This is a genomic window from Pantoea sp. Seng (genome assembly GCF_009829935.1).
Lineage (GTDB): Bacteria > Pseudomonadota > Gammaproteobacteria > Enterobacterales > Enterobacteriaceae > Pantoea > Pantoea communis.
This window is the reverse complement of sequence record NZ_SZZV01000030.1, coordinates 1-40,379: the sequence shown is the minus strand read 5'-3', so window position 1 is coordinate 40,379 and position 40,379 is coordinate 1. Positions and strand designations below refer to the sequence as shown.

The following is a 40,379-nucleotide window of genomic DNA, read 5'->3' as shown; positions in this document are numbered from 1 at the left end:
GTGATGAACGATATCGAGAGCCTGACTGAGAAGCATAAAAAAATCCGTAATCCCTGAGAGATTACGGATTTTTGCAGAACTGCCGGATCATTCAACCGATCATTTTTGTCTTAACTGATCGGCATTAGGCGAATACGCCGGCTTTTTTGATCAGAACAGTTCGTGGCTTTGGCCGTTGTCCATGAGTGTGGTGCCCACATCATGCACTGAATACTCCGTTGGCTGAGTGCCATTGATGAAGTACTCCTGACGGGTATTGCCGCCACCGTTGGCCAGCTTGCCCGTACCGCGATCGATCGTCACAGTGACAACGCCATCTGGCGGTGTCAGCGGCTGTACCGGCACGCCATCCAGCGCAGATTTCATGTACTCATCCCAGGCAGGCTGAGCACTCTTCGCGCCGCCTTCATAGCCAGAAATCTGGTCAGGAATCGCGCCTGACATGGTCGAGCGGCCCAGCGCGCGTGAATCATCAAAACCAATCCACACTGAGGTCACGACACCAGGGCCGTAACCCGAGAACCACGCATCCTTTGAACTGTTGGTGGTACCGGTTTTTCCGCCAATATCGTTACGCTTCAGGTCACGACCCGCACGCCAGCCTGTCCCCATCCAGCCTGGCTCACCGAACACGTTGGAGTTCAGTGCGCTTTTGATCAGGAACGACAGCGGTGTATTAATCACATGCGGTGCGTATTGCTGGTCACCTGCGGGTTGCGGCTGAGCAGGCACTTGCTCCAGCTCCGGCTGTGGCACCGCCTGATTCTGCGATTGATCGGAGGTCGCGACGTTTTCCACGCTCTCTTCGCTCAACGCCAGCGATTTTTTGGTATCACCGTAGATCACCGGCAGATTGCACTGTGGGCAGGCAATCTTCGGTTTCTCTTCGAACACTACGCCGCCTTGTTCATTCTCAATTTTGGTAATGAAGTAAGGATCGACAAGGAAGCCGCCGTTAGCCATCACGGCATAACCGCGCACCACCTGCATTGGGGTAAACGAAGCCGCACCCAGTGCCAGCGATTCGGTATGGATGATGTTCTGTGCTGGGAAGCCGAAGCGCTGCAGATACTCTGCGGCGTAATCCACACCCATCGCACGCATCGCACGTACCATCACCACGTTTTTCGACTCACCCAGGCCCTGACGCAAGCGGATAGGCCCCGCATAGGTCGGCGGTGAGTTTTTGGGGCGCCAGTCGGCTCCGGCACCCGCATCCCAACGTGAAATAGGCACATCATTCAGAATGGAAGCCAGCGTCAGTCCACGGTCCATCGCGGCGGTATACAAGAACGGTTTGATGTTTGAACCAACCTGACGCAGTGCCTGTGTCGCACGGTTGAACATACTCTGGTTGAAGTCGAAACCACCGACCAGCGCGCGTACCGCACCGTCTTCTGGATTGAGCGAGACGAGGGCCGAGTTGACCAGCGGCACCTGACCTAACCACCAATCGTTATCGACTTTACGCACCCAAATCTGCTGGCCTGCCTGCAGTACCTGCGTCACGCTGCGGGGCGTCGGGCCTTGTAGCGTGTCGGATTTGTAAGGACGCGCCCAGCGAACGCCCGCCATACTCAGAGAGACGCTGCTGCCGTCTTTCATCATCGCGGTGGCTTCATCGGCCGTGGCAGTGGTCACCACGGCGGCATTCAGTGGACCGTAGGTCGGCAGATCTTTCAGCGCGTTTTGAATGCGGCTCTTATCCCAGCTTGCTTCGCCCACTTTCCACAGCACGTTGGTCGGGCCGCGATAACCATGACGCATGTCATACGCCATCACGTTATTGCGAACAGCTTGTTGTGCGGCCTCCTGCAGATGACGCGTGACGGTGGTATACACTTTGTAGCCATCATCGTAAGCGGCATCACCATAGCGTTTCACCATCTCCTGACGCACCATTTCGCTCAGATAAGGTGCGGAGAAGGCAATTTCGGGACCATGATAGGTTGCGACCAGCGGCGTGTTGCGCGCGGCATCATATTGCTGCTGCGTGATGTAATTCTGGTCAAGCATACGCGCCAGTACCACATTACGACGCGCCAGCGCGCGCGCATGAGAGTAAAGCGGGTTAAAGGTTGACGGTGCTTTCGGCAGACCGGCAATCATCGCCATCTCACTCAACGAAAGCTGATCAACCGGCTTACCGAAATAGACCTGTGCAGCCGCTCCGACACCATAGGCGCGGTAACCCAGATAAATTTTGTTGAGGTAGAGCTCGAGGATTTCATCCTTGCTCAGCAGTTGTTCAATGCGAATCGCCAGGAACGCTTCCTTGATCTTACGCATCAGCGTGCGTTCAGGGCTAAGGAAGAAGTTACGCGCCAGCTGTTGCGTAATGGTACTGGCACCCTGCGAAGCATGGCCGGACACCAGCGCGACGCTGGCAGCACGGAAAATGCCCACCGGGTCGACACCATGGTGCTCATAGAAACGGCTGTCTTCGGTTGCAATGAACGCTTTGATCAGCTCAGGCGGCATCTGTTGCAAGGTGAGCGGCACGCGGCGCTTCTCACCGTACTGGGCGATAAGTTCGCCATCCGCGCTGTAAACCTGCATTGGGGTTTGCAAACGCACGTCTTTCAGCGTGTTCACATCAGGCAGCTGCGGCTCTATGTATTTGTACAAACCATAAACCGTGCCTGCTCCCAGCAGAATGCAACACACTGTAAGAATCAATAAATACTTTACGAACTTCACCTGAGAATTCCCATCTGTTGTCGTTTGGGCAGTTTATAAACAATCGCGCGGTAGTATAAAGGCAAGCCTGACGCTTTGATATACCCGTCATACTTCGAGCGGCAGCTACGTCGGCTGCGCGAGCTCACCTTAGACGCTGACTTCGGTAAGCGCCTGAGTAATAGTTCGTTTTCCGCCTTGCCGCCACTCGAAAGATTGAGGGTCTCTCTTTTTTTACCTTAAAAGATAAGGAGATCGCGCATATGGCTTTTCAGCGCTGGCAAATTGGATTGGACATCCAAAACGGGCAACTTTGCGCCCTGGGCATTGAACGCCGACGTCATGGCTGGCAGTTACGCCATTGGTGGCAGCAACCGCTGCCGCACGATACGTTACGCAACGGCGTGTTGCAAACTACCCCACTGTTACAGGAGATGTTGACGCGCTGGCAGCGCCATCTGCCGAAACGCTATTCACTGCGAGTTGGCTTGCCCCCGCAACTGGTGTTGCAGCGAACATTGCCGCTGCCAGAAACCTCGCTCAGTGAGCCAGCAATGAGCCGTTATGTGGCATCCTCGGCGCCACGCTTGTTTCCGGTTGAACCCGCCACGCTGTCGATTGACTACCGCTCGGCACGCAATGCAACGCAACTGTGCATTACGGCGGCTCGGCGTGAAGTGATTGCGCAGTGGCTGGCGCCGTTAAAGGAGGCTGGCCTGCGACCCGATGTCTTTGAACTGAGCAGCCTGGCGTTGACCCAAATCGCCATGCGCATGCCGCTGCATCGTGACCAACTTTTAATCCATCCGCTTAGCGATCACTGGCTATGGACGTTAGCCGGTGAGCCGGGCACATCAGGCGCGGCCACAGAGCCTCTAACGCTGGCGAAACTGCGTGATACCTTCCCTCAGGCATCCTCCATCTTTTGCACCTCGACCTACAGCCTGGCTGAACCCAGCGTGGCGCACTGTCAACCGCTTTCATTACTGCATTACCGGCAGCCGCCATTGCCCGCGCACGAAGGGGAATTTGCCATTGCGCTGGGTCTGGCGCTGCGCCCGGAGGATGCATGATGCTGGCCGTCAATTTATTACCCTGGCGCGTCCGGTTGCAGCAGCGCCGCCGCCAGCAAAGTTTTTCCCTGCTGGGATGCGTCCTGCTGGCGACTGTAATGATGGTGCTGTCGTTATGGTGGCGCGGAAGCCAGACACAGGGCCAGATGCACAGGACGTTGGCGGATATCAGCCAACAGCATGAAGCGTTGCAACGCCAGTTGACGCGACAGCAACTGCTGCTGCAGCAACGCGATGAGCTATTAGAGACGCAGCGGATACGGCATCGTAAAAAGGATGAGCATCAGCGCTGGCAACAGTTCTGGCTGCGCTTGCCAATGTTGATGCAGGACACGCTTTGGCTCAAACGGGTGGAGCGGCGCCAGGGCGTCTTGCTGTTCGAGGGGCAGGCGCAGAGCATGATGGCGATCCAGGATTTTCGTCATCAATTGATGCGGCAGCCGCTGTTTGCCACGGTTAAACCGGCCAGCGTGCAGCGCCAAACCGCTGGGCACTATCGATTTGTCTTGCGCGCGCGGATGCAGGAGAACATCGGTGAATGATGCATTACAGCGCTGGCTCGCTTTAGCCCTGATGTGGCGGATTGCCTGCCTGTTAGGCATGTCTCTGCTGCTGATGCTTATGGCGTGGTGGATTTTGCTTCGCCCGCAGCAACAGGTCCATGCTGCCCAATTACGCCAGCAGGCGGTGATGTCACAACAGATGATGCAGCGTCAGCAGCTATTGGCTGCACGACCTGCCATCAACGTGCTGGAACAGGAAATCGCACGGTTACAGCAACCCATGAGTGGCGTCACTGAGCAAGCTACGCTTGAAGCTTTGATCACCGCGCGCGGCGATCAACTGGAAAGCTGGCTACCGGATAATCAGCCGCAGCAGTTACAGCTGCGGCTCGGCTGGACGCAATTTGTTCCGCTGTTTTCTGAGCTGTCATTGACTCGCCTGCCTGTACCGCAGCGCTTTGAACTCAAAGAAGAGCAGGGAGCGCTGAACACACAGCTGTGGCTGGAGGATGGAGATGCGCCATAGTGCATGGCTGTTAGTGCTGTGGAGCGGCTTTACGCTGGCACGCGATCCCTTTCAGCCGCTGCCCGAGGTGCAATGTCGGATGCAGGTAGCTGAACCTGATGGCTGGCGGTTGCAGGGCATTATCGGTACTCCCACGCGCTATGTTGCCTGGCTACGCTCACCAGAAGGAAAAAATCATCGGCTTGGCCCTTCGGCTCGGTTACCGCGCTCAAGCTGGCAGGTGGCAGCATTAACCGCGAATAGCATGACCTTGCATGTCGCGCAAAGCTGCCCGCCGCAGCAAATCATCTGGTCTATAAAAGGAGGATATTATGAAATGGATGACACTACTGCTGTGCCTGAGTTTGAGCCTGCCCCTGCAGGCAAATGAAGAACGCTTGAGCCTGGTGTTTGATGATGCCCCCGTTGAACGTATTTTGCAGGCGCTGGCAGATTATCAACAAACCAACCTGCTGATTGCACCTGGCGTTGAAGGGCGCTTATCACTGCGCCTGGAAAATGTAGGATGGGAACGCGCACTGGCGCTGGTGACCCGGCTGGCAAAACTCACCGTAGTGCAGGAAGAGGGCGTGCTGCTGGTTTATCCCGAAAGCTGGCAACAGATGCAGACACAACAGGCGAAAACAGAACATGAGGAGCGGCAACAGCAACTTCCTCTCGAACAGCAGTCCGTCACGCTGCATTACGCCAATGCCAGCGATGTCTATCGTAGTCTGCAAGCGGAGCGTTCACTCCTCACTTCACGCGGCAGTGTCACGGTCGATAGCCGCACCAACAGCTTGTTATTGCGTGACACCGCCGCCGCGTTGCGTGACGCCTCGCGCTGGTTGCGCGCGCTGGATATGCCACTCGAACAGGTCGAGTTGTCTGCCCACATCATCACCATCAATGAAGAGCATCTGCGTGAGTTGGGAGTGAACTGGCACACCGCACCTGCCCAAAGTGTGACGGCAGCCTTGCATCATCCACAGCTGGAGATCCCATTGGCGGTAAATAATCCTGCTTTGCGCGCGGGCGTTACGCTGGGTCAGGTCAGTGGCGGATTGCTAAATCTGGAACTCAGCGCGCTTGAGCAGGAGAACCAAATTGAAATCATCGCCAGTCCACGGCTTTTTACCTCTCATCAGCAAACCGCTTCCATTAAACAGGGAACCGAAATTCCTTACGAGGTGAAGTCGGGCAGCAGTGGTGCAACGGCGATTGAATTTAAAGAGGCAGTGTTAGGGATGGAAGTGACGCCCATGGTGCTGGGGAATGGACGGATTCAGTTAAAACTGCGCTTAAGCCAGAACATGCCGGGGCGCAGCCTGAACGTGGGTGAAAGCAGCGTGCTGAGTATTGATAAGCAGGAAATTGAAACCCAGGTGACGCTGCGTGATGGCGAAACGTTGGCGCTGGGCGGGATTTTTCAACAACAGCGCATGCAGACCGAGCAGCGGGTACCTTGGTTGGGTGAACTGCCCCTATTGGGAACGCTGTTCCGTCAGCAAACCAAAGAACATAAAAAGAAGGAGTTGGTGATCTTCATTACCCCCAGACTGGTCAGGGAAGCAGCGCTTACAGCCGGATAAAGCGGAAAATTCACTCTGATTTGCCATCTGCGTTGACGCAGGGCAGGAATTAGCTTACAAGGTTTAGCGATTTTTAAAACGGTGTAGCGGAACGCGGCAGGATAACCTTCCGATGGGCGTCAGTCACAAGCGATACTGGCGTCAGAATATATTTTCCTTAAATAAATTGAGTTAAAGCGCGGTGGTGAAAGCGTTCATTTCTAAGCTTATTTCTGTAAGTTTCAGGGATGAAAAGACACAGCCAACGCGCATGCTGCTTGAAGTGTGAAGGAAACAGGAGGGGCGTTACCGTCTCGCGAACCACAGACCGGTCCTGTTACAAGGTCGCCGGGGGCAATTTATTCGGTTGCCAAACGGCCATGAGTGTTGAGATAATTTTCCGTCTGACTCTTGTTAATGCTCATGAGGTCTCAGTTCCTGTCCCGCCAGCACTATGCTGAACGCGGGGTATCATCAACGAATTCTTAGTAATACCGATAAAATGGCAGAGAAACGCAATATCTTTCTGGTTGGGCCGATGGGTGCCGGCAAAAGCACTATTGGTCGTCAGTTAGCTCAGCAACTCAATATGGAATTTTTCGATTCCGATCAGGAAATTGAGCGACGTACCGGAGCGGATGTAGGCTGGGTATTTGATGTGGAAGGCGAAGACGGTTTCCGCGATCGCGAAGAGAAGATCATTAATGAACTCACCGAGAAACAAGGCATTGTCCTGGCGACCGGTGGTGGTTCTGTCAAATCCCGTGAAACCCGCAATCGTCTCTCCGCCCGCGGCGTGGTCGTTTATCTTGAAACGACTATCGAGAAGCAACTTGCTCGTACACAGCGTGATAAAAAACGTCCGTTGTTACAGGTTGAAGAGCCACCGCGCGAAGTACTGGAAGCTTTAGCTGGCGAACGTAATCCACTTTATGAAGAGATCGCTGACGTCACTATTCGCACTGACGATCAAAGTGCAAAAGTTGTCGCCAATCAGATCATCAACATGCTGGAAAAAAATTAATCCAGCGCCCTGACGGCTCAGCAATAGGTATCGGTCATCATGGAGAAGATCACTGTCTCACTCGGGGATCGTAGTTACCCCATCACCATCGCTGCCGGACTGTTTAACGATCCGGCTTCTTTTTGGCCGCTAAAAGCAGGCGATAACGCCATGCTGGTGACCAATGAGACGCTTGCCCCGATCTACCTCGACAAGCTGTCAGCACTGCTTTCGCAGGCGGGCGTGAAGGCGGATCAGGTGATTTTACCTGATGGTGAAAAGTACAAGACGCTCGCTGTGATGGACGATGTCTTCACCGCGCTGCTGCAGAAACCGCATGGACGTGATACCACGTTAATTGCGCTCGGCGGCGGTGTGATTGGTGATCTCACGGGGTTTGCTGCTGCGAGCTATCAACGCGGTGTGCGCTTTATCCAGGTACCGACAACGCTGCTGTCTCAGGTCGACTCTTCGGTCGGCGGTAAAACAGCCGTCAACCATCCGCTGGGCAAAAACATGATTGGTGCCTTCTACCAGCCAGCCTCAGTGGTGGTCGATACCGATTGCCTGGCTACGCTGCCGGCGCGCGAATTAGCGTCTGGTCTGGCGGAAGTGATCAAATACGGCATTATCCTCGATGGCGAGTTCTTCCAGTGGCTGGAGCAGCATCTTGATGCTCTGCTGGCACTGGATCAGCAAGCCCTGGCCTACTGCATCCGTCGCTGCTGTGAACTCAAAGCTGAAGTGGTCGCCGCCGATGAACGTGAAAACGGTCAACGCGCGCTGCTCAATCTGGGCCATACTTTTGGTCATGCGATTGAAGCACACATGGGCTATGGCAACTGGTTGCATGGCGAAGCGATTGCGGCAGGCATGGTGATGGCTGCGCGTACCGCTGAACGTCTGGGACAGTTCTCTGCAGCGGATACCGATCGCATTATCGCGCTATTTCTGCGTGCCGGTTTACCGGTGCACGGCCCGGAAAGCATGCAAGCAGAAGCGTATCTTCCGCACATGATGCGCGATAAGAAAGTGCTGGCGGGTGAAATGCGTTTGGTGCTGCCTCTCGCAATTGGCCGCTCTGAAGTGCGCGCAGGTGTGGCACATGATATGGTGCTGGCTGCGATTAACGATTGTATAAAATACTGAAGATATCCGGAATAAGTTGAGCTGCAGCAAGGTGAGCATTGCATGCATTCCAGGCGCTGATGTGAGTGAGCGTCTGGATAATAAAGTGCAACCAACGCCGTTTCAGCTTGAGTATGACGGGTAGAGTGGTGATGCGGTGCGTGGGAAGCGTGCCGTTTTACGGAGGAGGCTAGATGGATGAGTTCAAACCGGAAGACGAGTTAAAACCTGATGCCAGTGACCGCCGTCCTACGCGGCCACGCAAAACGTCTTCTGCGCCGAAAGTGAAGGTACCTGTTTCTCGTCAGCATATGATGATGGGGATCGGCATCCTGGTTCTGCTGTTGGTAGTACTGGGCATCGGTTCGGCATTGACCGGTCCAGATGAAAAGAAACCAGCGACCACTGCTAATAATGGCAATGCGGCGCCGACGGCAACCGGTGGTGAAAAGAACATCGACCTTTCCGGCTCGACGTCCATGAGCGGCCAGCAAAACGCCACGCCTTCAGCGGAAGGAAACGCACCACAGACGTCAGCTGCATCATCCTCGCCAGCAAGCAGCGATTCCAACTCGATTTCTATGCCAGCGGTGTCTTCAACACCGACACAGGCTGCGCCTGTCGATACGCCAGCCAATCAGCAACGTGTGACGCTGCCGGGCGATCTCAACAGTGCGTTGAGCAACCAGCAAGGTCAGGTTGATAACGCCGCACAGGGTGCGCAAGGCAACAGTTCACTGCCCACTGCGCCTGCTACGGTGAGCGGTAACGGTAAAGCGATAACGCCTCCGGCGATGCGCTCTGAAATACCTGCGCGTGCTAATAGCAACGGTTCACGTGAAACGCACAGCAACACCGCGCATAAAGCGCCGGCCACGTCGAAACCAGTCGCCGGAGCAAAAGAGAATAAAACACATACCACCGCCGCACACAATGCACCTGTGAGTGCCAGCAGCGGTGCCAGTAAGTCACTGCCAACCGGTGGCAGCTACACGCTGCAGTTGAGCGGTGCGTCGAAAGAAGAGAGCCTGAATGCCTGGGCGAAGAAACAAAATCTGAGCGGTTATCATGTGTATAAAACCACGCGTAACGGTCAGCCCTGGTATGTGTTGGTCAGCGGTGCTTACGCTACGCCAGCCGATGCCAAGCGCGCAGTGGCATCACTGCCTGCTGAAGTTCGTGCGGCAAATCCGTGGGTAAAACCGTTGAGTCAGGTGAAGAAAGAAAGTCAGTAATTGATGTGGGGCTGCGATCATGCGGCCCCGTTTAAAGCGCAAAGCTGCTGTCGGTTCCACCACAGCCCATAATTAAGATGTAATAACCACGACAGCATGAAGAAAAATCGCGCTTTCCTTAAATGGGCCGGAGGGAAATACCCGCTGCTTGACGATATCCGTCGTCATTTGCCACAAGGTGACTGTTTAGTCGAACCTTTTGTGGGTGCCGGTTCCGTGTTCCTCAACACCGATTATGATCGCTATCACCTGGCGGACATCAACGGTGACCTGATCAATCTCTATAACATCGTTAAAAACCGCACGGTTGAGTTTATTGAAGACGCGCGGCAGCTGTTCACGCCTGAAGGTAATATCGCAGAGACCTATTACGCGCAACGTCTGGCCTTTAACGCCAGCAAAGATGAATATCAGCGTGCATTACTGTTTCTCTATCTCAATCGGCATGGCTATAACGGTTTGTGCCGTTACAATCTGCGCGGTGAGTTCAATGTGCCTTTTGGTCGTTATCGCAAACCTTACTTCCCGGAAGCGGAGCTGTTGTGGTTTGCCGAACGGGCGCAAAAAGCGACCTTTGTCTGTGAATCGTACGATGTTACTCTGAACAACGCCCCTGCTGGCTCAGTGGTTTATTGCGATCCGCCGTATGCGCCCTTGTCGGCGACGGCGAACTTTACCGCGTACCACACCAATAGCTTTAGCCTGCGCGAGCAGCAGCATCTGGCCGAGCTGGCAAATAAGCTGGCACATGAAAACAGCATACCGGTGCTGATTTCCAACCACGACACGCTGCTCACGCGTGAGTGGTATCAGAATGCGGTTTTACACGTAGTCAAAGCCCGGCGTTCCATCAGCCGAAGCATAAGTGGTCGCACTCAGGTTGACGAACTGCTGGCGCTTTTCCGCTAGCCTGTTTCGTCCGCGACCAACGCATTACGCCAGCTCTGGCTGGCGCACAAAATTGGGAGAATCGGATGAAACAATTTTTGCTGGCCCCTTCAATTCTTGCTGCTGACTTTGCTCGCCTGGGCGAAGATACCGCCAAAGCGCTGGCAGCAGGCGGGGATGTGGTGCATTTCGACGTGATGGATAACCACTATGTGCCTAATCTGACCATGGGGCCAATGGTGCTGAAAGCGCTGCGCGACTATGGCATTACGGCACCGATTGATGTGCATCTGATGGTGAAGCCGGTGGATGCACTGATTCCAGAGTTCGCTAAAGCGGGCGCGACTTACATTACCTTCCATCCTGAAGCCAGTGAGCACGTTGACCGCACACTGCAACTGATCAAAGAGCACGGCTGTAAAGCGGGTCTGGTGTTCAATCCGGCGACGCCGCTCGATTACCTCGACTACGTGATGGATAAACTCGACATCATTCTGCTGATGTCAGTGAACCCTGGCTTCGGCGGTCAATCCTTCATTCCCGGCACGCTGGACAAATTGCGTCAGGCGCGTCGTCTTATTGATCAAAGCGGTTACGATATCCGTCTGGAAGTGGACGGTGGTGTGAAGATCGATAACATCGGTCAGATCGCGGCGGCAGGTGCGGATATGTTTGTGGCCGGTTCAGCCATCTTTGGTCACCCCGATTACAAAAAAGTGATCGACGAAATGCGCGGCGAACTGGAGAAAGTTAATGGCTCATTTCACTGATATCCGCGCGCTGGCGTTTGATCTCGATGGCACGCTGGTCGATAGCGCACCGGGTCTGTCACAGGCCATTGATCATGCTTTAGGTGATTTGCAGTTACCGCCTCCTGGCCTGGCGCTGGCTTCCACCTGGATTGGCAATGGCGCAGATGTGATGATGACACGCGCGCTGACCTGGGCACTAGGCCGTGAACCGCACGCCGAAGAGCAGCGTGACGCACGCACGCTGTTTGACAAGTATTACGCCGAAACGGTGGAAGCGGGCAGCACGCTGTTCCCGCAGGTGAAAGAGACGCTGGCTGCTTTGCATGCCAAAGGCTTGCCGATGGCCATCGTCACCAACAAGCCAACGCCGTTTGTCGCGCCTTTGCTGCAATCGCTGGGCATTGCCGATTTCTTCACGCTGATTATTGGCGGTGATGATGTGGTGGTGAAAAAACCCCATCCGGCAGCGATCTTCCTTGTTTTGGGTCACTTTGGCGTACTGCAAAAAGAATTACTATTTGTTGGTGATTCTCGTAATGATATTCACGCAGCTCAGGCTGCGGGTGTACCTAATGTCGGTATGACATTTGGCTACAACTATGGCGAGCCGATTGCCGCCAGCCAACCCGATCTCACTCTCGATACTTTTAGCGAACTTTTGCCCGCTCTCGGGCTGTAATTATCAGGATATAACATGAGCAAACCCATCGTTTTCAGCGGCGCCCAGCCTTCCGGTGAACTGACCATTGGCAACTATATGGGTGCGCTGCGTCAGTGGGTGCAGATGCAGGATGATTTCCACTGCATTTACTGCATCGTCGATCTGCACGCCATCACCGTTCGTCAGGACCCCGCAGCGCTGCGCAAAGCCACGCTGGATACCCTGGCGCTGTACCTTGCCTGCGGTATTGATCCAGCAAAAAGCACCATTTTTGTACAGTCGCATGTGCCTGAGCACGCGCAGCTGAGCTGGGTACTGAACTGCTATGCCTACTTTGGCGAGCTGAGCCGTATGACGCAGTTTAAGGATAAGTCCGCGCGTTATTCTGAAAACATCACTGCAGGTTTGTTCGATTACCCGGTGCTGATGGCGGCCGATATTCTGCTGTATCAGACCAACCAGGTACCGGTGGGCGAAGATCAGAAGCAGCACCTCGAACTGAGCCGCGATATCGCCGGCCGTTTCAACGCGCTGTATGGCGATGTGTTCAAAATTCCTGAGCCGTTTATTCCGAAATCAGGCGCACGCGTGATGTCGCTGCTGGAACCGACCAAGAAGATGTCGAAGTCGGATGACAACCGTAACAACGTGATTGGCCTGCTGGAAGACACCAAAGCGGTAGTGAAAAAGATCAAGCGCGCGGTCACCGATTCCGCCGAGCCGCCAGTGGTGCGTTACGACGTGAAAGAAAAAGCCGGTGTCTCTAACCTGCTGGATATTCTTTCTGGTGTCACCGGTAAGTCGATTCCGCAGCTGGAGCAGGAATTCGAAGGCAAGATGTATGGCCACCTGAAAGGCGAAGTGGCGGAAGCGGTTTCCGGCATGCTGACTGAGCTGCAGGAGCGCTATCATCGTTTCCGTAACGACGAAGCTTTCCTGAATCAGGTGATGCGTGATGGCGCAACCAAGGCCCGTGCGCAGGCGCAGGAAACGCTGAAGAAAGTTTATGAAGCGGTGGGTTTTGTGGCTCAGCCTTAATCAGCTAGCTGCCTGACCTATGAACGGCGAGTTGTGATGACTCGCCGTTTTTTTATGTTTAAAACCAGCGTAACTGGTGGCGCAGGCTGACCACGCGCCCGACGATAATCAGCGCCGGGCTGGCAAACTGCTGCGCCAGCGTGCTGAGTTCGGCTAACGTCGCGGTTTCCACCTGTTGTTCTGGCGTGGTGCCGTTTTGCACGATGGCGACCGGCATCGCCGCATCCATGCCATGCTGCAACAGCTGGCGCTGGATCTCGGGTGCCTGATTCAGCCCCATATAGAACACCAGCGTTTGCTGCTCTGCCGCCAGCTTACTCCACTCAATTTCGCCCTGTTGTTGCAGATGACCGGTGACAAAGCGCACGCTCTGCGCATGGTCGCGATGCGTCAGCGGAATGCCGCTGTAGGCGGCACAACCGGAGGCGGCGGTAATACCTGGCACCACGCTGAACGGAATGTTGTGCTGTGCCAGTACCTCTAGTTCCTCACCACCGCGACCGAAAATAAAGGGATCGCCGCCTTTCAGCCGTACCACGCGCTTGCCGCTCTGAGCCTGCTCTAACAGTAACTGGTTGATTTGCGACTGCGGCACGCAGTGATGTCCGGCCTGTTTACCGACGAAGATGCGTTCAGCATCGCGGCGCACCAGGTTGAGAATGGGTTCGGACACCAGACGGTCATACACCACCACATCGGCCTGCTGGATACACTGCAAACCTTTCAGCGTTAATAATCCGGCATCGCCTGGACCCGCGCCCACCAGCACCACTTCACCCTGTTGGGAGAGCGGCGCATCGAACAGCGTATCAACGATATGATCGGCGCGTGGCTTGTCACCATTCGCCAGCGTTTGCGCCAGACGATCGCTGGCAAAGAAGCGCTCCCAAAATGCCCGGCGCTGTCCCATGCTGGCGAAGGTTTTCTTCACCCGGCTGCGCAGTGTGCCAGCGAGTGAAGCCAGTTGGCCCAGATGCTGCGGCAGCATCGCTTCCAGCTTCTCACGCATCAGGCGCGCCAGCACCGGAGCGCGGCCACCGGAGGACACCGCAATCATCAGCGGGGAGCGATCGACAATCGACGGCATGATAGCGCTGGCTTCCTGCGGCGCATCCACCAGATTGCAGAAGATGCGGCGTGCTTCGGTGGCATCGCCCACTTGCTGATTCACAGCGTCATCGTCGGTGGCGGCAATGACCAGCCAGCAGCCCTCCAGCCACTGCTCTTCAAATGTGCCGGGCAATAGGTGCAACTTTCCCTGTTCAGCCCACTGCTGAAACGCAGGAGAGAATTGCACTGCGCCAACGTGCAGATCGGCACCGGCATCCAGCAGCAGGCGCGCTTTGCGCTCGGCTACATCGCCGCCGCCGACCAATAAACAACGCTTGCCTCGCAGACGGCAAAACAGCGGAAAATAGTCCATCGCTCATCCTCAAAAAAGCCCGCAATGTGCGGGCTTAAAAACGTTAAACCGATTTGAGCGCAGTGGCTTGTGGCGCCACTTGCGGCCGCTGAGCCTGTGGCGTGGCGTACCAGTATCCAAGGCCCATCAATACCATGCCAGAGAACATGTTACCCAGCGTCACCCACAGCAGGTTATGACCGATGCCGCTCAAGGTCAGGTCGGCATTATGCTGACCAAACCACGACAGTGCAAAGACCGTCATATTCGCGACAGAGTGTTCATAGCCGGAGGCGATAAAGGCCAGCAGGCACCACCAGATGGCAATGAATTTTGCCGTGCCTTCGGTGCGCACTGCCATCCAGATCGCCAGACACACCAGCCAGTTACACAGCGCACCCTTGAAGAACAGCGCCATGGCGGGCTGCGTGGTTTTCGCCAGCGCGGCACTGTGAATCAGTGCGCCTGCATTGGGTAGCATCGCACCGGCTGCGTAGTAGTAGAGCAGGGCGACAAACACCGAGCCAATCAGATTACCCAGCCAGGTTTGCGGCAGTACGCACCACATCTGGCCCTGGCTGATGGTTCCGGCTTTGACGCCCACGGTGAGGAACATCGTATGGCCGGTAAACAGCTCCGACCCGGCAATGATCACCAGCGTCAGAGCGATACCAAAGGTGGCGCCCATGATCAGCGGCCGCCACGCAGGATCGGCCAGGTTGCCGAGTGTGAAAATCAGGATGATAGCGAGGCCGACGTAAGCGCCTGCCATCGCCGAGCTGATCCAGAAGGCCAGCGGGCTGTGCTGCGCCGTACGCACAATGCGCGCCGCGTTGGCGGCGCAGGTATTCAGGGTGTCAGTAAACATAGTGACGTCTCATAAAGTAAAAGAATTCTGTCAGGCGCACACTTCGACCTGGCCCGCAGTAACGCGCACCGGATAGCTCGCCACGGAACGGGCGGCATCTTCCAGGCAGACGCCGTCGCTTAAGCGGAAGCGCTGTTTTTTCAGTGGGCTGGCGACCCACAGCGTGTGCTGATGTTCGGCAATCAGGCCGCGTGACAGCACGCTGGCTGCGGAGAAAGGATCGATGTTACTCAGCGCATAGAGTTGCTCATCATCATGCGGACGGAAGATGGCAATCTGCTGGCCTTTTACCAACGCGCAGACGCCGGTGGCAGGCAGGATTTGTTCGAGTTCACACACGGAATGCCACTGGCTCATGCGTCTATCTCCTCAATCTGGGTGATGGCAATACGCTCGGCAGGGCTTGCCGGACGGTGCTGATCGCGCTGAGCGACGTGCTGCACCAGCGGATCGCGCTGATCGCTGTTGATGAAGGTGCTGAAGTGGATATGCTGCCGGGGATCGTTCACCGTCGCAGCCCATTCACACTCGACTTCAGCCCGCAGTCGCGCCAGTTCAGCTTCCAGTTGCGTATTCAGGCTGAGTTTGTCATCGATAATCACGCTGCGCAGATAGTCGATACCGCCTTCCATGCTTTCCAGCCACAGCGAGGTACGTTGCAGGCGGTCACCGGTGCGAATATAGAACATCATAAAGCGGTCGAGATAAGTCAGCAGGGTATCGCGATCCAGGTCCGCGGCCAGCAGATCGGCGTGGCGTGGCTTCATGCCACCGTTGCCGCACACATACAGATTCCAGCCTTTTTCCGTGGCGATGATGCCGACATCTTTGCCCTGCGCCTCCGCACATTCGCGCGTGCAGCCCGAGACGCCAAACTTCATTTTGTGCGGTGTACGAATGCCTTTGTAGCGGTTCTCCAGTTCGATGCCGAAACCGAGGCTATCGCCAACGCCATAGCGACACCAGGTGCTGCCCACGCAGGTTTTTGCCATGCGCAACGCTTTGGCATACGCCTGGCCGGTTTCAAATCCGGCATCAATCAGCTGCGACCAGATGGCAGGCAGGTCATCACGCTGGGCACCAAACAGGCCAATACGCTGTGAGCCGGTGATTTTGGTGTAAAGGTTGTACTGGCGCGCCACCGCTCCAATCGTCATCAACCCTTCTGGCGTGATTTCGCCCCCGGGTGAGCGCGGGATCACCGAGTAGGTGCCATCTTTCTGGATATTGCCAAGGAACAGATCGTTACTGTCCTGAAGTGGCGCGAGTTGTGGCTTGAGCACATAGTCGTTCCAGCAGGATGCCAGCAGCGAACCCACGGTGGGTTTACACACTTCACAGCCATAACCCTGACCGTATTTCGCCAGTAAGGCATCGAAGGAAGTGATCTCTTCGACACGAATCAGGTGATACAACTCCTGGCGTGAATAGGGGAAGTGCTCGCACAGGTGGTTGTTGACTTCGATGCCCTGACGGCTCAGTTCCGCGTTGAGCACCTGAGTGAGCAGCGGAATGCAGCCGCCGCAGCCGGTGCCGGCACGGGTTTCGCTTTTCAGCATCGCCACGGTGTGGCAACCGGCTTGCACCGCTTTGACGATATCGCCTTTGCTGACATCAAAGCAGGAGCAGATTTGCGCGCTATCCGGCAGGGAATCGACTCCCAATACCGGTTTCTCGCCGCTGCCTGCGGGCAGAATCAAACCTTCGGGATTGTCGGGCAGTGCGATGTTGTTGAGTGCCAGCTGCAGCAGATTGCCGTAATCACTGGTGTCACCCACCAATACTGCGCCGAGCAGCGTGCGGTTGTCTTCGCTGACAATCAGGCGTTTGTAGATGTGTTTCTGTTCGTCGAGCCACATATAGCTGCGCGCGCCCGGCGTGCGGCCATGCGCATCGCCGATACCACCGACATCCACGCCCAGCAACTTAAGTTTGGCGCTCATATCGGCACCGGAAAAGGCACTGTCGCGTCCCAGCAACGCATCGCTGGCGACCTGTGCCATTTTGTAGCCCGGCGCGACTAAGCCGAACAGCCGGTTTTGCCAGGCTGCGCATTCGCCGACGGCATAAATTGCCGGATCGCGCGTCTGGCAGCGGTCGTTGATGGCGATGCCGCCACGCTGGCCGATTTCCAGCCCACACTGTTTTGCCAGCTTGTCTTGCGGACGAATGCCAGTGGAGAACACGATGAAATCGACATCCAACGCGCTGCCATCGGCGAATTCCAGCGTCTTACCGCCTTTAGCGTGGTGCACAATTTGCTGGGTATTTTTGCCGGTGTGCACGCGCACACCCATTTGTTCGATCTTACGACGCAGTTGCTCGCCACCTTGCGCATCCAGCTGTTCCGCCATTAATCCGGGCGCGAACTCAATGACATGGGTTTCGATGCCGAGGTTTTTCAGTGCGCCTGCCGCTTCGAGACCTAGCAGACCGCCGCCAATCACGGCACCGCGTTGGCTGCGGCGCGCACAGGCTTCAATGGCGTTAAGATCTTCGATGGTGCGATAGACAAAGCAGTCACTGCCTTCGGCGCCTTTGATTGGCGGTATCCATGGATAAGAGCCGGTGGCAAAAATCAGCGTGTCGTAATGCACCGCGCGACCGGTATTGGAGTGAATCAGTTTTTCGTCGCGGTTGATGGTAATTGCCCGCTCACCGATCAGCAGGTTGACCTGATGTTTTTCGTAATAGCCGGGGCGAACCAGTGACAGCTCTTCAGCGGTGTGATGGGAGAAGTAGGCGGAAAGGTGGACGCGGTCATAGGCGACGCGCGGTTCTTCACAAAAGACGGTAATGGCAAATTGGCCGGGTTCGGCTTTGTCGATCAGTTCTTCTATAAAGCGGTGGCCGACCATGCCGTTGCCAATAATCACGACACTGTGCTTGCTCATGCTTGCCTCAAAAATTGCGGTATCTGCGCTTACGATAGCGCGCAATATCAGGCGCTTATTGATGCACATCAAGCGCACGGCCATATACCTATTTAGAGGTATGTAATTGATTTTGAACGAAAATGATAAGTGGCTTATTTGATTGGATATTGTGCAGCATCGGTTGCCATCAGTGTCGCTGCTACAAACTGAGCTGAGGGCTTTTTTGCATGGTCATTTTGGCAGACTAAAAACCTATGGCACAGACGGAAAGATTTTCATGCTAGCTTAACCTGTGGCTTAAAACGGGAGGAAGGCATGGCGAATCGCACACTAAAGTGGATCAACAACCTGCGTCTGGCCGGCCAGCAGGGTCTGTGGCAGATGGAAATCAACGGCGGCAAAATAACGGCATTACGCCCCCAGCCACCGCAAATCACGCAGCAGGATGATGCGCTGGATGCCGAAGGAGGGCTGGCAAGTGCCCCCTTTATCGAACCGCATATCCATCTCGACACCACGCAAACCGCCGGGCAGCCTGCCTGGAATCAGTCCGGCACCCTGTTTGAAGGCATTGAACGCTGGGCGGAGCGCAAGGCGCTGCTCAGCCATGACGATGTCAAACAGCGCGCACAGCAGACGCTGAAGTGGCAAATTGCCAACGGTATTCAGCATGTGCGTACCCATGTTGATGTTTCCGATCCCACTCTCACCGCGCTGAAAGCGATGCTGGAAGTAAAGGCGGAAATGGCGCCATGGATCGATATTCAAATCGTGGCGTTTCCGCAGGAGGGGATTCTCTCCTATCCAAATGGTGAAGCGCTGCTGGAAGAGGCATTGCGTCTCGGTGCCGATGTGGTGGGCGCCATCCCGCACTTCGAGTTCACACGCGAGTATGGCGTGGAATCACTGCATAAAACCTTCGCGCTCGCTAACCGTTATGACCGCATGGTGGATGTGCACTGTGATGAGATTGATGATGAGCAGTCGCGCTTTGTCGAAACCGTGGCGGCACTGGCCCATCGTGATGGCAATGGCGAACGTGTCACCGCCAGCCACACCACGGCGATGCACTCCTACAACAACGCCTACACCTCGCGCTTATTCCGCTTGCTGAAGCTTTCAAAGATTAATTTTGTCGCTAACCCACTGGTGAACATTCACCTGCAGGGCCGTTTTGACAGCTATCCCAAACGCCGTGGCATCACGCGGGTGAAGGAGTTGCTGGAAGCCGATATTAACGTCTGCTTTGGCCATGATGATGTGTTTGATCCCTGGTATCCGCTCGGCACCGCCAGCATGCTGCAGGTGCTGCATATGGGATTACATGTCTGTCAGTTGATGGGCTACGAGCAGATCGACAATGGCCTGAGCCTGATCACCACTAACAGCGCGAAGACGATGCAATTGAAGGATTACGGTCTGGCGGTAGGTGACCATGCCAGTCTGATTATTCTGCCGGCTCAAAGTGGCTTTGATGCGGTGCGCAGACAAGTGCCTGTGCGCTATTCGATACGGCAGGGAAGCGTGGTGGCGGCAACGCAGCCCGCGAGCAGTGAAATCTATTTGGGTGAGGCGGAAGCGGTGACATTCCGACGATAGTCGCTGAATAAAAAAAGAGTGCGCATCACTGCGCACTCTCTTGCTACTGAGCCAGGCAACAGAGGTGAACGTTCACCCCTGCACGTCACCGATTAGTGCGTAATATGGCCGTGCTGGCGATGTTTGGTCACAAAGCCCAGCAGCACGCACATCACAAACACCACGGCATACAGGCCATTGGCGGTAGAGAGCGCTGCATGTGCGCCGCCTTTCGCCACAATCGGGCCGGTGACCACGAAGGTCAGCATGGTGCCGACGGTGCCGCAGGTGAGGATAAAGTTCACCAGCTTCGGCGAAGAGACTTTGGTTTGCAGCGAGCCCAGCGTAATGATGGTGGTGTAGATAGCGCTGGAGCTGAAGCCGAGAATCATAATGATCCAGTGCAGCATGCTGGCGTCACTGGTGGTGACAAACCAGTACATTAAACCGGTTGCCAGGGCCGCCAATACCATCAGGATGCGCTGCAGATCGAAGAAGCGCAGCAGGAAGCTGAACACCCACATGCCGACCATGTACGCGGTCCAGAAGTTACCGACGAGCTGACCAGCCGCCGCAATATCCATGCCCATCGATTTGGTGGCGTACTCTGGCACCCAGGAGATAAAGCCCAGCTGACCGAGGATATAGCACAGCGCCGCGATAGACAGGAACAGCACGCCGATGCCCCATTTCTCTTTCTCGCCGCCTTGTACGGCGGCTTCGCTTTTCAACTCCGGGAATTCCACCATCAGCGTCAGGACAAAGATCGCGATGTAAATCACCCCGATGCAGGCGTATACCCAGTACCACGGCAGCATGCGCGCCAGCAGTACGCCAGCGATGATCGGGAAAATGGTACCGGCCATGCTGAAGAAGGAGTCGGTGAACAGCAGGCGCGAGCCACGCTGGCGACCATCGTACAGATGGGTAATCAGGAAGGTACCGATCGACATGGTGATACCGCTGACCACACCGAGCACAAACATGCACAGCGAGAAGACGGTCAGGTTATGGCTGGTCATCAGGCCTGCCACCGCGAGGATCATCAGCACAAAGCCAAAAATCAGCTGGCGTTTCAACGGCACAATCACCATCAGCCAGGCGTTAAGGAATACCGCGACCAGGATACCGGCATTCAGGAAGGTGAAAGTGTTGCTCATTTCTGAGATGGGCAACTGGAAGTATTGGGCAATATTATCCAGTACCATACCGGTAACGATCACCAGCGCGCCGGTGAGCGCGTAGGAGAAAAAGCTGATCCAGGTAAGGCCAATGCGATTACGGTTTGTCATTTTCTGAACCTGTGATGCGCCGGGATTGGCAAAAAGTGTCATGAATTGTAAATGCAACTGTGATCTTAATAAACAACGAGTGTAACGAGCGCGAAATATTTCATTAATAGTGTGATTTTCGTCACGCAAATGATTGCGCACCTCAAAAAGTATGACAATCGCAACATCAGCGTAAATATCGGTAAAACGCTGGCTCTTGTATAACTTGCTCTTTACAATCGATCTCGTTTTTGAGCTTGCACTCCATGGTAAGGAATCTTTCATGTTTAAACGTACTTTGACAGCGGCAGTCGCCCTGTTAGCGCTCTCTTCTGTATCCGCTACCGCTCTGGCAGCCAAAGGGGATACCCATGTGCTGCTCACCACCTCTGCGGGCAATATCGAACTCGAACTGAACAACCAGAAAGCCCCGGTTTCGGTGAAAAACTTTGTCGACTACGTCAACAACGGTTTCTACAACAACACTATCTTCCACCGTGTGATCCCGGGTTTTATGATCCAGGGCGGCGGTTTCACCACGGATATGCAGCAGAAGCAGACCGTGGCACCAATCAAGAACGAAGCCGACAACGGTTTGCGTAACCTGCGTGGCACCATCTCTATGGCGCGTACTGCAGATAAAGACAGTGCGACCAGCCAGTTCTTCCTCAACGTCGCGGATAACGCCTTCCTCGATCACGGTCAACGTGACTTCGGTTATGCGGTATTTGGTAAAGTTGTGAAAGGCCAGGATGTGATCGATAAGATTGCTCAGGTGCCAACCAAAGATGTCGGCCCGTACCAAAATGTGCCGTCAAAACCGATTGTTATCCTGTCTGCGAAAGTCCTGCCTTAATGAATTAACGCGCCGGCACTCGTCGGCGCGTTCTGCTGCTCTCCGGCAAAGCTAAAATTAGCTCTTATACTTAGGGCAAATTGCTTGTCGGAGGCGCAATGACCAGCCAACTCACCGAAAAACAGAAAGCCACCCTTTGGCAACAGCGCCGCATGGCCAGTTATCAGGCCAGTTGCCGTCTTGCCGGCTACGTACTCAGCGATATCAGCGCTGAGCAGTATGAAGAGCGACTTGAGTCACTAAGGAGGCAATATGGCGGATAACAGTCTGGCCGTGCGCGACCCTTATGTCTGGCACAACGACACGGTGTTGAAAAATCGTCTCGATATTCATGATGAAGCGCAGTTGCGTAAAGCGGAGCTGGCGTTTAGCGCTGCACGCCTGGCGACACTGGAACTCGGCCCGCGCAGCACCGGTATGCCCTGGTTATGCCATATTCATCGCACGCTGTTTCAGGATCTCTACAGTTGGGCAGGGGAGTTACGCAGCATCGATATCTGGCGTGATGAGACACCCTATTGCCATTGCGAATACATCGAGAAAGAGGGCAATGCGCTGATGAGCGCGCTGGAAGATGAACAACAACTGACAAACCTGACGCAGGATGAGTTTGTCGCGCGGCTGGCGCATTATTATTGTGAAATCTTCGTATTACACCCGTTCCGCGCGGGTAATGGCCGCACGCAGCGCATTTTCTTTGAACAGCTGGCGCTGCACGCCGGTTACCTGTTGACGTGGGATAAGCTGGAACGAGAAACGTGGCGTACCGCGCTGTTTGCTGGTGTGTCGGGCGATCTGGCACCGCTGACGACACAGTTTGCGAAAGTGGTGAGTCCCGCACGGTAAAATGCGTAGAATAGCGGCGGTTTGACTGGCCTGAGGGCACTATGCTGCTGTTAATTGATAACTACGACTCCTTCACCTGGAATCTTTACCAGTACTTCTGTGAGCTGCGCGCAGAAGTGCGCGTGGTGCGTAACGATGCCATCACGCTGGCGGAGATGGATGCGTTGCCGCTGACGCATCTGGTGATTTCACCTGGTCCCTGTACGCCGGATCAGTCCGGTGTGTCTCTGGATGCCATCCGCCATTTTGCCGGTCGCTTACCGATTCTCGGTGTTTGCCTCGGGCATCAGGCAATTGCGCAAGCCTATGGCGCGCAGGTGGTGCGGGCTCGTCAGGTGATGCACGGCAAAACCTCTGTTATCCAGCACACCCATCAAGGCGTATTTCGCAACCTTAATAATCCGCTCACCGTCACGCGCTATCATTCACTGATTGTGGCGCGCGATACGCTGCCCGCAGAATTCGAAGTCACGGCCTGGAGCCTGCGTGATGGCGAGCCCGATGAGATCATGGGCTTCCGCCACCGTACGCTGCCCTTAGAAGGGGTGCAGTTCCATCCTGAGAGCATCCTCAGCGAGCAGGGCCATCAGCTATTGGCTAATTTCCTCAACGCGTAACTTATGTTTGCCTTCGTATGATTTTTTATGCATATTTTGTGATTATAATTTCACTTCAGCTCAATAGATAACCCAATGAGGTCGGCAATGGCAGCGGAAAAACTAGCGGTAACCCGGGAAACGTTCGATAACGTGATTTTGCCTGTTTATGCACCAGCGCAGTTCGTGCCGGTAAAGGGCAAGGGCAGCCGAGTCTGGGATCAGCAGGGCAAAGAGTATATCGACTTCTCCGGCGGTATCGCGGTGACTGCTTTAGGCCATTGCCACCCGGCGCTGGTGGAAACGCTGAAAACGCAGGGCGAAACCCTGTGGCACACCAGCAACGTGTTCACCAACGAACCGGCGCTGCGTCTGGCGAGCAAACTGATTGCAGCGACCTTTGCCGATCGCGTTTTCTTTGGCAACTCCGGCGCGGAAGCTAACGAAGCGGCCTTCAAGCTGGCGCGTTATTACGCCTGCAAAAAACACAGCCCGTTCAAAAGCAAAATCATCGCCTTCCACAACGCGTTCCACGGTCGTACCTTGTTTACCGTTTCCGTTGGCGGGCAGCCTAAATACTCCGACGGCTTTGGTCCAAAACCAGCGGATATCGTGCATGTACCGTTCAACGATCTGGATGCGGTGAAAGCGGTGATGGATGACCACACCTGCGCGATTGTCGTTGAACCGATTCAGGGCGAAGGCGGCGTGGTGGCGGCAACTCAAGAGTTCATGCAGGGCCTGCGTGCACTGTGCGATGAGCATAAAGCGCTGCTGGTGCTGGATGAAGTGCAGAGCGGCATGGGTCGTAGCGGTAAGCTGTTCAGCTACGAACATTACGGCATCAAGCCAGACATCATCACCACCGCCAAAGCGCTGGGCGGCGGATTCCCGGTGAGTGCGATGCTGACCACCAATGAAATCGCCTCAGTGATGGCGCCCGGCGTGCACGGCACCACTTACGGCGGCAACCCGCTGGCCTGTGCGATTGCTGAAACGGCTCTGGACATCATCAACACCCCTGAAGTGCTGGGTGGCGTTGAAGCCCGTCGTCAGCAGTTCGTTGAGGCACTGCAGGCGATTGACAGCAAATATAATCTTTTCAGTGAGATTCGCGGCAAAGGTTTGCTGATTGGCGCAGCGCTGAAGCCACAGCACGCCAGTAAAGCGCGCGATATCCTCAATGCCTCGGCAGCAGAAGGGTTGATGGTTCTGACCGCAGGCACTGATGTGATTCGTTTTGTGCCGTCACTGGTGATCGAGCCGACTGACATCGAAGAAGGCATGGCGCGTTTCGCCAAAGCGATTGAGAAAGTGCTGGCGGCGTAATCATCCTTTCGGACGTAAAACTTTCAGCCAGCGGCCGTGATGCGGTCGCTGGCTCCAGGCCAGTGAAGAGATGGTGTGCATCACATTCAGGTGTTGCAGGATGCGCTTCACATGCTGCTCGACAATCGTTACCGGCCCTTCATTCATATTCTCCGGCGCTTCCAGAATATTGCTGTCACTGCCTGGCCCGTCATACGCCAGTCGCTGCTGACAGCGCTGCAGCGCAATTTCACAGGATTGCAGATAGCGTTCCGCCAGCTTCGGCGTCAGCATGGTGTGCTCACGCGCCAGGATCGTCATCGCGTTAATATGCTCCACAATGAACTGGCTGTGGGTGACCCACATGCGCATATCTTTCAGGTACTGCGCGTTGAAGCCCGGTTCGCTCGATGCCTGATTCAGTGAGTTGAACAGTGCATTGTGCGCCTGATTGACCTTCATGCGCTGGTAAGCCAGCTTTTCAGGAGATTGCTCCGGCCCCAGCAACATCCGCAAGGCTTCCTGATAAGCCTCCAGCGCATCATGCGCGTTGCTGCGCAGTAATCCGCTCTGCCACTGTGGCCACAGCCAGATCATACCGGCAAAGGCGATCAGGCAGCCCATCAGGGTATCCATCATGCGCGGCAGCAGGAACTGCGCCCCGTTCAGCGACAACAGCTGGAGCGAATACACCGCCGTCACGGTGAAGCCAATCATCGACCAGCCGTAATACTTGCGCGTGACCAGATAGCTGGCGAGGGTGATGGCCAGCATAAACAGCAGGGTGATCGATTCGGGCACTTCGAGCCGTAGCGATCCTGCGGCGATCAGCAATCCGGCAAAGGTGCCCAGCGCACGGTGCTGAATGCGTACCCGTGTGGCGCTGTAGCCATTCTGGCTGACAAACATGATGGTCATCAGAATCCAATAAGGCTTGGGAATATTAAAGAACAGCGCCAGCGCACTGCCGAACATCAGCATCACCGAAATACGAGCCGCGGTGCGCAATGCAGCGGACTTGAGCGACAGATAGCTGCGCAGCGCCGGGAACAACGGCAAACGGCGCTGGCGATCGGCCATCAGGTCACGGGTGTATAACGGTTTCTGGGTGCGCAGCACGCGGGCGATGCGGCTGAAATGGTAATAGCAGAAGTTGCCCACCGGATTGTCGGGATGCTGGCGCGCAATTTTTTCCAGCGCGCCGAGCTGCTTTTCCATGTGGAAGCGATCGGGCAATTGATGATAGAGAATGGCATCGGCCAACAGGCGCAGACGCGCAGAGATGGTTTTGGCATTCCAGCGGATCACCGCTTCGGCGTGACTCTGCTCGACCAGCTTTTGCACTTCTTCCGGCTGGTGCAGGCTCACCGAGATGTGCTCCTGCAAATCAAGCGCCACCTGGAAAGCCCGCGTCAGGCGCTTGTGGCTGTTATCGCGGCTGGCAGAGAGCATGTGCATCTGCTGATAGCAGGTGGTGATCAGGTCAACGGCTTTTTGCTGACGCGCCAGCAGCGGCGGCAGCGCTTTCTCGGGATCGGTAAGCTGCGTCAACAGGGTGTATTTTGCATCGCAATAATCCGCCAGTTCCCGATATAGCAGACTGAGCGTTTCGCGCATCGGCTGCTCTTTCCACAGCCAAAACCAGAACCAGTTAAACAGGCCATACCATAGCGTGCCGCCGATATACAGCAGCGGCGGCACCCACATGGGCATGCGTCCTACCAGGCTGAGGCTAAAGATGGCAGCAATCAGCGTTGCGGGCAACAAGCGGCCGTGCAGCGGGCTGATTTCGCCGGTCACGCCTATCAGCAGCGGCAGCACAAACAGGATCAGCGGTAACGGAATGGCGTCACTGGTGAGAAATTGGATCAGAAAACTGGCGGTGGCAAACAGTGAGCCGCCAACAATCAGGCGTTTAAAGAAGCGCTTATGCGGTGTATCAAGACCCGCCATGTTGCAGCAGGCAGGCACTAAGGAGAACAGCAGGCCTTTTTGCAGATCGCCAAACAGCCAGCCTAGTGCCACAGGCAGGCACAGCACCAGCGTTTGCCGCAGTGCGTAGTTGACCTCAGGATGATAGATGATTCGGCGCCACATCAGCTCATCGCAAACAAAAACGGCGCGATGTTGCCATCACGCCGTGGGTGATAAGAAATTAGCGGGTGCCGTAGACGACGATGGTTTTACCGTGTGCGGAGATCAGGTTCTGATCTTCCAGCATTTTCAGGATACGACCCACGGTTTCGCGTGAGCAACCCACGATCTGACCAATCTCCTGACGGGTGATTTTGATTTGCATCCCGTCGGGGTGCGTCATCGCATCGGGTTGTTTCGCCAGATTAAGCAGTGTTTGCGCGATACGGCCCGTCACATCGAGGAAGGCAAGGTTGCCCACTTTCTCGGAAGTGACTTGCAGACGACGCGCCATTTGCGACGAAAGTCGCATTAAAATATCCGGGTTTACCTGAATCAGCTGACGGAATTTTTTGTAGGAAATTTCAGCCACTTCGCAGGCAGTCTTAGCACGTACCCAGGCACTACGTTCCTGGCCTTCTTCAAACAGGCCGAGTTCGCCAATGAAGTCTCCCTGATTGAGATAGGAGAGGATCATCTCTTTGCCTTCTTCATCTTTGATCAGAACCGCAACGGAACCTTTCACGATGTAATACAGCGTTTCCGCTTTCTCACCCTGATGGATGAGCGTGCTTTTGGACGGATATTTGTGAATATGGCAATGGGACAGGAACCATTCGAGTGTAGGGTCTGTTTGCGGTTTGCCGAGAACCATTCGCTATTATCCTCTGTTGTAATCGTGCCCAAAACACAGGGGGCAGTTTTCCCTGTCAGGCGGTGTAATCGTCGAGCGTTTCCAGTAAAGGAAAATTATTTCCGGGTGATTCTTAAGCTACGCTTTTGATTCTTCCCGCCTTCGTCTGTGATGACGAAAATATTTTCAGCACTGTTTGTAGCACAGCTTTTGCAAGCTGTCTTCTGTTGTCTCGCTTCAGCAACAGGCGGAAGAGTCTGGATTGCTGTTTATCAAGTGAAAGCGTACTCTGGCGGCAAAACCGCCACTTCAGGAGAAAGAATAATGCAGGCACGAGTGAAATGGGTGGAAGGGCTGACCTTTCTCGGAGAATCCTCATCAGGCCATCAGGTATTAATGGACGGTAACTCGGGTGACAAAGCGCCAAGCCCGATGGAGATGGTTTTGATGGCAGCAGGCGGCTGTAGCGCGATTGACGTGGTATCGATCCTGCAAAAAGGCCGAAATGATGTGGCTGACTGCGAGGTGAAACTTACGTCCGAGCGCCGTGAAGAAGCGCCACGTATTTTTACGCAAATCAACCTGCATTTTATCGTTAGCGGCACAGCGCTAAGCGATAAAGCGGTGGCGCGGGCCGTCGATCTGTCGGCGGAGAAGTATTGCTCGGTGGCGATCATGCTCGGCAATAGTGTGAAAATGACGCACAGTTACGAAGTGATTGAGCGATAACATAAGTGGGCGGCCAAACGGCCGCCGCTACAGAATTTCTGGATTATTCAATCCGTTTACCTTCAATCAGCCGCTGCACCAGTGGCGTCATGATTAACTCCATTGCCAGCCCCATTTTGCCGCCCGGCACCACCAGCGTGTTCATATGCGAAATGAACGAGCCCTGGATCATCGCCAGCAGGTAAGGGTAAGCAATGCCTTCCAGTCCACGGAAGTGAATCACCACAAAGCTTTCATCGAGTGACGGAATTTCACGTGCGGCAAATGGGTTGGACGTATCCACCGTAGGTACACGCTGGAAGTTGATGTGGGTGCGCGAGAACTGCGGCGTGATGAAGTTGATATAATCCTCCATTGAACGCACCACTGAATCCATCACCGCTTCACGGGAATGGCCGCGCTCGCTGGTGTCGCGCACCAGCTTTTGAATCCACTCCAGATTGACAATTGGCACCACGCCGACCAGCAAATCGACATGCTCGGCGACGTTGTGCTGCTGTGTTACCACGCCACCGTGTAATCCTTCATAGAACAACACGTCAGTGTTTTCCGGCAGCGGCTGCCAGGGCGTAAAGGTGCCCGGCACCTGATTCCACGGCACCGCTTCGTCGTAGGTGTGCAGATATTTGCGCGACTTACCCAGCCCGGTTTTTCCGTAATGCTTAAACGTCTGTTCCAGCAGCCCGAAGTCATTGGCTTCCGGACCGAAGTAGCTAATATGACGGCCCAGATCGCGTGCCTTACGGATCGCCATATCCATTTCTGGACGGGTATAACGGTGAAAACTGTCACCTTCCACTTCCGCAGCATGCAGATTCAGCTGCTGGAAAATCTTACGGAAGGCGAGGCTGGTGGTCGTGGTACCGGCACCGCTGGAACCGGTCACGGCAATGATTGGATGCCTGGCTGACATAACAGAACTCCCTGTGAAGTCGGGCGATGAGCATTGTTACCACGAATTACTGCGCAGTGCATTAACCGCGAAACTCGCCTTTCGGCATAATGTTGACGGATTCATGCAGTTCCGACCACACCAGCACAACGTCTCCGCGCTCCAGCTGGCGGCGCACGTCGGCGACTTTCTGTTCCAGGCTGCGCTCCTGCTCACCATAGTCGGTGCCTTCGCGCAGCACGAAAGTTTCAATCAGGTTTTCCAGTGTTGCGACTTCAAGTTCTTGCCAGGGAATAATCACGATCACACATCCAGATAGGTTGAAAGCCAGTCAGGCACACGCTGTTCCAGCCACATTTTCGGCTTCATTAACGTACCGCCAACAAAGCCGACGTGCCCGCCTTGTTGTGTCAGCTGATATTCAACGGAAGCCGACAGTTGCGCCGGCTGCGGGATGACCGCATCGGTCATAAAGGGATCGTCTTTGGCATGGATGATCAGCAGCGGCTTGCGCACGCCCGTGAGCAGCGGCATAGCGCTGGCACGTTGATAATAGTCGTTGGCATCCAGAAAACCGTGCGCCCGTGCGGTAATCGCATCATCAAACTCACGAATGCGGCGAAATGCGCGCAGCTGGCTCAGTTCCACCGGTAGTGTGCCGGGCCAGGCCAGCAGTTTACGCGTAGCGTTCTGTTTCAGCTTGGTCAGTAAATAGTGCTGATAGAAACGAGAAAAGCCAGCATCGAGCTTTTCACTGCAGGGTTCGAGCGCAAAGGGTGCCGAGATGGCGACGGCGGCATCCACCGGCACATCATTCCCCTGCATGCCCAATAAATAGGCCAGCATATTGCCACCGAGTGAAACGCCCACTGCTGCAGTCGGCACCGTGCCCCATTCGCGTTGCAACCAGTGCAGGAAAAAGGTCGCATCTTCGGTTTCACCGGAATGATAGATGCGCTCCAGACGATTCGGCTCGCCGCTGCATCCACGAAAGTGCATCACCACCGCCAGCCAGCCACGCGCCTGACACGCCTGCATCAGGCCATGCGCATACGGGCTACGGAAACTGCCTTCCAGACCATGGAACATCACCATGCGCGGCTTGTGACGCGCCTGTGCCGGATCTTCGCTCCACGCGAGATCGACAAAATCGCCGTCCGGCAGGTCAAGTCGCTGCCAGTGCGGACGCAGGGTTACGCGCCGACGCAGTATGCGCGGCAGCAGGGTTTGCAGATGCGCGTTACTGAATCCGCGCAGCGGTGTAAATCGCTCGCCGTTCAGGCGATCAAAATAGCTAGGGTAAAGGCTTGTCTGATGCATAACTCGCTGATAGCTTCGATGGGTTGTCCGCTTTACTGGGTGAGGAGCACCCGAATATACATGGAACTGAGTCTTTTTTTATCAATGTTGGGTTTTCTTTGGGTCGCGGCCATCACGCCGGGGCCCAATAATATGTTACTTACCGCCTCAGGTGCTAATTTTGGCTTCCTGCGCACCATCCCGCTGCTCATTGGTATCATGATTGGTATGCAAGTCATGTTGCTGATGGTGGCATTTGGCATCGGTGGTTTGATCCTGCTTTATCCCTCTCTGCATCTGGTGCTGAAGATTGCCGGTAGCCTCTACCTGCTGTGGCTGGCGTGGAAAATTGCCACCGCGGAGTACGAGAAGCTGGAAACTGAAGATGCCAACGTCAAGCAGTTGCCGTTCTGGCAGGGTGGCCTGCTACAGTTGATCAACCCAAAAGCCTGGCTGATGGCGTTGGGCGCGGTAGCCAGCTTTAGCCTGGCGGGCGATGCGTATCTGCATTCGGTGATCGCCATCAGTATCGGTATGGCGCTGGTCAATGTGGTATCCGGTGTTATCTGGATGGGCTTTGGTTCGCTGATTGGCCGTCTGTTGCGCAGCCCGCGCGCGTGGAAAATCTTCAACCTGGCGATGGGTGCGCTCACTGCCGCCTGTGTACTGCTGATCTGGCGTTGAGTTAGCTGGAGGCGCGTTCAACGCGCTTCCAGGGTAACACCTCACGCACAACTTCACTGTGCGGCTGGCGGATGCGGTTCAGTAACAGCTGAACACTGCGTGCACCCAGCCGATTCATCGGTTGTTCGATGGTGGTCAGCGGTGGATTGAGGCTGCTGGTGAAGGGAATACCATCAAACCCCACGACAGCGAGATCTTCCGGAATGCGCAATCCGGCCTCCAGCGCGGCGTGAATCACGCCAACCGCCAGCACATCTGAGACCGCAAACACGGCGTCTGGTCGCTCCGGTCGTGCCAGCAGTTCACGCAGTGCGGCACTGCCCGCTTCACACGAAATGTTTTCCGCGTAAGCCACGCCACCCCAATTCAGTTCCAGCTGTTCCAGCGCTTCGCGATAGCCACTTTCACGCTGATGCGAGTAAAGATAGCGCATATCACAGTTAACCAATGCAATACGTCTGCGACCTTTGCTGGCCAGATAGCGCACGGTTTCAAACGCCGCTTCTTTATTATCAATGGTGACACTTGAGGCGGGAATGGCCGGATCGTATTCGGCGCATTGCACCCAGGGTGCGTCACCAATCAAACCTTTTAACTGCTGCAAGCAGGCGGCGGCATCCATGGTGATCACACCGTCAACCACTTTACCGCTTAACAACGCCAGATAAGCGGCTTCGCGTGGCAACTGTGAGGCCGAATTGCACAGCAAGATGTGATAACCCTGCGCTTCGGCTTCAGCTTCAATACCTTGCACCACACGTGAGCAGAAGGGATTAGTGATGTCTGAAATTAACACCAGCAACATATGACTTTGGGCAGTACGCAGCTGGCGGGCCAGTAGATTAGGCTGATAGTCACAGTGATTGATGGCCGCCAATACTTTCTCTCGCGTATCTGTACGCACGCCGGGATGCTGGTTCAACACCCGAGAAACCGTGGCTTTAGACACGCCAGCAAGACGGGCAACTTTCTCAATCGACATGGATTTCAGTACCGCCAGTAGAGGTGAAAAATCAGAAGCCTATCAATAGCACAGTCGCTATGTGAGCGTGTGACATATTTCCGTCTTTACGCCTTCTTTGCATTTGCGCATTTCGCATAGCGTTGCCCGATGTTGATCTAAGAACAGATTTTCATTAGGGATAATTTTTAATTCCTTTATGAAATTACAGCCGCTGGAGAAACTGCCATCACGACATAACATTGGGGTGAATGATGATGGCAGTAAAAAAAACGATAACGGCAGTGGCGGCAGCATTGGCCCTGATGGCATTCCAGGCACAGGCGGTCAACGTCACCGTGGCATATCAAACCTCGGCGGAACCGGCCAAAGTGGCGCAGGCCGATAACACCTTCGCCAAAGAAAGTGGCGCGACGGTCGACTGGCGCAAGTTTGATAGCGGTGCCAGCGTGCTGCGGGCATTGGCCTCCGGTGATGTGCAAATCGGTAATATCGGGTCCAGCCCGCTGGCAGTGGCGGCAACACAGCAGTTGCCCATCGAAGCTTTCTTACTGGCATCACAGCTTGGCAATTCCGAAGCGCTGGTGGTCAAAAAATCCATCACCAGTCCCAGGGATCTGATTGGCAAACGCATCGCCGTGCCCTTCATCTCCACCACCCATTACAGCCTGCTGTCAGCGCTCAAACATTGGGGCATCAAGCCATCGCAGGTGCAGTTAGTGAATCTGCAACCGCCAGCCATTATTGCAGCGTGGAAACGCGGTGATATCGACGGCGCGTACGTCTGGTCACCGGCGGTAAACGAGCTGGAAAAGGATGGCACGGTGTTAACCGACTCTTCTCAGGTGGGCAAATGGGGATCGCCAACGCTGGATGTGTGGGTGGTACGCAAAGATTTCGCTCAGCAGCATCCTGAAGTGGTTACCGCTTTCGCGCGCAGTGCGATTGAGGCACAGCAAGCCTACATTGCGAATCCAGAACAGTGGCTCAAGCAGCCCGACAATCTCAGCAAACTGGCGCGCCTGAGTGGCGTACCGGAAAGCGATGTGCCGGTGCTGGTGCAAGGCAATACCTACCTGACCGCACAGCAGCAGGTGGAACAGCTGGGCAAGCCAGTGAACAAAGCCATTGTTGATACCGCGCACTTCCTGAAAGAGCAGGGCAAAGTGCCGGATGCCGCTAACGATTACAGCAGCTTTGTCACTACGCGCTTTGTCGCGCCTTTGGCGAAATAACGGAGGCCGTATGCTCAGCATCACCAATCTGAATGCACGTTACGCCGGACAACCCGCGCTGCAGGATATCAATCTGCAGCTGGATCAACGCGACCTGCTGGTGGTGCTGGGACCGTCCGGCTGTGGCAAAACCACCTTACTGAACTTGATCGCCGGATTCCTGCCGCTGGAGTCAGGCAGTATCACGCTGGATGGCAAAGCGGTAAATGGACCGGGCGCAGAACGCGGCGTGGTGTTTCAGAACGAAGGGCTACTGCCGTGGCGTAACGTGATCGATAACGTGGCGTTTGGCTTGCAGCTGGCGGGAATGGACAAGGCTGAACGCCACACCATTGCTCGCCGTTTAATCCGCAAAGTCGGACTGGAAGGGGCAGAAAAGCGTTTTGTCTGGCAGCTCTCTGGGGGGCAACGTCAGCGCGTGGGGATTGCGCGTGCGCTGGCGGCTGATCCTCAGTTGCTGCTGTTAGATGAGCCGTTTGGTGCGCTGGATGCCTTTACACGCGAACAGATGCAAACCCTGCTGCTGACGCTGTGGCGTGATACCGGCAAACAGATTCTGTTGATTACCCACGATATTGAAGAAGCGGTGTTTCTTGCCAGCGAACTGGTGCTGCTGTCGCCGGGGCCAGGCCGTGTGGTGGAGCGCATCAAACTCGACTTCGGTCAGCGCTTCGCTGCGGGTGAACCGTGCCGCAGTATCAAATCCGACCCGGCCTTTATCGAGCGCCGTGAATATGTGCTGAATCAGGTCTTTTCCCAGCGGGAGGCGTTTGTATGAGCGCGGTGATTGATGAGAAAACCCAGACTCGCCGACGCACGTTGCGCTGGCCTTTTTCACCGCAGTTTTCCCTGAGCTTGCTGAGTGTAGCCGTGCAGCTGCTGGTGTGGTGGAGCGTGACGGCGCTCAATTTGGTGGCACCGCTATTTCTGCCGCCGCCCCAGCAGGTGCTGCAAAAGCTGCTGCTGATCGCCAGCCCGCAAGGCTTTATGGATGCGACCCTATGGCAGCATCTGGGCGCCAGCCTGACGCGCATGCTGGTGGCGCTGTTCTTCGCTGCGTTGATTGGCATTCCAGTCGGCATTGCGATGGGCCTAAGTCCGGCGATTAGGGGGCTGCTCGATCCACTGATTGAACTCTATCGTCCGGTGCCGCCGCTCGCCTATTTGCCGCTGATGGTGATTTGGTTCGGTATCGGTGAGACCTCAAAAATTTTACTGATTTATTTGGCGATCTTCGCGCCGGTGACGCTGTCGACGTTGGCGGGTGTGAAGAATGCTCAGCAGGTGCGGATTCGCGCTGCGCAGGCACTAGGCGCCACGCGCTGGCAACTGCTGTGCTTTGTCATCCTGCCGGGCGCATTGCCTGAAATCCTTACCGGTTTACGCATTGGCCTCGGCGTGGGTTGGTCGACGCTGGTGGCCGCCGAACTGATTGCTGCCACGCGCGGACTGGGATTTATGGTGCAGTCGGCGGGCGAGTTCCTTGCCACCGATGTGGTGCTGGCCGGAATCGCCGTAATTGCCTTGATCGCTTTTAGCTTAGAACTGGGTCTGCGCGCTTTGCAGCGCCGATTAACGCCCTGGAATGGAGAACAGCAATGAACGAACGTATCACTTTTACCGCGCTGGGCCCGCATATCGGTGCGCAGGTTAGCGATCTCGATCTCAGCCGCCCGTTAAGCGACGCGCAGTTTGAGCAGCTATATCATGGTCTGCTGCGCCATCAGGTGTTGTTCCTGCGCAATCAGGTGATCACGCCGGAACAGCAGCGCGCTTTGGCGATCCGCTTCGGTGATCTGCACATCCATCCGGTGTATCCGCATGCAGAGGGGGTGGAAGAAATTATCGTGCTGGATACCCATCAGGATAATCCACCGGATAATGATAACTGGCACACCGATGTGACCTTTATTGAAACGCCGCCGGCGATTGCGATTTTAGCGTCTAAGCTGCTGCCGGAAAGCGGTGGCGATACGTTGTGGTCAACGGGTATTGCGGCCTATGAAGCGTTGTCCGAACCGTTTAAGCAACTGCTGAGCGGCTTGCAGGCGGAGCATGATTTTAAGAAGTCGTTCCAGGAGTATAAGTACCGCAAGACGGAAGAAGAGCATCAGCGCTGGCAGCAAGCGGTCGCCAAACATCCGCCGGTGCAGCATCCGGTGATTCGTACCCATCCGGTGAGCGGGCGCAAGGCGCTGTTTGTCAATGAAGGCTTCACGACGCGTTTACTGGGATTGAGTGAGAAGGAGAGCGAAGCACTGCTGAATTTCCTGTTCTGGCACACGGCAAAACCGGAGTTTCAGGTGCGCTGGCGCTGGCAGGAGAATGATGTGGCTATTTGGGATAACCGCGTCACGCAGCATTATGCGAATGCCGATTACTATCCGGCGCGGCGAGTAATGCATCGGGCGACGGTGTTAGGGGATGTTCCGTTTTAAAAGAGTGCGGTGGTTAACCAGGTCGGCCTGAATGCCGACCTGTCGGCAGAAGTTGAACAAGAATACCGGACTTACAACAGACGCTGAGCATCCACGAAATCCGCACCAGACATACTTGCCTGACAGCAGAAGCTGAACAAGAATGCTGGCCTTCCAGAGATGCGAACCCTGCCTGCTGATCTTACAGCAGGCACTCACCCTGCAGGGGCAGCATGGATGCTGAACACTAACTCGCCAGCATTTGCTCCAGTTGTTCCTGGGCATCCAGCCAGGCCATTTCAACGTCTTCCAGCGCCGATTTGCTTTCAGCCTGACGTTGCAGCGCCGAGGTTAAATCGGCCTTACGGCTCTGATCGTAAATTGCACTGTCTGACAGCATCGCTTCCGCTTCGCGGAGCTGGCTCTGCCACTTCGCCATCTGCTTCTCTAACTTCTCGATCTCTTTACGCAACGGCTGGGTTTGCGCGCGCAGTTCAGCATCGCGGCGTTTCTGATCTTTACGAGACTGGGCGCTGTTGGCGTTATCCTGCTTCGGTGCAGCATCCTGCTGGGCTTGCTGCTTTTGCAGATCGCTCAACCACTGCTGGTAATCATCGAGATCGCCTTCAAACACATCGACTTCGCGGTCATGCACCAGATAGAGATCGTCGGTGGTGGATCGTAGTAAATGACGGTCATGCGAAACCACCACCAGCGCGCCTTCGAAATCAATCAGCGCTTCGGTCAATGCCTGACGCATGTCGAGATCAAGGTGGTTGGTCGGTTCATCGAGTAGCAGCAGATTTGGACGTTGCCAGACGATCAGTGCCAGCACCAGTCGCGCTTTTTCACCGCCTGAGAAACGTTCAGTGATTTCACTGACTTTATCACCCTGGAAACCGAAGCCGCCGAGATAATCACGCAGCTGTTGTTCCAGCGTTTGTGGCGCAATACGGGCCAGATGCTGCAATGGCGATTCATCGGCGCGCAGGTATTCAAGTTGATGCTGAGCGAAGTAGCCAAGCTTGATGCCTTTTGCCAGGCCAACTTTGCCATCCAGCGCTTCAATTTCACCGGCCAGCAGTTTGATCAGCGTTGATTTACCCGCACCGTTACGGCCGAGTAGACCGATGCGTGAACCCGGTACCAGATTCAGTTTGATGGCATCAAGAATGATGCGTTCGCCATAACCCGCCGTGACTTTCTCCATTTTCAATAATGGATTGGGCAGGCTCTCTGGTGCGCGGAAGCTGAAGCTAAACGGGTTATCGACGTGAGCCGGGGCAATTAACTCCATGCGCTCCAGCATCTTGATACGGCTCTGCGCCTGTTTGGCTTTAGTGGCCTGGGCGCGGAAGCGATCGATGTACTTTTGCAGGTGCTGTACTTTTTCCTGCTGGCTCTGGAACAACGCCTGCTGCTGCGCCAGTTTGGCGACGCGCTGGCGCTCGAACGAGCTGTAGTTGCCGGTGTATTCGAACATCGTCTGCTGTTCGATATGAATGATTTTATCCACCACCGGATCAAGGAAGTCACGGTCATGCGAGATGAGGATCAGCGTGCCTTCATAGCTTTTCAACCAGCGCTCTAGCCAGATAACAGCGTCAAGATCGAGGTGGTTAGTCGGCTCATCCAGTAGCAGCAGATCGGATCGGCACACCAGCGCTTGCGCAAGGTTAAGGCGCATGCGCCAGCCACCGGAGAAATCACTCACCGGCCGCATTAATTGTTCCTGGCTAAAGCCCAATCCGTGCAGCAGGCTGGAGGCGCGAGCATGTATGCTCCACGCCTGAATCGCATCCAGCTTGCCATGCAGCAGAGCGATGGCGTTGCCGTCATCCCTGGCGTTGGCATCAGCTAATTCGGATTCAAGCTGACGATATTCGCGGTCGCCGTCGATAACATATTCCAGCGCGGCTTTAGTGAGGGCCGGGGTTTCCTGGTTCACCCATGCCAGCGCCCAGTTACCTGGAAAAGTGAAATTGCCTGCATCACTGCTAATTTCGCCCTTCAGGAGCGACAGCAGCGTGGATTTTCCACAGCCGTTCTTACCCACCAAACCGACTTTTTGGCCGGGATTAATGGTGGCTGTTGCGTTGTCCAGCAGCACGTTAGTGCCGCGGCGTATTTGTAATGCGGAAAAGACAATCATAAGCGCCGTATCGTCAGAATATGTTAATTTATCGGCAACATAATTCAATAATGGTTAGTTGCGTCGAGCATGGTAGCGGAATTCCGTTGCGGTGACGACGCTTTGGAGGGGAACGATGTCGCAGCCACCCAAAATTTTGCTGCTTTACGCCCATCCGGAAACACAGGATTCGATTGCTAATCGGGTTTTGCTGCAGTCGGCTATGGAACTGGACCACGTCACGGTGCACGATTTATACGCCCACTATCCGGATTTTTTCATTGATATTCATTACGAGCAGCAGCTGCTGCGCGAACACCAAATCATCGTTTTCCAGCATCCGTTGTATACCTACAGCTGCCCGGCTTTGCTGAAAGAGTGGCTGGATCGCGTGTTGTCGCGTGGGTTTGCCAGCGGCCAGGACGGGAATGCGCTGGAGGGCAAGTACTGGCGCAGCGTGGTGACCACCGGAGAACCGGAAACCGCGTATCACCATAACGGCCTGAATCGTTATCCGATGAGCGACATCATGCGTCCGTTTGAGCTGACGGCGCAGATGTGTCGTATGCACTGGATGACGCCGATGGTGATCTATTGGGCTCGCCGCCAGACACCGGAAGTGATGCGCAATTATGCGCGCGCCTACCGTGACTGGCTCTCGTCACCATTGCCGCAGGGAGTGATGTGATGGAAGGTCAAACGTTACTCACTGCCGGAGTGATTTATCTGGTGGCCGCTGTGGTTGTGGTGCCGATTGCGGCCCGACTAGGCATTGGTGCCGTGCTGGGTTATCTGCTGGCGGGTATTGCTATCGGCCCGTGGGGACTCGGGTTTATTAGTGACGTCGATGAGATTCTGCACTTCTCCGAACTCGGCGTGGTGTTCCTGATGTTCATCATCGGGCTGGAGTTGAATCCCGCCAAGCTTTGGGCGTTAAGACGTTCAATCTTTGGTGTGGGCGCTGCGCAGGTATTGGTTTCTACCGCGATTCTCGGTGTGCTGCTGTGGCTGACCAACTTTAGCTGGCAAGCCGCGGTGATCGGCGGGATTGGCCTGGCAATGTCTTCGACGGCTATGGCACTGCAATTGATGCGCGATAAAGGCATGAATCGTAGCGAAGCGGGACAACTCGGCTTCTCGGTGCTGCTGTTCCAGGATCTGGCTGTCATCCCCGCATTAGCCCTCGTGCCGCTGCTGGCCGGTGGCGACAGTGGCCATGTTGACTGGCTGAAAGTGGGCATGAAGGTGCTGGCGTTTGCTGTCATGCTGGTGGGTGGCCGTTATCTGCTGCGTCCGATTTTCCGCTTTATCGCCGCTTCCGGTGTGCGTGAAGTGTTCACGGCGGCTTCATTATTACTGGTGCTGGGCTCGGCGCTGTTTATGGATATGTTAGGGCTGTCGATGGCGCTCGGCACCTTTATCGCCGGGATCCTGCTGGCCGAGAGTGAATATCGGCACGAGCTGGAAGTGGCGATCGAACCCTTCAAAGGGTTGCTGCTCGGGCTGTTCTTTATTTCCGTCGGCATGGCGCTGAATTTGGGCGTGCTCTATACCCATATCGCGGAGATTATCCTTGGCGTAGTGATTCTCGTGGCGGTCAAGACGCTGGTGCTCTATGTGCTGGGCCGTATTTATGGTTTACGCAGTTCCGAGCGCCTGCAGTTTGCCGGGGTGCTTAGCCAGGGCGGTGAATTTGCTTTTGTGCTGTTTTCAGCGGCCTCGTCGGCCAAACTGTTTAGCGGCGATCAATTACCACTGTTGCTGGTGACGGTGACGCTGTCGATGATGACCACACCGCTGTTGATGCAGGGGGTGGATAAAATTCTCGCACGTCGGTTCAATGAGCCCGATGATGACAATGAGAAGCCGTTTGTCGAAGATGATCAGCCGCAGGTCATTGTGGTTGGCTTTGGTCGTTTTGGTCAGGTGGTGGGCCGCTTGCTGATGGCTAACAATAAGCGTATTACGGTGCTGGAGCGTGACATCTCGGCTGTCAGCCTGATGCGCAAATATGGCTATAAGGTTTACTACGGCGATGCCACTGAGCTTGAGTTACTGCGTGCTGCCGGTGCGGAGAATGCACAATCCATTGTGATTACCTGCAATGATCCGGAAGATTCGATGTCCATCGTTCACATTTGCCAGCAGCACTTCCCGCAGCTGGAAATTCTGGCGCGTGCGCGTGGCCGTGTGGAAGCCCATGAATTACTGCAAGCGGGCGTGACGTTGTTCTCGCGTGAAACCTTCTCAAGTGCGCTGGAGCTGGGGCGCAAGACGCTGATTTCACTCGGCATGCATCCGCATCAGGCGCAACGCGCGCAACAGCATTTCCGCCGACTCGATATGCGCATGCTACGTGAGCTGGTGCCAAGCCACGATGATAATGCGCAGGCCTCACGTGTGCGTGAAGCTCGTCGTGAGTTAGAAGACATCTTCCAGCGCGAAATGCAGCATGAAAAACGTCAGATCGACGGTTGGGATGACGAGTAGGACTACACTTAACATATCCGTTGCTTAATAGCGGGCAGGAAAGAGTATGCGTAAACGTTTTATTGCTGGTGCGGTATGTCCGCAATGTCAGGAAAAAGACACGCTGGCGTTATGGCGTGAAAACAATGTCGAAGTGG

The 40,379-nt window shown here is 55.3% G+C and carries 40 protein-coding genes; 27 read left to right on the top strand and 13 right to left on the bottom strand.

All coding sequences use genetic code 11. The features are described from left to right. Positions 1–150: 150 nt before the first annotated feature. On the bottom strand, positions 151–2,700 hold the full coding sequence (gene mrcA, locus FD737_RS22510) for a peptidoglycan glycosyltransferase/peptidoglycan DD-transpeptidase MrcA (RefSeq protein WP_034819629.1): 2,550 nt from the start codon (positions 2,698–2,700) through the stop codon (positions 151–153). A gap of 242 nt (positions 2,701–2,942) precedes the next feature. On the opposite strand from mrcA, the gene pilM reads away from it, so the two are divergent. From pilM to trpS, 12 genes are all read left to right on the top strand, one after another. Beyond that, positions 2,943–3,752, top strand: coding sequence for a pilus assembly protein PilM (gene pilM, locus FD737_RS22505; RefSeq protein ID WP_097119711.1), 810 nt, complete (start codon positions 2,943–2,945; stop codon positions 3,750–3,752). After that, on the top strand, positions 3,749–4,294 hold the full coding sequence (locus tag FD737_RS22500; RefSeq protein WP_237448854.1) for a PilN domain-containing protein: 546 nt from the start codon (positions 3,749–3,751) through the stop codon (positions 4,292–4,294). The genes pilM and FD737_RS22500 overlap by 4 nt, the downstream gene beginning before the upstream one ends. Next, the gene (locus FD737_RS22495; protein WP_097119710.1) at positions 4,287–4,781 is read left to right on the top strand and encodes a hypothetical protein; all 495 of its coding nucleotides are present in this window, start codon (positions 4,287–4,289) and stop codon (positions 4,779–4,781) included. Before FD737_RS22500 ends, FD737_RS22495 begins: the two co-directional genes overlap by 8 nt. Then, complete coding sequence (locus tag FD737_RS22490; RefSeq protein WP_097119709.1) at positions 4,771–5,151, top strand: HofP DNA utilization family protein; 381 nt, start codon at positions 4,771–4,773, stop codon at positions 5,149–5,151. Before FD737_RS22495 ends, FD737_RS22490 begins: the two co-directional genes overlap by 11 nt. Beyond that, the gene (gene hofQ, locus FD737_RS22485; protein WP_160834628.1) at positions 5,093–6,352 is read left to right on the top strand and encodes a DNA uptake porin HofQ; all 1,260 of its coding nucleotides are present in this window, start codon (positions 5,093–5,095) and stop codon (positions 6,350–6,352) included. Before FD737_RS22490 ends, hofQ begins: the two co-directional genes overlap by 59 nt. A gap of 481 nt (positions 6,353–6,833) precedes the next feature. Beyond that, complete coding sequence (gene aroK, locus FD737_RS22480; RefSeq protein ID WP_034820046.1) at positions 6,834–7,355, top strand: shikimate kinase AroK; 522 nt, start codon at positions 6,834–6,836, stop codon at positions 7,353–7,355. Between the two features lie 39 nt (positions 7,356–7,394). Continuing rightward, a complete protein-coding gene (aroB, locus tag FD737_RS22475) occupies positions 7,395–8,483 on the top strand; it encodes a 3-dehydroquinate synthase (protein WP_160834627.1) in 1,089 nt (362 codons plus the stop codon). A 173-nt stretch (positions 8,484–8,656) separates the two neighbouring features. Then, the gene (locus FD737_RS22470) at positions 8,657–9,697 is read left to right on the top strand and encodes an SPOR domain-containing protein (RefSeq protein ID WP_097119707.1); all 1,041 of its coding nucleotides are present in this window, start codon (positions 8,657–8,659) and stop codon (positions 9,695–9,697) included. 96 nt (positions 9,698–9,793) lie between these two features. After that, entirely contained in the window at positions 9,794–10,606 is an 813-nt protein-coding gene (dam, locus tag FD737_RS22465) for an adenine-specific DNA-methyltransferase (protein ID WP_034819614.1), read from the top strand. A gap of 65 nt (positions 10,607–10,671) precedes the next feature. Next, positions 10,672–11,355 (top strand): ribulose-phosphate 3-epimerase, encoded by a 684-nt coding sequence (rpe, locus tag FD737_RS22460; RefSeq protein WP_034819612.1) that lies wholly within the window; start codon positions 10,672–10,674, stop codon positions 11,353–11,355. Continuing rightward, entirely contained in the window at positions 11,339–12,016 is a 678-nt protein-coding gene (locus FD737_RS22455) for a phosphoglycolate phosphatase (RefSeq protein WP_160834626.1), read from the top strand. The genes rpe and FD737_RS22455 overlap by 17 nt, the downstream gene beginning before the upstream one ends. Before the next feature lie 15 nt (positions 12,017–12,031). Then, on the top strand, positions 12,032–13,036 hold the full coding sequence (gene trpS / locus FD737_RS22450) for a tryptophan--tRNA ligase (RefSeq protein WP_034819607.1): 1,005 nt from the start codon (positions 12,032–12,034) through the stop codon (positions 13,034–13,036). Positions 13,037–13,094: 58 nt separating this feature from the next. On the opposite strand, the gene cysG is transcribed toward trpS, so the two are convergent. Genes cysG through nirB form a run of 4 tightly spaced genes read right to left on the bottom strand, consistent with a single transcriptional unit; the run spans position 13,095 to position 18,200 of the window. Continuing rightward, positions 13,095–14,459 carry a siroheme synthase CysG gene (cysG, locus tag FD737_RS22445; RefSeq protein ID WP_160834625.1) on the bottom strand — a complete coding sequence of 455 codons (1,365 nt, stop codon included), beginning with the start codon at positions 14,457–14,459 and terminating at the stop codon, positions 13,095–13,097. A 43-nt stretch (positions 14,460–14,502) separates the two neighbouring features. Next, complete coding sequence (gene nirC / locus FD737_RS22440; protein WP_034819600.1) at positions 14,503–15,306, bottom strand: nitrite transporter NirC; 804 nt, start codon at positions 15,304–15,306, stop codon at positions 14,503–14,505. Between the two features lie 30 nt (positions 15,307–15,336). Then, positions 15,337–15,663, bottom strand: a complete 327-nt coding sequence (nirD, locus tag FD737_RS22435) for a nitrite reductase small subunit NirD (RefSeq protein WP_038644290.1) — start codon at positions 15,661–15,663, stop codon at positions 15,337–15,339. Next, a complete protein-coding gene (gene nirB / locus FD737_RS22430) occupies positions 15,660–18,200 on the bottom strand; it encodes a nitrite reductase large subunit NirB (RefSeq protein ID WP_160834624.1) in 2,541 nt (846 codons plus the stop codon). The genes nirD and nirB overlap by 4 nt, the downstream gene beginning before the upstream one ends. 297 nt (positions 18,201–18,497) lie before the next feature. Between nirB and FD737_RS22425 the strand changes: the two genes are divergently transcribed. Further along, positions 18,498–19,781, top strand: a complete 1,284-nt coding sequence (locus FD737_RS22425) for a cytosine deaminase (RefSeq protein ID WP_160834623.1) — start codon at positions 18,498–18,500, stop codon at positions 19,779–19,781. A gap of 92 nt (positions 19,782–19,873) precedes the next feature. Here the strand turns inward: FD737_RS22425 and tsgA are convergent, their stop codons facing one another. Further along, positions 19,874–21,052, bottom strand: a complete 1,179-nt coding sequence (gene tsgA, locus FD737_RS22420; protein WP_097119703.1) for an MFS transporter TsgA — start codon at positions 21,050–21,052, stop codon at positions 19,874–19,876. A gap of 262 nt (positions 21,053–21,314) precedes the next feature. Here tsgA and ppiA point away from each other — a divergent pair, with 262 nt between their 5' ends. The 5 genes from ppiA to FD737_RS22395 all read left to right on the top strand — a co-directional run bounded on the left by ppiA (position 21,315) and on the right by FD737_RS22395 (position 24,658). After that, positions 21,315–21,887, top strand: a complete 573-nt coding sequence (gene ppiA, locus FD737_RS22415; protein WP_034819591.1) for a peptidylprolyl isomerase A — start codon at positions 21,315–21,317, stop codon at positions 21,885–21,887. 98 nt (positions 21,888–21,985) lie between these two features. Beyond that, positions 21,986–22,150, top strand: coding sequence for a YhfG family protein (locus FD737_RS22410; protein ID WP_097119702.1), 165 nt, complete (start codon positions 21,986–21,988; stop codon positions 22,148–22,150). Next, on the top strand, positions 22,140–22,733 hold the full coding sequence (locus FD737_RS22405; protein WP_058960598.1) for a putative adenosine monophosphate-protein transferase Fic: 594 nt from the start codon (positions 22,140–22,142) through the stop codon (positions 22,731–22,733). Before FD737_RS22410 ends, FD737_RS22405 begins: the two co-directional genes overlap by 11 nt. A gap of 41 nt (positions 22,734–22,774) precedes the next feature. After that, positions 22,775–23,350: an aminodeoxychorismate synthase component II gene (locus FD737_RS22400; RefSeq protein ID WP_160834622.1), complete on the top strand. Its 576-nt coding sequence runs from the start codon at positions 22,775–22,777 to the stop codon at positions 23,348–23,350. An 87-nt stretch (positions 23,351–23,437) separates the two neighbouring features. Then, entirely contained in the window at positions 23,438–24,658 is a 1,221-nt protein-coding gene (locus FD737_RS22395) for an aspartate aminotransferase family protein (protein ID WP_160834621.1), read from the top strand. Here the strand turns inward: FD737_RS22395 and FD737_RS22390 are convergent, their stop codons facing one another. After that, a complete protein-coding gene (locus tag FD737_RS22390) occupies positions 24,659–26,734 on the bottom strand; it encodes a YccS/YhfK family putative transporter (protein WP_097119699.1) in 2,076 nt (691 codons plus the stop codon). A gap of 58 nt (positions 26,735–26,792) precedes the next feature. Then, the gene (gene crp / locus FD737_RS22385; protein ID WP_000242758.1) at positions 26,793–27,425 is read right to left on the bottom strand and encodes a cAMP-activated global transcriptional regulator CRP; all 633 of its coding nucleotides are present in this window, start codon (positions 27,423–27,425) and stop codon (positions 26,793–26,795) included. Positions 27,426–27,728: 303 nt separating this feature from the next. Here crp and FD737_RS22380 point away from each other — a divergent pair, with 303 nt between their 5' ends. Then, positions 27,729–28,133 carry an OsmC family protein gene (locus FD737_RS22380; RefSeq protein WP_034819576.1) on the top strand — a complete coding sequence of 135 codons (405 nt, stop codon included), beginning with the start codon at positions 27,729–27,731 and terminating at the stop codon, positions 28,131–28,133. Positions 28,134–28,176: 43 nt separating this feature from the next. On the opposite strand, the gene FD737_RS22375 is transcribed toward FD737_RS22380, so the two are convergent. The 3 genes from FD737_RS22375 to FD737_RS22365 form a co-directional block, all read right to left on the bottom strand. Beyond that, on the bottom strand, positions 28,177–29,046 hold the full coding sequence (locus tag FD737_RS22375) for a phosphoribulokinase (protein WP_160834620.1): 870 nt from the start codon (positions 29,044–29,046) through the stop codon (positions 28,177–28,179). A gap of 61 nt (positions 29,047–29,107) precedes the next feature. Beyond that, on the bottom strand, positions 29,108–29,326 hold the full coding sequence (locus FD737_RS22370) for a YheU family protein (RefSeq protein ID WP_034820041.1): 219 nt from the start codon (positions 29,324–29,326) through the stop codon (positions 29,108–29,110). A 2-nt stretch (positions 29,327–29,328) separates the two neighbouring features. After that, complete coding sequence (locus FD737_RS22365) at positions 29,329–30,345, bottom strand: hydrolase (RefSeq protein WP_160834619.1); 1,017 nt, start codon at positions 30,343–30,345, stop codon at positions 29,329–29,331. Between the two features lie 60 nt (positions 30,346–30,405). Between FD737_RS22365 and FD737_RS22360 the strand changes: the two genes are divergently transcribed. After that, positions 30,406–31,008, top strand: a complete 603-nt coding sequence (locus FD737_RS22360) for a LysE family translocator (protein WP_160834618.1) — start codon at positions 30,406–30,408, stop codon at positions 31,006–31,008. A 1-nt stretch (position 31,009) separates the two neighbouring features. On the opposite strand, the gene FD737_RS22355 is transcribed toward FD737_RS22360, so the two are convergent. Beyond that, positions 31,010–31,990, bottom strand: a complete 981-nt coding sequence (locus FD737_RS22355; protein WP_160834617.1) for a LacI family DNA-binding transcriptional regulator — start codon at positions 31,988–31,990, stop codon at positions 31,010–31,012. A gap of 233 nt (positions 31,991–32,223) precedes the next feature. On the opposite strand from FD737_RS22355, the gene tauA reads away from it, so the two are divergent. The 4 genes from tauA to tauD are packed head-to-tail and all read left to right on the top strand — an operon-like array spanning position 32,224 to position 35,642. Then, the gene (gene tauA / locus FD737_RS22350; protein ID WP_160834616.1) at positions 32,224–33,204 is read left to right on the top strand and encodes a taurine ABC transporter substrate-binding protein; all 981 of its coding nucleotides are present in this window, start codon (positions 32,224–32,226) and stop codon (positions 33,202–33,204) included. A 10-nt stretch (positions 33,205–33,214) separates the two neighbouring features. Then, complete coding sequence (gene tauB, locus FD737_RS22345; RefSeq protein ID WP_160834615.1) at positions 33,215–33,982, top strand: taurine ABC transporter ATP-binding subunit; 768 nt, start codon at positions 33,215–33,217, stop codon at positions 33,980–33,982. Then, positions 33,979–34,806 (top strand): taurine ABC transporter permease TauC, encoded by an 828-nt coding sequence (gene tauC / locus FD737_RS22340; RefSeq protein ID WP_160834614.1) that lies wholly within the window; start codon positions 33,979–33,981, stop codon positions 34,804–34,806. Before tauB ends, tauC begins: the two co-directional genes overlap by 4 nt. After that, positions 34,803–35,642, top strand: a complete 840-nt coding sequence (tauD, locus tag FD737_RS22335; RefSeq protein WP_097119695.1) for a taurine dioxygenase — start codon at positions 34,803–34,805, stop codon at positions 35,640–35,642. The genes tauC and tauD overlap by 4 nt, the downstream gene beginning before the upstream one ends. 226 nt (positions 35,643–35,868) lie before the next feature. Here the strand turns inward: tauD and FD737_RS22330 are convergent, their stop codons facing one another. Next, positions 35,869–37,773, bottom strand: coding sequence for an ABC transporter ATP-binding protein (locus FD737_RS22330; RefSeq protein WP_160834613.1), 1,905 nt, complete (start codon positions 37,771–37,773; stop codon positions 35,869–35,871). Between the two features lie 115 nt (positions 37,774–37,888). Here FD737_RS22330 and kefG point away from each other — a divergent pair, with 115 nt between their 5' ends. From kefG to FD737_RS22315, 3 genes are all read left to right on the top strand, one after another. Continuing rightward, on the top strand, positions 37,889–38,440 hold the full coding sequence (gene kefG / locus FD737_RS22325) for a glutathione-regulated potassium-efflux system ancillary protein KefG (RefSeq protein ID WP_034830789.1): 552 nt from the start codon (positions 37,889–37,891) through the stop codon (positions 38,438–38,440). Further along, positions 38,440–40,242 carry a glutathione-regulated potassium-efflux system protein KefB gene (gene kefB, locus FD737_RS22320; protein WP_160834612.1) on the top strand — a complete coding sequence of 601 codons (1,803 nt, stop codon included), beginning with the start codon at positions 38,440–38,442 and terminating at the stop codon, positions 40,240–40,242. Before kefG ends, kefB begins: the two co-directional genes overlap by 1 nt. Before the next feature lie 46 nt (positions 40,243–40,288). Next, on the top strand, positions 40,289–40,379 hold a 91-nt coding region (locus FD737_RS22315; RefSeq protein ID WP_160834611.1), incomplete at its 3' end, for a YheV family putative zinc ribbon protein.

Excerpts from the sequence above, each read along its gene's own strand:
- pilM (WP_097119711.1), top strand. The coding sequence starts at position 2,943 with ATGGCTTTTCAGCGCTGGCAAATTGGATTGGACATCCAAAACGGGCAA.
- FD737_RS22500 (WP_237448854.1), top strand. The coding sequence starts at position 3,749 with ATGATGCTGGCCGTCAATTTATTACCCTGGCGCGTCCGGTTGCAGCAG.
- FD737_RS22490 (WP_097119709.1), top strand. The coding sequence starts at position 4,771 with ATGCGCCATAGTGCATGGCTGTTAGTGCTGTGGAGCGGCTTTACGCTG.
- hofQ (WP_160834628.1), top strand. The coding sequence starts at position 5,093 with ATGAAATGGATGACACTACTGCTGTGCCTGAGTTTGAGCCTGCCCCTG.
- aroK (WP_034820046.1), top strand. The coding sequence starts at position 6,834 with ATGGCAGAGAAACGCAATATCTTTCTGGTTGGGCCGATGGGTGCCGGC.
- aroB (WP_160834627.1), top strand. The coding sequence starts at position 7,395 with ATGGAGAAGATCACTGTCTCACTCGGGGATCGTAGTTACCCCATCACC.
- FD737_RS22470 (WP_097119707.1), top strand. The coding sequence starts at position 8,657 with ATGGATGAGTTCAAACCGGAAGACGAGTTAAAACCTGATGCCAGTGAC.
- dam (WP_034819614.1), top strand. The coding sequence starts at position 9,794 with ATGAAGAAAAATCGCGCTTTCCTTAAATGGGCCGGAGGGAAATACCCG.
- rpe (WP_034819612.1), top strand. The coding sequence starts at position 10,672 with ATGAAACAATTTTTGCTGGCCCCTTCAATTCTTGCTGCTGACTTTGCT.
- FD737_RS22455 (WP_160834626.1), top strand. The coding sequence starts at position 11,339 with ATGGCTCATTTCACTGATATCCGCGCGCTGGCGTTTGATCTCGATGGC.
- trpS (WP_034819607.1), top strand. The coding sequence starts at position 12,032 with ATGAGCAAACCCATCGTTTTCAGCGGCGCCCAGCCTTCCGGTGAACTG.
- cysG (WP_160834625.1), bottom strand. The coding sequence starts at position 14,459 with ATGGACTATTTTCCGCTGTTTTGCCGTCTGCGAGGCAAGCGTTGTTTA.
- nirC (WP_034819600.1), bottom strand. The coding sequence starts at position 15,306 with ATGTTTACTGACACCCTGAATACCTGCGCCGCCAACGCGGCGCGCATT.
- nirD (WP_038644290.1), bottom strand. The coding sequence starts at position 15,663 with ATGAGCCAGTGGCATTCCGTGTGTGAACTCGAACAAATCCTGCCTGCC.
- nirB (WP_160834624.1), bottom strand. The coding sequence starts at position 18,200 with ATGAGCAAGCACAGTGTCGTGATTATTGGCAACGGCATGGTCGGCCAC.
- FD737_RS22425 (WP_160834623.1), top strand. The coding sequence starts at position 18,498 with ATGGCGAATCGCACACTAAAGTGGATCAACAACCTGCGTCTGGCCGGC.
- tsgA (WP_097119703.1), bottom strand. The coding sequence starts at position 21,052 with ATGACAAACCGTAATCGCATTGGCCTTACCTGGATCAGCTTTTTCTCC.
- ppiA (WP_034819591.1), top strand. The coding sequence starts at position 21,315 with ATGTTTAAACGTACTTTGACAGCGGCAGTCGCCCTGTTAGCGCTCTCT.
- FD737_RS22410 (WP_097119702.1), top strand. The coding sequence starts at position 21,986 with ATGACCAGCCAACTCACCGAAAAACAGAAAGCCACCCTTTGGCAACAG.
- FD737_RS22405 (WP_058960598.1), top strand. The coding sequence starts at position 22,140 with ATGGCGGATAACAGTCTGGCCGTGCGCGACCCTTATGTCTGGCACAAC.
- FD737_RS22400 (WP_160834622.1), top strand. The coding sequence starts at position 22,775 with ATGCTGCTGTTAATTGATAACTACGACTCCTTCACCTGGAATCTTTAC.
- FD737_RS22395 (WP_160834621.1), top strand. The coding sequence starts at position 23,438 with ATGGCAGCGGAAAAACTAGCGGTAACCCGGGAAACGTTCGATAACGTG.
- FD737_RS22390 (WP_097119699.1), bottom strand. The coding sequence starts at position 26,734 with ATGTGGCGCCGAATCATCTATCATCCTGAGGTCAACTACGCACTGCGG.
- crp (WP_000242758.1), bottom strand. The coding sequence starts at position 27,425 with ATGGTTCTCGGCAAACCGCAAACAGACCCTACACTCGAATGGTTCCTG.
- FD737_RS22380 (WP_034819576.1), top strand. The coding sequence starts at position 27,729 with ATGCAGGCACGAGTGAAATGGGTGGAAGGGCTGACCTTTCTCGGAGAA.
- FD737_RS22375 (WP_160834620.1), bottom strand. The coding sequence starts at position 29,046 with ATGTCAGCCAGGCATCCAATCATTGCCGTGACCGGTTCCAGCGGTGCC.
- FD737_RS22365 (WP_160834619.1), bottom strand. The coding sequence starts at position 30,345 with ATGCATCAGACAAGCCTTTACCCTAGCTATTTTGATCGCCTGAACGGC.
- FD737_RS22360 (WP_160834618.1), top strand. The coding sequence starts at position 30,406 with ATGGAACTGAGTCTTTTTTTATCAATGTTGGGTTTTCTTTGGGTCGCG.
- FD737_RS22355 (WP_160834617.1), bottom strand. The coding sequence starts at position 31,990 with ATGTCGATTGAGAAAGTTGCCCGTCTTGCTGGCGTGTCTAAAGCCACG.
- tauA (WP_160834616.1), top strand. The coding sequence starts at position 32,224 with ATGATGGCAGTAAAAAAAACGATAACGGCAGTGGCGGCAGCATTGGCC.
- tauB (WP_160834615.1), top strand. The coding sequence starts at position 33,215 with ATGCTCAGCATCACCAATCTGAATGCACGTTACGCCGGACAACCCGCG.
- tauC (WP_160834614.1), top strand. The coding sequence starts at position 33,979 with ATGAGCGCGGTGATTGATGAGAAAACCCAGACTCGCCGACGCACGTTG.
- tauD (WP_097119695.1), top strand. The coding sequence starts at position 34,803 with ATGAACGAACGTATCACTTTTACCGCGCTGGGCCCGCATATCGGTGCG.
- FD737_RS22330 (WP_160834613.1), bottom strand. The coding sequence starts at position 37,773 with ATGATTGTCTTTTCCGCATTACAAATACGCCGCGGCACTAACGTGCTG.
- kefG (WP_034830789.1), top strand. The coding sequence starts at position 37,889 with ATGTCGCAGCCACCCAAAATTTTGCTGCTTTACGCCCATCCGGAAACA.
- kefB (WP_160834612.1), top strand. The coding sequence starts at position 38,440 with ATGGAAGGTCAAACGTTACTCACTGCCGGAGTGATTTATCTGGTGGCC.